Origin of the sequence: Niallia circulans NBRC 13626 (assembly GCF_001591585.1) — a bacterium.
Lineage (GTDB): Bacteria > Bacillota > Bacilli > Bacillales > Cytobacillaceae > Niallia > Niallia circulans.
The window spans coordinates 56848-114518 of record NZ_BCVE01000009.1; the positions used below are offsets into that span (position 1 = coordinate 56848).

Sequence of the window (57671 nt, forward strand, 5' to 3'; positions counted from 1 at the left end):
TCGCAGGCATGTTCTTCCATTAGCTCTAAGTGCGGTACTAACTCTTTCCGATATGGCTGATGATACTTGTCCTTTTTCATCATTTTTCCAGCAAGTTTCCTATTACCTGTAAGCAGTGCCGCAACTAATAGATTAGATACTGCACCTGCTGAAACAGCTTCAGCAAAAGAAAGAGTGTCCGGTAAAACTCCTCGTGAAGACTTTGTTAATAGCTCTTCTGCTGGAATCACAGCTAGTACTTCCAAATCTACCGAATGAATGATTTCTGCATCTACTTCTTCTCCTAATTGACAGCCAACAACTAAGCCGCCGAAAATACTCGCTCCAACATTATCTGGATGCCCCTCCATTTTGGAGGCAATTGCAAATTTCTGTTGTTTAGTCAATTGTAAATTACCAACTTGATCTGCTAGTTCAATTCCTGCCACAATAGCGGAAGCACTAGATCCAAGTCCTCTTGCTAAAGGAATATTACTATTCACTTTTATTTGACAAGGAGGAAGAATAGTATGAAATGATTTCGCCACCTCGATCGCTGTTTTAATAATGAAATTACTTTCATCACTTGGAAATTCCTTCAATTCATCTGTTAACGGAATAACCTCCCAACAGTCACTTTGAACAACTTCCAATGTTAAATATAAGTTTAACGCTAGTCCAATACTGTCAAAGCCTGGCCCGAGATTAGCAGTACTCGCTGGGACTTTAATTAGCAGCATCTCTCCTTCGTTCATATATGAACGACTCCCTTAATGTGATTAGCTACTGCTTTTTCATCATTAGGTAATACTACTGGCTTAATTGGACTTACATCGATTGCTGTATTCGGATCTTTCAAGCCATTTCCTGTAAGGATCGCTACTATTCTACTTCCTTTAGGAATTTTCCCATTTTGAATATGCTTATAAACACCTGCAATCGATGCACAAGAACCTGGCTCAGCAAATACCCCTTCTTTTGCAGCAATCGTACGATATGCAGCAATAATCTCTTCATCTGTTACTTCATCAATAATTCCCTTGGACTCTTCTTGTGCTTGAACAGCCAGCTTCCAGCTAGCAGGGTTACCAATTCGAATGGCTGTAGCAATTGTTTCTGGATTTTCAAATACGCGATTATGAACAATCGCTGCTGCTCCAGCCGCTTCAAAGCCGTGGATTTTCGGCAGTCCTGTTTGCTTTATTTCGTGGTATTCTTTAAATCCTTTCCAATAAGCACTAATATTTCCAGCATTACCAACAGGAATTGCCAATATATCTGGCGCTCCTCCTAATTGGTCACAGACTTCAAAAGCAGCTGTTTTTTGTCCTTCTAAACGATACGGATTCACTGAATTAACAAGTGCAACTGGTTCTGTTTCACTAATTTTGCGTACCATCTGTAATGCTTGATCGAAATTCCCTTCAATCGCAATAATCTCAGCACCATACATAACAGCTTGTGCTAATTTTCCCATCGCGATTTTTCCTTCTGGTATAACGACAATACAGCGCATCCCTGCACGTGTAGCATAGGCAGCTGCTGCAGCTGACGTATTTCCCGTAGAAGCGCAGATAACGGTTGAGTTTCCTTCTTCCTTTGCTTTAGCTACAGCCATGACCATTCCTCTATCTTTAAAGGAGCCAGTTGGATTAGTTCCTTCCGTTTTGACAAATAGCTCTACGCCCCATTCCTCAGACAACTTTTCCAGCTTAATTAAAGGTGTGTTTCCTTCATTCAGTGTTAACATTGGTGTCGATTCATTTATTGGTAAATACTCTTTATATTCTTCTAAGAGACCCTTCCATCTCATTACTTTGTTCCTCCTTCAACTCGATAAGAACTTTTAACTGTTCGAACAGATGATAAGTCCCTTAATTCTAATAAAATATTCTCATAGTTTAATAAAGACGCATGGTGTGTTACTAAGACTATTTCTGCCAACCCTTTTTCCTTCACTGGTAACTGGAGGATCTTCTCAAAGCTGACTCCATGCTGGGAGAAGATAGATGTAATTTCCGCAAATACTCCAACCTCATCCACTACTTGCAGTCGTAAGAAATATTTAGAAAACATTTCGTCTGGCTCTTTTAGCTTCTTTTTAAATTGTGGAGCGATTGCACCTTTTCCATTAACGCCCAAGCGCATATTTTTCAAAACATTCACTAGATCCGATACAACGGCTGTTGCAGTTGGTAAGCTTCCGGCACCAGGTCCATAAAACATCGTTTCTCCAACCGCTTCTCCATATACATAAACAGCATTATACTCATTATTAACGGCTGCCAATGGATGGCTGTCGACAATAAAAGTAGGCTGGACACTAACTTCTACTTTTTCTTCCTGTCTTTGAGCAATACCAATGAGTTTCATTGTATATCCTAACTGCTTTCCATACTGTATATCGTCATCTGTTACATTCGTTATGCCTTGTACCTTTACATCTTCCAAGCCAATATTCATCGAAAAGCCTAAAGTTGCTAAAATAGTCATTTTTCTTGCTGCATCCAGCCCTTCGACATCAGAGGTAGGATCACTTTCCGCAAAACCTAATGCTTGCGCTTCTAAAAGAACATCCTCATACGGTCTTTGCTGTTGACTCATCTTCGTTAAAATAAAATTAGTTGTTCCGTTCACAATTCCCATTAATTTAATGATACGGTCAGAAGCTAACCCATCTACTAAACCTCTTAGAATAGGAATTCCACCAGCAACACTTGCCTCATAAAATAAATCACAATTATTTTGGGAAGCTGCTTGCAGTAGCTCTGCTCCATGTACTGCCATTAAATCCTTGTTAGCCGTTACTACTTGTTTTTTATTTTTTAAGGCTTTTAGCAGGATGTTCCTTGTCTCTTCAATCCCACCCATTACTTCTATAACCACATCTATTTCAGGATCATCTAATATATCATTAGCATCAACTGTTAAGAGAATATCATCGGTTATCTCTACTTCTCGTTCTTTCTTTACATTCTTGACGAGTATTTTTTTTACCTGCACTGGACAGCCGACTTGATGCATGATTTTATCTTGATGATTTTCAATAATTTTTACAACGCCCGATCCAACAGTTCCTAAGCCGAGTAGTCCAATTGAGATTGCCTCCATCTGTTTACCTCCCGTTGATGTTCTTTTTACGAGAACAACTGTCTTTGTATAGTAGACATTATAGTGTTTGATTCCTTTTTTTACAAGGGGTGTTTAAACATTCTTTTAAAATTTTTATTTTAAAAGAATAAGAATAGCTTTTCCCTTTTAAAAAGAATATTTGTGCTCGTTTACTTAATGAATCCATTATATAGGAAGATGCTAAAATTCCAAAAGAAAAATTATAAATTTTATGTATATTTAGATTTTTTAAGCAGTGAGTCGACGAAGCGCTCGTCGCTCACTCCATGGAAAAGAAACTGTATTCATAAAAAAAACCAGACAACATACGAAATTCCCATGAATATCTCCGTATAATTGTTAGGATTTTCCTTTTTTTGAACACTTATATCCCTGACTATTTATGCCCTTCGCTCCAAACCAATTATTTACAACCAGGAAACAATAGGGATTTTCAATGTTTTAACTGGCACTTCTGTGTTGTCATAAAATTCTTTCAGAAATATTTCTAAATCCCTCGACTGGCTGAGCATTTTCTTTAACCGTTCTTCTAGAAATAGACGGTCCGCCTCCTGTATAGCAGAATAATAATTTTCGATACATTCCACATAATGAATGGGGAATAACAGCCTTGCATATATTAATCTCCATGCAAAAGAACTTAGGGGCATAACACTTTGATACTCCTCATAAAACGTCTTTACTTCTCGATGATATGTTTTGATATTTCGAAAATATCGATCTCTTGTCCATTCAGCAAGATCTCTTCCACAATGATCAAACACCCAATCAAATGGATTTTTAATATAATATTCTCCTGCCCATGTGTCTTTGGTAAAACGGTTATAACAAATTGTTCCACTATCTACAGCAGTTGGATCATCATCTAGCTCTGTATCGACAAGATACTGAATGGCATTCTCAGCAATCCCCATATAATATGGAAAAGATTCTAAAAATAATTGATCGAATTCACTTTCTGGCTGTTTGTATAACATACTGTTCCAGAAACCCTCCAATTGGCCCAATCTTTGTTCCCACATACTCTTCCACTGCCCCATTCTACTTATTTTTTGGACACCAAATGGTACAGTTCTGCCTCTAAAATGAAACTTCCCCAGTTTTCGCCCTAATTTCCGAGATTGAAAGGGACGTAGTCGTTCATTCATAAGCACACAATAAAGCTGCTCATTCATTTCAGTATGTTTGCTTCCTTCTTTTGACTCTAATAACATGCTGACATGTTTATCACCAATCTGATAGATATGTGCAGCAATTTGGTCTCTTTCTGTTAGTTCTTCTTCCTCTATATTTCCTACTGGGACAATAGTATACAGTTTTCCTTTGCTTATACAAGCTTCATAATGACCGACTCTTGTTTCTTCTTCTACATCAATTCCATACTTTGTCGATAAAATTTTCTTAATCATGTCTTTTCCTCCTCCTCGTTATTCTCTCTTTTAGAAGTATATGACAAGGAATGTTAAAACTTGTTAAGAGGATACAAATCATGAATTGCCCCTATTATGGAAACAATAGCTGTAAGGAACATCTAACAGCCATCATGCATATAATAATAAACACTGTGAATACATAGTGAATAATTAAAGAAAAGGTGAAGTTCATGTCATTAAAAGACCTAACAGAAAAAACAGCCAGAAAGTGGTTACATGAACGTGGAGTCGAAATAGAAGACATAGCGAAGCTTGTTTATCTCTTACAAGAGAAATATCATAAAGATTTACAAATGGAAGACTGTATTCATAATGTCGAGCGCGTTCTTTCCAAAAGAGAGGTTCAAAATGCTGTTATCACAGGGATACAATTAGATGTACTCGCTGAAAAAAAGCTCCTGGAATCTCCCCTGCAAGAAATTGTCGAAACAGATGAAGGGCTTTACGGGGTAGATGAAGTGCTTGCTTTCTCGATTGTAAATGTATATGGTTCCATCGGATTTACTAATTATGGCTATGTAGATAAATTGAAACCAGGCATTTTACAAAAGCTAAATGATAAGAGTTCTGGTGAATGCCATACCTTTTTAGACGATATTGTCGGTGCTATTGCAGCAGCAGCTTCAAGTAGACTAGCTCACCGTGCTAATGGGGAAGAATAAGTCACCTTGTAAAAAAAAGACGTTTCATACACTGTAAACAGTAGCGAAACGTCCTCTTTATATGACCTTATTTTATTATAGCCCACTCACTTAAGCTATCAACCGTGTAGGTTGGCTTGACAGAATATCCGCTTAGTTGCTCTTTCGTTGTAACTCCTGTATACACGAGAAGTGTATCCATCTTTGCATTGATGCCTGCCATAATATCTGTTTGATAATTATCGCCAACCATCAAGACGTCTTCTTTCGGCAGATCTAATAATTTGATTGCTTGATCTACAATAATTGATTCTGGTTTGCCGACAACAACAGGCTGTTGCTGAGTACTTACCGAAATAACAGAAGTTAAGGCACCATTTCCAGGTAATAATCCTCGCTCACTTGGCAAAGCCGTATCCCCATTTGTAATGACAAATTGTGCGCCATTTCGGACTGCTAAGCATGCCACTGTAAGCTTTTCATAGGTAATCTGTTGATCAAGTCCAGCAACCACATAATCAACATTTTCTGAATCCTTCATTAACTTCAAGTCTTTTTCCTCTAAAGCGTGCTGAAGTCCTTCTTCCCCTATCATAAACACATTTGCTCCAGGGGATTTTTCGACAATATAATTAGCAGAAGCCATGGCGGAAGTAAATACCTCACTCGCTTTTGCCGGTATTTGAAACTCCTGTAGTTTTTTGGCCACTTGTTCTGGTGTTTTTGTCGAATTATTGGTGACATATAAATAGGGAATTTGCGCAGCAATCAATCGCTTAACAAATTCAGCTGCCTCTTCAATTACTTCTGTTCCCCGATACATTGTTCCATCTAAATCTATTAAATATCCTTTATACGCTTTCATTAAGAAAATCCTTTCAATTGCTATGTATTAATTCAGGAACTATTTAAAAAAGCACGTTGCTTTTTTCACAGCTTGAAAATTATTCTTTATTTGATTAAAATCATTTTCTTTAAAAATAATCTAATTTCTAAATGCAGAAACAGGTCCTAATTCATGAATTAAGTATTCTTTTACAGATGGAGCAAAGGCTTTTATGGAGAGTAGCTTCGCTTCAAATGCTGCAATCAATCCCTTATGATCAATATTAGTATACTGATGTACAAGCTGTTTGCGCCAAAGAATGAGTTCCTTAATGTCTTTTCCTATTTCCATAGTAATAACTTTTTCATCAATAAGTATATCGACAATGTCGTCATAACTGCCCGGATCCCTCATAATAAAACCATCAATCATACTATTTCCTACATCTAAGATGACTTCAATCATCATATGTGTCAATCTTTCAAGTGCCACTTTCTCAAGAAATGTATTCCACGTTTCTTGCGTTTCAAACTGACTGATGAGCTCATGGTAATAATTTAACTGTTCTTCTATTTTTTCTCGGTCCACAAAATACATATTCCCTTACTCCTTCCGCATACTATGAGATTTGTAAATGGTTACTAAGACTAGTAGGCTTGGCGTAAAAATATCCTTGAGCTAAATCCACTTTATTTTTCGATAAAACAGAGGCTTCCTCTGCATTTTCAATTCCTTCTGCTACCACAACGGAGCCCACTTCTTTTGCAATAAGAAGAAGTCCTTGGAGCATCGATTCCTTTACTGAATTTTTATCAATATTCTGGATTACAGAACGGTCAATCTTAATAATATCTGGCATGATTTCACTGATGGAATTCAGACTAGCATAACCCGCGCCAGTATCATCAACTGCGATTAAAAAACCAAGCATTCTTAAAACCTTTAGATTTTTAGCAAAATGCTCTAACCCTTCAAATGAATCTCTTTCTGTAATTTCAATTGTTATTTTTTTCGGGGAAATCCCTTTATACCTACGAATTACGCTCTTTATATCTTTAATAAATCTTTGGTTACCAATTGTGATTGGTGTAAAGTTAATAAAGATATTATGCCTCCATTTTGTTTGCTGGATTTGTTCAAAAGCTTTATCAAGAACAATCATTTCAAGATCATACAAAAACTTCGTTTGCCTTGCTAAAGAGAAAAGTTGAAGTGGATTTTCTAACGGTGTTCCTTCTGGGCCTCTTGTCAGCATTTCACAAGCGTGAATTTTATTTGTTTCTACATCCATAATTGGTTGTGCCAATAAACGGATGCTTTTTTTCGCCACAATATTACTCAAAGTATAGACTAATTTATTGAATTCCGGATCAGTTCTTTTATGTGCCATTGCAAGGGCAAATTCATAAGCCGTTTGAATAGCATCAGAAAGATAGGTATATTTATTCTCGATAAACATGTATCCTGTATGAAATTCAGGCGGAATGCTCCCAATTTCACGAAAGTCATTTTCCACATTATGTATAATATCTTTAATTAACCCATCTATTACTGGTAAACATTCGGATCCTTGTTCCCATTTCATAAACATGGTTAAGCCGTTCGGATTATAATCATGAATAGCAATGATTTCATTAGAAGCTTTTAATTGTATCGTTTTGCCAAATAATTTTTTTAGCAATCGAATATATTGTCGAAAATCTTTTGCTTCTAATTGTTGCTTTATTCTATGTAAATTCGATATATCTATTACAATAACAGCTACCTCATATCCTTTTATCATCGCTTTTTGTACTTGATGAATAATAGGGTCTCGTAATACAAATGATGGAGGAAAATACTTAATAAGTTTTGCCGGAAGAAGTAATTTTCCCCAATTAAATAATCTTGAACAGACATTCTCTTGATATTTCATAGCCCCATTCCTCTCAAAATGCCAACTTTTTCTGTCATTAAAGCAAATTAATTCTCTTTAGATGGACTTTTCCTTACTTCTATTGCTACAAGACTTACAATTAGAAGCAAAAATCGCATTGGGGAATTCAAATGGTAAGATAATCATTCATGGCTTTGCTTAAGAAACTGAGTTAGATGTATTTCCTTACACTTGGATAAAGATAAGTAATCATTAACAAAACAGTTTCTCCATTTGCTAAGCCAGTCCATTTCTTGTTTTCTTTCTGAATGGAAGCTCCTTCTTCAAGATCAAAATAAAGGATAACCTTTTTATTTTGTTTTTTTCACTACAAAATAGGCACAGCCAAAATTACAATATTCATATAAATATTCCGTTAACGTGCTTATTTTCGTGTCAAAACTTGATTTTTGATTATGATCATCAAAAAAGCCACGTAATCTTAATTGTCCATAACCCCAATCTCCGACAATATAATCGTATTTCGTTAATATGTCACTATATCTATTTTTAAATGCTTCTTCATTAAAACCTGATTTTCTTTCTTCAATCAGTTCATAACAATGATTATTAATACAAACCAATCGTATCACCTCAAAACCTGTATATATTTCCTAAATATAAAACTTCCAGCCATGCAGCTTTGCTTTTTAACTTCACTGATAATTAGTTGAACTATTCGTATCTTGGTATAAATAGTCCAATTATAACATTGCTCACTATCATTATAACCTTAGGATAGATATTTACATAGCACTAACAATAAAATCTTCCTATAAAAATACAGAATTTTTATTCTATACTGTTAAATACCTTTTGATTATGGGCTGATATTCTCAATTAATTCTGGTTGAATAAAAAAACCCAAACCATTATACGAAATATTTTTAGTATCTCCGTATAATGGTCTGAGCTAATGTTCAGCGGAAAATTTATCCCTTTAGTCTTATTCTTTATTTATGCTTCTTTTGCATGTTCAGCCATTTGCTGATTTTTTTTCGCTTCGTTTACTTGCTCATCTGCGTGATAAGATGAACGAACTAATGGACCTGCTTCACAATGGCTAAATCCTTTACTTAAAGCAATCTCTTTTAACTCTTTAAATTCATCTGGATGATAATATTTTTGTACTTTTAAATGTTTGACAGTTGGTTGTAAATATTGGCCAATGGTCATAATATCCACATTATTTGCTCTAAGATCATCCATTGTGGCGATAATTTCTTCTTTCGTTTCCCCTAACCCAACCATAATACTAGACTTAGTAGGAATATTAGGCTGCATCTCTTTTGCTCTTCGTAAAAACTCAAGAGAACGATGATATTTTGCTCTGGCACGTACTCTAGGGGTCAATCTTTCTACTGTTTCAATATTATGGTTCAAGATATCTGGCTTAGCATCCATTAATAATCGAAGGTTTTCTTCTACCCCTCCCATATCAGATGGTAATACCTCAATGCTGGTGAATGGATTTTTTCTGCGAATGGCACGAACAGTTTCTGCAAATACAGCTGCTCCGCCGTCTTTTAAGTCATCTCTTGCAACAGCAGTAATAACCACATGCTTTAAGTTCATTGCAAACACAGAATCAGCAACTCTTTCTGGCTCTTGCCAATCTAATTCAGTCGGTAATCCTGTTTTGACTGCACAAAAACGACAGGCTCTTGTACAAATAGCTCCTAAAATCATAAATGTTGCCGTTCTTCTAACTGCCCAGCACTCATGAATATTTGGACATTTTGCTTCCTCACAGACTGTATGTAGCTGCTTTTCCTTCATCATTTTTTTCAAACCTGTATAATTTTCATTCGTATTCAATTTAATTTTTAACCATTCAGGTTTGCGCAAATATTCTTGTTTTTTTTCTGACACCACATTCATCTCCTAGTAAAATAATTTTCATCATTTTTACTTAAAAAACAGTATTGTATAACAGCTATCCCTCAGATTTTTTTGTATGTTATACACAGTAAAAGGATTGTCTCTTCTTCATTTGTCACTTTAACATAATGGAAATGCGTCTACAAGTTATTCATTTAAAATGATTACCATTAATTGATAATTATTTTTTTTGATATAAGTCACAAAATATAACGACAGAATAAGAAGGGAGGGACTAATCTTTGCACAGGTTAATATTTATAATCATTATTCTTATGTTTTTACTACCTAACACCGTCACATATGCTAATGAAAAAATGAATGACCCTTACACAAAAAGGATGGAACTTTATAAAAAAATAGAAGCATTATATCATATTCCTTGGTATTATATAGCGGCTGTCGATCAATATGAGCGTAACATTCGCTCTTCAAGAAAAGATATCCCTAAGGCAAAGGGATACACTGGGATTTATTTTACGAAGGAAGAATGGGCTGGTATTATTAATCCCAATCCAGAGGATGATAACCCTTTAACCATTCCTTTATTTGGAGGACTTGGTGCTGACGGTGATGGAGATGGAAAAGCAGATAGATTTAATGATGAAGATATCCTTTCCGCATTCTCCAATTATATAAGTCAATATGGCATTGATGAGGATAACTTTAAAATCGGATTATGGAACTACTATAAAAGGGATAAAACTGTTAGCATCATAATGGGAAAAGCAGCCATATACAACCACTTTGGCAGATTAAATTTAGATGATCATGCCTTCCCTCTGCCATTAAGAAGTGATCATAGCTATCGCAGTACTTGGGGGGACGCCCGCGGCTGGGGAGGAAAAAGAATTCATGAAGGTACAGATATTTTTGCAGACTATGGAGTCCCTGTAAAAGCGACTTCCTATGGTATTGTAGAAATGAAAGGCTGGAATAATTATGGCGGATGGCGCATCGGAATAAGAGATATTAATAATAATTATCATTATTTTGCCCATTTAAATGGATTCTCGAAAGAGATTCAGGCTGGAATGGTCGTAGAGCCAGGGATGATTATTGGTGGAGTTGGAAGTTCAGGATACGGACCGCCAGGAACCTCAGGAAAATTCCCTCCTCATCTACATTATGGTATCTATAAAGATAATGGCTATACAGAATGGTCCTATGATCCATATGCACATTTACGATTATGGGAAAGACAAGAAAAGATAAAAACAAGAAAGAAAAAATAAATTACTTACTTGGCGATAAGGATCTACTGCTTCATTCTTATCGCCTTTATGTTCACAAGGGATTTTGGAGAGAATCACATTGCGTTATGACAATTGAAAGATTTTCCTTTAAATTCAAGTCATATGGAGGAATTTCTTTTCCCTCTCTTTCCACAATTCGTATAATTGGTCTTTCATTCATCCCCTTATTTTGTTTACATACAATCCCTTTTTCTCCATTGCTTAGCATAACACTTAACCCATTAGGATAAAGGACTATCGCTCTTCTAAATGCTTCAACAATTTTTGCATCATATAGATAACCTGATCCTGTATACAAAATCTCTAGTGCTTCATGTGGTAATAAAGCATCATGATAGACGCGATTAGATGTAATGGCATCAAAAACATCTGCTACAGCAATAATTTTTCCAAACAAATGAATATCTTCTGCTTTTATGCCTCTCGGATAGCCAGAACCATTTAATCGTTCATGGTGCTGGTAGGCACAATGACTAACGAGTAAAGGCAGTGTCTCCACTTTTCTTAGCATCTCAAAGCCTGCTTCAGCATGACTTTTTATAATATCAAATTCTTCTGCCGTCAACTTTCCTGGTTTCAGGAGAATTTCTAATGGAACTGTCATTTTACCAATATCATGTAAAATAGCCCCAAGCCCTAAGATTTCCATCTGCTTCGGCGGAAGTTTTAACTCTAAACCTAATGCCAACGAGTAAATAGTTACATTTAAGCTATGCGAAAAAATATAATTATCATATAGATAAACATCAGACATAACAGAAGAAAGATGTTCATGATTTTTTAATTCCAATAGTACTTTTTCAACCAAATTTTTAAAAACCGGTGTATTCTTCTCCATCACCATCGAAATATTATCAGCATCCGCACTTTTTATCATATCAAAACTTTTCTCAATAGTTTGCATCGCTTCCATCTTAACTTGCTCTGAGATAGCATCATTCACTTTAATATCCTTTGTATTTTTATCTTCTAAATAAACATAGCTAATACCAAAGTCAAGCAGCCTTTTAATCATCTTTTGCTCTAATCTTATCCCGCTATTTATTAACACTCTTCCGCGATCATTTAATATAGGCTTAGCTAAGATTGCACCTTCTTTTATATTCTTTGTCCCAACTAATCTCATGCTTTAATAGCTCCTAATAATTTATATAGTAACTATTATATCGTACTTTTGCTTCTGTTTCTTTATACCTATAAAAGAAAAGTAAAATTTATAAGAAATTGTCCAAATGCAGGGATATTCATTTCCCTCTCTTCCAAAAAAGAAGGTTTAACGAAAGGGGGCTCCCCTCTGATTCGTTAAACCTTCTTAACCTCTTTATCCTTTATATCATTTTCAATAATGCTTCTCTTCCAATCATCCCTTTATGAATTCCATATGCTTCTGCTTCTATTGTCACTGACTCTAAGGGTGCATTTAGTAATTGTTCAATCGTTTTCACACCAACAGCTCTACCAGCAATAATTTTCCGGTCTTTCAGCTTATCATTTAACAATGCCACATCTAAAGCACCGCACATAATGTAGCCTTTATCATTTTTTACAGCAAGCAAAGTAGTTTTAGGCAATAATACCGAGACCGCAATAAAAGTATGTCCATTGATATCAACAGGATACACATCAATCATAATACTCTGTGCTCACTCCTCTCTTTCCCTTCCTAATAAGTATATTCAAGAGAGGAGAAATCGGTGTTTTCTTCTTTATTTAAGAATGATAAAATGACCCTTTACGCTTTTATCCTATTTTGTAAAGTGTCAGCAAGAATATTACGCATAAATTCAGGAAGAAAATAGTCTTTCTTCGTTGCCCGATAAATGGCTGGGAAAAAATTACCGAATGTAAACATATCAGGTACTGTTACAACATAATTCTGATCTGCCTGTATTTCCTGTGCATGGATATAGTACTGTTCTTTTTCTCCGATTGTCTCTTGCGTAATGCCTGCTGCAATCATTTTCCCCATTAATGTTCCCCGGAATCCAAGACCCTTGACAGGCATTATCTCCCACTTATCGGATTTCATATCAAGCAGAATTTCTTTCAGTTCCGCTCCGGTTAATGTCACATTACATGGATTAATTGGATGTGGACAAATCGATAATAAATCAAAGAAAGTGATCTCCCCGGCTTGCAATCCTTCTAAAATTAAGCCCTCATTAATAATTGCACAATCCGATTGACACCACGAAATTAATTTTTTGCAAAGCATTTCTGCTAGCGCTTCTCTAGATAAATACTCATCAATCGTTGCTGCCTTTTCTGATAAAACCAATTTCCCTTGCTGGTAATAATTTTCCACAATGGCTTCTTCTTTATTTGCAATCGGCAACTTACTTGTTTCATATAATATGGCTTTTTTATCGATTACCCTTTTGGAAGCATCAACCTTTAATTCAATATGACCAAGATAATAGCCATATTTACCGGCAGCACCTTGAAGATTATTATTAATTATTTTTCCTTGATGGAAAATATGATGGGTATGTGCACCAAGAATCACATCTATTTCTGGATAATTAGCTGCAATCATCTCATCGTCATTTATCCCTAAATGGGAAAGCAATACAATAATATCAACATTTCCTCTAATTTTTTCTAATTGCTTTGATAGTTCTTCTATTGGTTCTGTCAATTTCCATCCTAAGAGCTCATATAACTTTTCGAAATAGGCTGTAATACCGATTACCCCAATTTTTGTTCCTTTAGCTGTCTTAAATATTTGATGAGGAATAGCCCAATCAGGACGTTCCCCATTACGTTTGTATAGATTTGCAACAATTACATCAAATTTGGCTTCATCATATAAATGATCTAATCCTTCATATGACAAAGTAATTCCTTCATTGTTCCCAATTGTCACTGCATCATAGTGTTCTTCATTTAACAGCTGTGTGTTAATTCTACCTTTAGTTGCTTCCGTATAAGGATGAGACAAATCTAAATGGTCACCTATATCAAATAAATAAACAGCTTCGCCAGCCTCTTTATGCCATTTTTTTCTTTCACGCAGCAATTCATAAATTCTTGGCCAATTTTCAAAATGGCTATGTAAATCATTAGTATGATATATGTGGATGACTTCCATCTTCTCGCCTTCCTTATTTGTATTTTCACTTTTTTAGGCAATTATCTATTCTAAAGCAGAGAATGCTCTTCTCCACTCTTCTGATAGTTAGAATAAATCCAATTGTCTTGGAGCTAAATCCGTATATTCTATATTTAATAAATCAATCAGTTCTCGTGCGTTATCAGCCGCATCTCCACCAGAATTATTATTAAAGAGCACATAAATATTTTTACATTGCTTTTCAAGCTGGCGAATATTTTCAGCCCATTCACTTAATTCTGCTGTGTTATACCGATATAAATAGCGAACTTCTCGCCAATTTGGATTATTATTTTGCTGCCAACCATAATAATTTCTTCCGTGAAGCCGAATGAGCACCTTATCTTCGCCAACCGCTTCTAGAACAGTAGGAACAGAAACAGGCATTACTTGAGGCTCATCACAAATACTATGTATCCAATTCTCTTCCTTCATAAACTGAAGGGTATTTGCTCGATATTTGGGATTAAACCATGATTGATGTCTAAATTCAAGTGCACAAGGTATATCTCCCATCCTTTTTCTACACGCTCTTAAGAATTGGACATTTTCCTTTGTGCAATCAAACCAAGGAGGAAATTGGAATAACACCATCGCCAATTTGCCACTTTTTCTATATGGAACTAAGGAATCGATAAATGCAGCAAACATTTCATCATTCGAGGCAAAAGGAATGTCTCCACGATTATGGCCTGTCATCCCTTGGAATGCCTTTACGATAAATTGAAAAGAGTTAGGTGTTTTCTTTACCCAAGACTCCGCATTCCGGACTGGCTGCACCGCATAAAAAGAAGCATCCACTTCCACAGTAGGAAAATACCCGGCATATTCCATTAACTTATTTTGCGATGAAGTATTTTTTCCATATAGACTCGGATGATCTCCCCAGCCTGTTAATCCGATATGAATCAATAAAATCACCTCTATAACATTGTTTTTCTCAAAGCGATACTCACATAGAGAAAAACACTAACTTCATTTCCAAAAATATATCTGTTTTTTTATTTCTTTATATTAAATATCATATCATAATCATCATAAATAACTAAGTTAAAAGAAAAAGAGGTACCAATAAATCAGTCACCCGATTTATTGGTACCTCCAAGATAAATTTAAAAATAAGTACAGATACTTTCAGATATTGAACTAGTAAAAATATCTATGCTTCTCTTAAGGCTGTTTACCAATATAAGCCAGTATTCCGCCATCTACATAGAGAATATGACCATTCACGAAGTTCGATGCTTCAGATGCTAAAAATACGGCTGAACCAGCTAGGTCTTCAGGATTTCCCCAACGTGCTGCAGGCGTTTTTCCAATAATAAACTGATCAAATGGATGACGGGATCCGTCTGCCTGCTTTTCGCGTAATGGGGCAGTTTGTGGTGTAGCGATATAACCTGGTCCGATTCCATTACATTGAATATTGTATTCTCCATATTCAGAAGCAATATTTTTTGTCAGCATCTTTAGCCCGCCTTTAGCAGCAGCATAGGCACTGACTGTTTCCCTGCCAAGTTCACTCATCATGGAACAGATATTGATGATTTTACCGCCGCCATTTTGAATCATATCAGGTATAACTGCTTTAGAAACGATAAATGGTCCATTCAAATCTACATCTACTACTTGGCGGAAATCTTCTGCAGACATTTCTACCATTGGCACACGCTTGATAATCCCAGCATTGTTAACTAATATATCAATCGGACCAACCTCTTCTTTAATCTGCGCAACCGCAGCTTGTACGGCTTGTTCATCTGTAACATCAAATACATAGCCTTTTGCTTCAATTCCTGCTTCTTGATAACTTTGAAGTGCTTGATCGACAGATTCTTGATTTAAGGAATTAAACACGATTTTTGCACCCGCTTCCGATAAAGCGCTTGCAATTTCAAAACCAATTCCATATATTGCACCTGTAACTAAGGCTACTTTTCCATCAATGCGGAATTTATCCATCGTGAATGCCATTGTTTTCTCTCCTTTTATTTCAATTTATTCATTGGAATCATGTCCATATCGGTATACGTGATATTTTCGCCACACATTGCCCAGATAAAGGAATAGTTGCTTGTGCCAACTCCAGAATGAATAGACCAGCTTGGTGAAATAGCAGCTTGCTCACTGCTCATAACTAGATGCTTTGTTTCATCCGGTTTCCCCATCATGTGAAAAATACGGGTATCTTCTTCCATATCAAAGTAAACATATGCTTCCATGCGTCTTTCATGTGTATGAGAAGGCATTGTATTCCATGCACTTCCAGGCTCTAAGATAGTATAGCCCATTTGCAATTGGCAGCTTTCACATACATTTGGATGTATGTATTGATAAATTTTACGTTGATTTAATGTTAGGGCTTCTCCTGTTTCCATTGGTTTGATATGATCAATACTAATTTTTACATTTGGATATTTGTGATGTGCCGGTACGGAGCTAATATAAAATTTAGCTGGATTGTTTGGATTCTCGGAAGAAAAGACAACATGTCGTGTCTCTTTGCCAATATAGTATCCATCTTGTTTTTTCATTTCTTCTTTTTCTCCGTCGATTTCGATATAACCAGGTCCACCGATATTAATAACTCCCAGCTCACGGCGTTCCAAGAAATATTCCACACCCAATTGCTTATCCAATATGATTTCTAAGGATTTATCGGTTGGCGTAATTCCACCAAAAATCATGCGGTCGTTATGCGTATACGTTAAGCTAATTTCCCCTGGCACAAATACTTTTTCTACTAAAAATTCTTTTCTCAATTGTTCTGTAGAGTAATGACGTATATCCTCGGGGCTATGTGTATAACGCGTTTCCATGTTTTGCATTTTTCTACACTCCTATCGATTTATTTTTCCAGAGCCAGCTAGTAAAAAGCTGTTGACTTCTGGTTCGTTAAATTGATTACAATCACCTTGAACTGTATGTTTCAAAGCAGATGCAGCTGTCGCAAAGTCAATCATTTCCTGTGGACTTTTTTGTGCTAGTATTCCATGCAGAACTCCACCGGAAAAGGCATCACCTGCTCCTACTCGATCAACGATTGGATTAATAACATGTTTTTGAGATTCATAGTAGTAATCATCCATCCATAATGTTCCTATTAATTCATTGCTACTAGCAGATACCACCGTTCTTTTTGTGGAATATAGAACAGAGATAGCAGGAAATTTCTTCTGTATTTCTTGATAGTAGTAAACTAATTCATTCTCCTGTTCAGTCGCCTCAGGAATTCCTAACAAATAGAGAGCATCAAGCTTGCCAGCTGAACAGTAATCTACCAAAGGCAATATTTCAGAAATTGTCTCACCTGCTTCTTTTTGAGACCATAATTTTCCTCGATAGTTAATATCAAAACTGATTTTACAGCCAGACTCTTTTGCTGCTTCTATTAATGAGATTGTTGTTTTTTTCCAACTTGAAGATAACGCTGGTGTAATTCCTGAAATATGAAAGATATCTACGTTATTAAACAGTTCTTCCTTTTTCCATTCACTCTCTGTCATTTCGGCGAAACTCGAACCAGCACGGTCATAAATGACATTGGCTGCTCGTTCACCAATTCCAGCCTCTACATAATAAGTGCCTAACCTGGATCCTCCTTTTAAAAGAAAGTCAGTATGAACGCCATAACAACTTAAATGCTTTACTACACCTTCTCCTAAGCCATTGTCTGGAATTTTACTAGCAAAGTAAACATCGTGACCAAAATTGGCTAGTGAAATAGCGACATTGGCTTCACCCCCGCCATAATGTGCACGAAAATTATCAGCATGGGCAATTCGTACACCAGAATCAGTGGATAGACGAAGCATGATTTCACCTAACGTAACTACCTTCCCCATATTTATGCTCCTTTAATTTGATGAAATTTATCCATATATTGACTAGCAATCTCTGTAACTTTAGCAAAATCCCCTTTTGCCACAGGTGCTAATAGGTTTCCTCCTACGCCAACTGCTACTACTCCTGCTTTAAACCAGTCTTCCATATTTTCCAGGCTAACTCCGCCTGTCGGCATAATATTAACTTGAGGCATTGGAGCTTTAAAAGCGGATACAATACTTGGTCCATAGGCACTGCCTGGGAATAATTTGATAATATCTACTCCTGCCTTTAATGCATCTTTCATTTCTGTAATCGTTAAGCATCCCGGAAGATAGGGAGTTTGATAAAGATTACATAGTTCTGCAGTTTCTCTATCAAAGTTTGGGCTGACAATATATTCTGCTCCAGCCATGATAGCTAAACGAGCAGTTACTACATCTAACACAGTACCTGCACCTATAACAATGTCAGAATCATTCTTATACAACTCTACTAATTCACTAATGGCTTTATCTGCATTAGGAACAGTAAAAGTTAATTCAATTCCCTTCATGCCACCTTGAACTACTGCATTACTTGCCTTCACAGCCTCTTCCTTGCTGTTCCCTCGGACTACTGCGATTATTCCAGCACTCTTTAAGCGTCGTAATGTTTCAACTCGTTTCATCTCCACCACTCTTTTCCTATTTAGAAATACAATTTTACTATTAAGAAACTCACCTTGATTATACATACTTTTTTGAAAAATGTAAACGCTAATCATTAAATAAAAAAAATCGCCGAAACGATTTAACGAGCCACAACTTGCATTATCTCATTTTTCGTTTCGACGACAGCCTTTATTATTTGTTTTTTAAATTCTTCTGTGAGCCTATATTTCGGCATACTTACACTAAATGCTCCAATGATTTTTCCATCTTTTTTTAAAGACGCTCCAATACAGAAAATATCTTTCTCCATTTCTTCGTCATCAAAAGCAATACCAGTCTCTCTCACTTTCTGCAATTCTGATGCAAGCTTTAAAGAGTTGGTTATCGTATGCTCTGTATATGGAACTAAAGGAGTTGTTTTTAGATAATTTAAATACTCTTCTTCTTCCAATTCTGCAAGAACTGCCTTTCCCATTGCTGAGCTGTACAAGGGCCTTGTTATCCCAATCCTTGATGACATTCTTATTGTCTGATGTTTAGCCTCTAGCTTGTTTACATATAAAATTTCATTATCTGCAAGTACGCCTAAATGAATGGTTTCATCAATTAACTTTTGCAGTTTTTCTAAATAAGGCAATGTCAGCTCTACTAAGTCCAGCTGATCCACACCTTGATTGGCATATCGAATAAGTTTAGATCCTAATCGATAATTTTTATTTTTATCTCTGCTCACAAAGCCAATTAACAATAAAGTGTCCAATATTTTCAAAGTAGTTGAAGTTGTCATCTCTGTGTTTTGAGCAATTTTCTGCAATGCTTGATTAGGATTGTCTGAAAGGTAATCCATAATTTTTGCTGCTCTTAATAGAACCGTACCATAAGGTTTTGTTTTCTCCATTATACACCCTCTTTTCCAATAAAGAAATTATATACGAAAAGAGGAGAAATGAAAAGCTTTCTCTTCCTAAAATCACATTTGGGATTCACTTCTTACATTATTTTCAAATAGATAGATTCTATCTTCCATCTATGAAAGAGATAACAGTTGAATGATTGTTCTCATTACACCATCTTCTTCATTTGAACGAGTGATGAAATTTGCTGTCTCTTTTAATTCCTTTACGGCATTACGAACAGCAAAACTATATGTACTGCGACTCATAAGTTCTATGTCATTATAGCCATCACCAAATGCCATTGTTTCTTCAGGGGTAACATTTAGTACTTGTTGTAAATGCTCAACTGTTGTCCCTTTATGTACATTTACATTGGCTATATCAATCCAAGCTGCCTCAGATGCTACAATATAAGCGGATTCGAAAAAGGATGATAATCTTTCTTTTGTCTCAAAACATTTAAGCTCTGAATCGTGAATTGTTATTTTCACAAAATCTTCCGTTATTTCATTAAAATCTGACACCATTTTCACCTGTGCATAAGACTTTCTTACAATAGCAGTTTCTTCCGGGATAACGTTATCCTTAATAACTGCACCGCTTCTCGTACAAGCAATAATAGTATGATTTAGACTGATTTCCTCTAGCAAACGAATAATCGCTAGACCCAATTCATTACTTAACAGCGATTCATAAACAAATTTGCCATTATGCTTAATGCGGGTGGCGCTATCCCCTAGAATCCACATATCTTTCGCATCTTCACCAAATAATTCTTCAACCCGTTCACATTGTTTACCAGTAACAGGAGCAAAAGCTACGCCTTTTTCTTTCATTAAATTCTTTACTTCTTTGAACAATTCCCGGTCAAAATCACCATTATTATTTAAAAATGTTCCATCCATGTCTGTCAGCACTAATTTAATCATTCGCTTTCCCCCAACTCTGCTATTCTACTCAACTATTTTTTTTAGAATTCTTGCCGGATTTCCACCAATAACAACATTATCTGGTACATCCTTTGTCACAACTGCACCAGATGCAACCACCACATTATTCCCAATACTTATTCCGGGATTGATAACTGCTCTTCCTCCCACCCAGACATTATTTCCGATATTCACCGGCTTTCCGTACTCAATTCCTGCTATTCTCTCTTGAGCATTTACAGGATGTGTCGCTGTATAAATATGTACTCCTGGGGCGATGAAGCAATTATCCCCAATTCTAATCTCACAAACATCCAAAAACACACAATCAAAATTAGCAAAGAAGTTTTCCCCTACATGGATGTTATATCCATAGTCACAACGAAAGGTTGGTTCTATGAATATATTAGTTCCTGTGGAACCAAATAATTGTTTTAATAGGACGGACCGAATATTGTCTTCTGTTTCAATGGATTCATTAAATATTCTTGTTAGCTTTCGCGCATTACTTCTATCCTTTATTAATTCTGGATCTGCTGGATTATAGAAGTCTCCATTTACCATTTTTTCTTTTTCTGTTTTCACTTTTTCATTCCTTTCTATCCACATTAAACCGTCAACTCTAAAAGGTTTCCTTCCGGATCTTCTATCACACTTTCATAATAGCCGTCCCCTGTTAGACGAGGCCCATTAACTAACAAATAACCATCCTTTTGCAATCGTTCCGTCAGTTGATTAACTGCTTCTTCACTTCCTAATGAAATAGCAATATGCGCCCAGCCAACTCTATCATTTGAATCATCCTTATCGATCCCAGCTTTCCGCATAAGTTCTAAGCGAGCTCCTTCCTTGAACGATATAAAATAGGATTCAAATTTCTTTTCTCTATTTTGATATTTCGAATTTGCTCTCCCACCAAAATAGGTTGTATAAAATGTCTTCATTCCTTCTAAATCTTTCACCCATATTGCAACATGTTCTATTTTCATGTTCCTGTCACTCCTTCTTTAATTAGCTTAAATTACACGCGCTGTATCCCTTTTTATCTCTTTTTTATGCAATACTCCATTTAACCTTTCCGATCCCCATAGCATAATGGCAATAAATCCTGCAATAACAAAAGGGAAAATTCCTATTGTTGATTTGGCTGCAGCATATCCGAGAATGGGAGGAAGAAAGGTACTGCCTGTATAGGCAATAGCCATTTGATAACCCATTATGGTTTGGGAATGCTTCTTTCCAAAACGTAGTGGTGTTTCATGCAGCATACACGGAAATATCGGCGCTAAACCTAAACCGATCATAATAAAGCCTGCCAGTGAAAAAAGAACAGGGAATGGCAAAAATAATAGAACTGCACCAACTAACGCAATTATTTGTCCCCATCTTATTAACCTTTTATTACTCATTTTTAATGTAATAAAGCCTGTGATAAATCTTCCAATGGTGATTCCTGCATAAAATAAGGAAACCCATTTGGCTGCTACATCTATCGATAAATTTTTAACATTTACGAGAAAACTGCTTCCCCAAAGCCCAACTGCCGCTTCCGCCCCGCAGTAAAATAAAAATGCAAGTAAAGCTAGCTTAACCCCTCTTATTTGCCAAGGCTTTTGATTTTCCAAATATGTTTCATCCAATGTACTAGTTGAATCATCTCTTTTATACTCGTTCTCCTGCTTAGGGATCTTTTCTATCTTTTTCCATAAGGGAAGTGTGAAAAGCAAAATGACAACTAAAATAAATTGAATACATGCGATGGCAAAATAACCACTTCGCCAAGAATTATCTCTGGATATAAACTGTGCTACAATAATCGGGCCAAGCGTAGCTCCAACTCCCCAAAAACAGTGAAGCCAGCTCATATGGTGCGCTTTGTAATGACTTGCCACATAGTTATTTAAACCCGTATCTACAGCACCTGCACCTAATCCAAGCAGGATTGCAAAGATAAACAGCCATATAATGGATGGGGCGAAATGAAACCCTAATAGAGCTCCCGCTGTCATAAAGCAGCTTACAAATGTAACCATTCCAGTTCCGAATTTTTTCAGCACTATACCGCTAATAAAGCTGGAAATAATCGTCCCCGCTGCAATTGTCATAAAAAGTACTCCTGCAGTTTCAAGGGGTGCCTTAAATTCCACTTGCATTAAAGACCATGACACTCCCAATAAAGAATCAGGCAAACCTAAACTGATAAAAGCCAAATAGATGATTACTAAAAAGAATGTCGCCAATAGTTAACCCCCACTCTGTAAGCTTTCTGCAAACTATTCATTTGTTTTACTACTTATTCCTGTAATGATTAAATCGAGTCCAAGTCTTTGTAACCCATATAAATAATCTTGCTTCCAGTCACTCATTCTAAATTCAGGAAGATGCTCTGCCGGAATATAGGTGGAGCTTTGTTGTTTGATTTGGTTGATTGTGGTTTGAGTGACTTCATCATCACAGAAAATAACCACATGCGGGTTAATAATTGCCACAAAGGAAGCAATTAATCTACTTATGGCATCTACTTCATCTTCCTTTGAAAAGAACACTTTTCCATTTGTAAAGGTCTGTCCAAAGTTTCGGTTATTATATTGCGGAACAAAAGATACTTCCCCTGCGAAATTAGTACTCCCTCGTACAATCTTTCCATTTACGATAATTCCAGCTCCTGGACCATTTTGGCCAGAATAGAGATAAACAAGTGATTTATCGTTCTTTTTCTCCTGCTGATCTTGATAACCTAATACTGCTGCATTCATATCATTTTCAATGACCACTGGAATCGAAAAATAATTTTCTAAGTATCCCTTTAAATCAAAATCGTGAAGATATTCATAATCAGGACTGTAGATGATTCGACCATTATCAACCGAACCAGGCACCCCAATAGAGATAGAGCTAATCTTCGGATATTGTGTTTGTAGCGCTTCCACGTACTCGATCAGTAATTTAACATTGTCATCCCTTAATGCACTGGAAATTTTGCCAGTCTCCTTTTCTTCCCCTAGGCAGTTAAACACAATATAATTGGTTTCAGTCTTTTCTAAAAAAATAGCTAGCCCCAACATATATTCAGGATTATATGTATACCGCTTCGCTCGTCTGCCGCCACTTGAATCATCTAAACCTGCTGATTGTAATTCTCCATTCTCTTCCATCTGCGCCGTAAATTTGCTAATAGTTGGGAAACTAATTCCTAATTTATCACTCAACTCCACCTTCGTAGCACTTCCATTTGCTAAAAGAAGTTGACGAATATTTTGCTGGATAATATTTTTCATAGATTTTGGCGTCGCATCCACTTTATTTCCCTCCTTTCCATCCAACTTATTAAAGATATTTAATAAGTGAGCAAAATAAAACTTATTAAACTTCTTTAATAAGTACTTGAGGCTAATATAACACACTAATTTTGGGAATGCAATATAGTTCATATGCAGCTAAAAATATTTTCTTCCTGACAAAAACAAAAGAAGACGAACCTCAATAGTTCATCTTCTTTACTGGATATATTAACCGATAGAGCCTTCCATCTCGAACTTGATCAGACGGTTCATCTCTACTGCATATTCCATTGGTAATTCTTTTGTAAATGGCTCGATAAAGCCCATTACGATCATTTCTGTTGCCTCTTCTTCCGAAATACCTCTACTCATTAAGTAGAATAATTGTTCTTCTGATACTTTTGAAACTTTTGCTTCGTGCTCTAATGAAATATTATCATTTAAAATTTCATTGTATGGAATTGTATCAGATGTAGACTTGTTATCCATAATTAACGTATCGCATTCGATATTAGAACGAGCACCGTCTGCTTTACGTCCAAAGTGAACGATACCGCGGTATGTTACTTTTCCGCCTTGTTTCGAAATAGACTTAGAAACAATTGTAGAAGATGTATTTGGAGCTAAGTGAAGCATTTTTGCTCCAGCATCTTGGTGTTGTCCTTTACCAGCAAGAGCGATAGATAAAGTCATTCCTCTTGCTCCCTCACCTCTTAAGATGACAGCAGGGTATTTCATCGTTAATTTAGAACCAATATTTCCATCGATCCATTCCATTGTAGCATTAGCATCACAAACTGCACGCTTTGTTACAAGATTGTATACATTGTTTGCCCAGTTTTGAATCGTTGTATAACGGCAATATGCGTCTTTTTTAATAATGATTTCAACAACGGCACTGTGAAGAGAGTTCGTTGTATAAACTGGTGCTGTACAGCCTTCTACATAATGTACACTTGCACCCTCATCCACGATGATTAATGTTCTTTCAAATTGACCCATATTTTCGGAGTTAATACGGAAATACGCTTGTAATGGCGTGTCTACTTTAATTCCTTTTGGAACATAAATGAAAGATCCACCAGACCATACAGCTGAGTTTAAAGCAGCAAACTTATTATCCGTAGGTGGAATAACAGTTGCCCAATGCTCACGGAAAATATCTTCATTTTCTCTTAATGCAGAGTCTGTATCTTTGAAAACAATTCCCATTTTCTCAAGATCTTCCTGCATATTATGATAAACAACCTCAGATTCATACTGAGCAGATACACCTGCTAAGTATTTTTGCTCAGCTTCTGGAATACCAAGCTTATCAAATGTTTGTTTGATTTCATCTGGAACTTCATCCCAAGATCTTTCTGTTTTCTCTGATGGCTTTACATAATACGTAATTTCATCAAAGTTTAAAGCAGAGAGATCGCCGCCCCATTGTGGCATTGGCATGTTGTAAAAATGCTCTAATGCTTTCAAACGAAAGTCTAGCATCCATTGTGGTTCAGCCTTCATTTTTGAAATTTCTTCAACGATTTCTTTCGTTAATCCACGTTTAGAACGAAAGATAGAAACGTCTTTATCTGAAAATCCATATTTATAATCCCCAATATCGGGCATCTTTTTTGCCATTTCATTTTCCTCCATTCTACATGCAACCTTGGTAGTAAATTATGAATCTAATCCTTCATTTACGCCTTTTTCCATAGCCTTCCAAGCTAATGTTGCACATTTAATTCTTGCTGGGAATTTACTAACACCTTGAAGTGCCTCAATATCCCCCAGGTCCATATCATCTGCGTAGTCTTTACCTTGAATCATTTCAGAGAATGACTCAGACATTTTTAACGCTTGTTCGACTGTTTTCCCTTTAATTGCTTGTGTCATCATGGATGCAGAAGACATGCTTATGGAACATCCTTCTCCATCGAATTTTGTGTCAGCGACAATCCCATCTTCAATTTTCATTGTAAGAAGGATACGGTCCCCGCAAGTAGGGTTATTCATATTGACAGTCAAACTGCCTTCAAGAACTCCTTTATTCCGGGGATTTTTATAATGATCCATAATTACACTTCTATAAAGTGAATCTAAATTATTAAAAGACATCGCTAAAATACTCCTTTGTCTTGCCAATCCCTTCCACAAGCTTATCAACATCTTCTTCTGAATTATAAAGATAAAAGCTTGCTCGAGCGGTTGCAGAAACATTTAGCCATTTCATTAATGGTTGTGCACAGTGATGTCCTGCACGTACTGCAATTCCTTCAGCATCTAATACTGTTGCAACATCATGTGGATGAACATCTTCTATATTAAAGGTGATCACGCCAGCACGGTTATTTGCGTTGTGCGGTCCATAAATAGTTAAACCATTAATAGATGACAATTTCTCCATTGCATATGCTGCTAATTTATGCTCATGTTCGGTTATATTCTCTAAGCCAATTTCTTCGAGAAAATCAATGGCTGCTCCTAAACCGATGGCCCCTGCAATAATTGGCGTTCCAGCTTCAAACTTCCACGGAAGTTCTTTCCAAGTCGACTCATATAATCCGACGAAATCAATCATTTCTCCACCAAATTCAATTGGCTCCATATTTTCTAAAAGATGTTTCTTTCCATAAAGTACCCCAATTCCTGTTGGACCACACATTTTATGTCCAGAGAATCCAAGGAAATCACAATCCAAATCTTGCACATCGATTTTTACATGTGGAGCTCCTTGTGCAGCATCTACAACGAGTACAGCTCCATTTTTATGAGCAATAGCCGCTATTTCCTTTATTGGATTGATAACCCCCAGAACATTTGAAACATAGGTAATGGAAACTACTTTTGTTGCTGGCGTGATTGTATTTTCAACATCGGCAAGTGCAATTGTTCCATCTGCTTGCAGCGGCAAATATTTAAGTGTTGCTCCTGTTTTTTTGGCAACTTGCTGCCAAGGAATAATATTACTATGATGCTCCATCGGGGTAATGACTATTTCATCCCCCTCTTTTACATTTTCCATCGCATAGCTTTGTGCAACTGTATTCAGCGCAGTTGTCGTACCACGAGTAAAGATAATTTCCTCGATGGAAGAAGCAGAGATAAACTTTCTTACCTTTTCCCTTGCTCCTTCATAAGCATCTGTCGCTCTAGTGCCTAAGGTATGAACGCCACGATGAACATTGGAATTATATTCTCGATAGTAGTTCTCGATTGTTTCAATTACCTGGACTGGCTTTTGAGAGGTAGCTGCACTATCAAGATAAACCAATGGATGTCCGTTGACTTCTTGGTTTAAAATTGGGAAGTAAGAACGAATATGTTTGCTATCCATTATCTTACTTTCCTTTCAATTACCTCAACTAATTGCTTTTTCACACCTTCAATTGGCAATTGTTCTACTACAGGAGCTAAGAAACCATGAATAACTAATCTTTCTGCTTCATGTTGTGGAATACCACGGCTCATTAAGTAATACAATTGTAAAGGATCTACTCTACCAACAGATGCTGCATGTCCTGCCGTTACATCGTCTTCATCAATTAATAGAATTGGATTCGCATCGCCTCTAGCCTTTTCGCTTAACATTAGAACACGAGATTCTTGCTCAGCGTTTGCTTTTGTTGCACCATGTTCAATCTTACCAATTCCGTTAAAGATGGAAGAAGCTTTATCTTTCATTACACCATGCTTTAAGATATAGCCTTCAGAGCTCTTACCGTAATGAACTACTTTTGTAGTGAAGTTTTGTTTTTGATCGCCGCGTCCAACTACTACAGACTTCGTATCGCCATATGAGCCATCCCCCATCAAATATGTTGTATTATCAGAAATCGTATTACCGTCATTCATGAAGCCTAATGCCCATTCTATTTTAGCATCACGACCTGCAACACCACGGCGATTTACATACGTAGTAACCCCATGCGCTAGATTATCAACAGCACCATATTGAACTTTTGCATTTGCATTGGCTATTACTTCTGTCACAATATTGAATACTGCTTCTTCAGGATCCACAGTAGAAACATAGTTTTCTACATAAACAACAGAGCTATTATCTTCAGCCACTACAATAACATGGTTAAAAAGGTTCGCTTCCTTGTCATCATGTAAGAAAATGGATTGAATTGGTTCTTCTACTACTACGTTTTTAGGAACATATAAGAATACTCCACCATTTAAAAGGGCTGCATGTAAAGCCGTTAATTTATGCTCATCTATCTTTACAGCATCTTTCATAAAGTATTTTTGCAGTAAGTCAGTGTATTCTCTTGCGGCTGTGAAAATATCAGTGAAAACTACGCCGCTTTCTTTTAATTCATTAGAAACAGCTAAAAAAGTTGGACGGTTATTTCTTTGGATATAAAGTGTTTTATTTTTTTCTAAATCGATAAGTGCTTTTACTTGTTCTGGTAAATCACTTACATCTGAAAAATCTTCACTGCTTACAATATGCTTTTCAAATTGGGTAAAGTTCCAGTTTTTAATATTTGTTTTGTCCGGTCTTGGCATCGGAAGAGCCTCTGCTTGTTGTAAAGCATTTACACGCAGCTCTGTCAGCCAAGAAGGTTCATTCATATCTTTCGAAAAAGAGGAAAGATACTCTTGGTCAAATGGTAATTTAATATCCGTTGTCATTGGTCAATCCTCCTAACAATTACGCTTCTTGTTCAACAGTTTCGTCTTCAATACCAAGCTCTTTTTTAATCCAGTCATATCCTTCTGCTTCTAAGCGTTGAGCAAGCTCAGGTCCACCAGATTTAACAATACGACCTTGCATCATTACATGAACGTAGTCAGGAGTGATGTAGTTTAATAAACGTTGGTAGTGAGTGATAATTAAGCAGCCGAACTCTTCTTTACGCTCTTCACGCATTTTGTTAATTCCTTTTGAAACAACTTTCAATGCATCGATATCCAAACCAGAATCGATTTCATCTAAGATCGCAATTTTTGGATTCAACATCATTAATTGAAGAATTTCATTACGTTTCTTCTCCCCGCCAGAGAAGCCTTCATTTAGGTAACGTTGTGCCATATCTGGATCCATTTCTAGGTACTCCATGTTATCATCCATTTTACGGATAAATTTCATTAAGGAAATTTCATTCCCTTCACCTAAACGGCTGTTTAAAGCAGAACGTAAGAAGTCAGCATTTGTTACACCACTAATTTCACTTGGGTATTGCATAGCTAAAAATAGACCTGCACGCGCGCGCTCATCTACTTCCATTTCTAATACATCTTCGTCATCAAGACTTACATCACCGCTTGTTACTTCATACTTTGGGTGACCCATGATTGCAGAAGATAATGTTGATTTACCCGTTCCGTTTGGCCCCATGATTGCGTGAATTTCTCCACCCTTTATTTCTAAGTTAAGACCTTTAATAATTTCTTTTTCTTCGATTGAAACATGTAAATCATTAATGACTAATTTAGGTTGACTCATATTATATACCTCCATAGTAAAAAGAAGTTTTGTTCACAAAATTGTCGAAACTTCATTATCAATTTATTATCATTCTAATCTTATAACAAATAAAATCTGATAGCAACCTATTGCTTCCCGTTCAATAAGGAAAATTCGCATGAAACAAATAAATACGCTTGATTCCTTATAATTTCGCATGAGTTTGCTTTCTTTAAAATAATTTCTCTCCTTATTACGGTCCCGAACAATTCACTGGCATAAACGATAACGATAGACTCAAAAATATATTCACTTGATAGTTTCGTTTTAGTATTTATACACGAAATAAATTTAGCCCTAGTACTTATTGGAAGACGATTCCGCTAAATATTATTTGATCATACAAAAATAAAAAATGTTCCTATAAAGACTTCTACACATGCTATATCCATTATTAATAGAATCAACTTAATTCTCAATTGGATATATACTATATGTTTAATCTTTTATAGGAACATCTTCTTACTTATTATTCACTAACTGGTACAACTGCACCTTTATACTCTTTATTAATGAAATCTTGAATTTCTTTAGAATGCAGTACTTCTACTAAAGTTTTAATATCTTCACGATTTTCGTCTCCTTTACGAACAGTAATGATATTCGCATATGGAGATTCGCTTCCTTCGATTTCAATAGAATCTTTCACAGGGTTTAAGCCAGCATCTAATGCATAGTTGGCATTAATAACAACTGCATCCCCTTCATTATTATTAAAAATTTGTGGAAGTAACGCTGGCTCATAATCTGCTTTTAATTTAACATTTTTCGGATTTTCCGCAATATCTTCAATCTTTGCATTTACTTTATCAATTCCATCTTTAAGCTTAATTAATCCACCTTTTTCTAAAAGAGACAGTACACGGCCATGTTCAGCAACAGAGTTACTAAAAATAATGGTTGCTCCATCTGGAAGCTCATCTAAACTCTTATATTTCTTAGAGAATACAGCCATTGGCTCAATATGAATTCCACCAGCATTTACAAAATCATAACCATTTTCTTTAATTTGTTGGTTTAAGTATGGAATATGTTGAAAATAGTTTGCATCAATTTCTTTTGATTCTAAAGCTTTATTTGGCAATACATAATCTTGGAAAGGAACGATCTCTAAATTAATTCCTTTTTCCTTCAAAATTGGTTTTGCTTTTTCCAAAATTTCAGCATGTGGTACATTGGAAGCACCTACTACTAATTTAGTTGATTCTTTGTCACTGTTAGAAGCGCCGTTTTCCTTGCTATCATCATTAGAGCTGCCGCATGCCGCAAGCACAAATACAAATGTTAATGCAATCAGTAAAGACCATAATTTTTTCATGTGTTTTTCTCCTTATCTTTTGTCTATTTTTTTTGTTATAAAATCACCAATAAATTGGATGATAAAAACAATGATTAAAATAATAACAGTTGAAACAAGTGTCACATCACCATTACCTCGTTGAAATCCTTGTAAATAGGCTAAATTCCCAAGACCGCCGGCACCAATTATTCCAGCCATTGCGGTCGATCCTACTAATGCAATTGTAGTAACCGTAATTCCTGAAACAAGTGCTGGCATAGATTCTGGCAAAAGAACTTTAAAGATAATAGTAGTTGGTTTTGCTCCCATTGACTTTGCCGCTTCAATAACACCTTTATCCACCTCTCGAAGGCCAATTTCCACAAGTCTTGCATAAAATGGAGCAGCGCCAATGATTAAAGAAGGCAGCGCCGCTTTCGGTCCAATCATTGTCCCGATTAGTAAAGTTGTTAATGGGATTAATAGAACTAATAAAATAATAAAAGGAATGGAACGGAAAATATTCACGACTGCACTGATGATTCTATTAAAAAATACATTATTCCACATATTCCCTTTATCGGTTAAAAACAGCGTAATCCCAAGAATAATTCCAAGTATAAAGGTAAAAATAATCGAGAATCCAGTCATAAATAGGGTCTCTTTCGTGGCATTCCACATTATTTCCCAATCTACATTTGGCAATAATCTTTCCATCATCCTTCAATCACCTCCACACTAATTTCTTGTGCATGAAGATATTGAATAGCTTTTTCTATTTCTTGTTTCTCTCCATCTAAATGAATATATAATGTTCCATAGGATCCATGCTGTGTCGGGGAAATTTTCCCTTGAATGATATTCACAGAAACAGCAAAAGTTCGAATGAGATTGGTGATTACAGGCTGTTCAGCACTTTCGCCGACAAATCCCAGCATGACAATACTGCCTGTTTTATATTGCGCTATTAAGTGTTCAATCGTATCCTTCGCCTCTTCTGGTTCAATTACTTGTTGAACAAAACGTTTCGTAATTTCTTTCTTTGGCTGCTTAAATACATCAATCACTGGTCCTGTTTCTACTACCTTCCCGTCTTCCATCACTGCCACTCGATGACAAATCTTGCGAATAACGTGCATTTCATGGGTAATCAACACAATAGTAAGACCAAGACGTTTATTAATGTCCACTAATAAATCTAAGATGGCATCTGTTGTTTGTGGATCCAATGCTGAGGTTGCTTCATCACAGAGAAGTACTTTCGGATCACTAGCAAGTGCTCTTGCAATCCCAACCCGCTGTTTCTGCCCACCACTTAATTGAGAAGGATAAGCATCTTCTCGTCCTTCTAATCCAACCAGTTTGATGAGTTCTAATACCTTCTTGTCTCTTGCTGATTTTTTTACTCCCGCTATTTCTAAAGGAAAAGCAATATTTTCTTTTACGGTTCTTGACCATAGCAGATTAAAATGTTGAAATATCATACTGATTTCTTGTCTCGCCTTACGAAGTTTGCTTCCTTTTATTTTAGAAACTTCGTGACCTGCAACCGACACACTTCCAGCAGTAGGAATCTCCAATCCGTTCAGCATTCTGATTAATGTACTTTTACCTGCACCACTATATCCGATTATTCCAAATATCTCTCCTGAATCGATGGTTAAATCCACGTGATCAACCGCAGTGACCTTCCCACTTCTAGAGGAGTATACTTTTTTTACTGAGTTTACATTAATCAATGTATTCACCTACTTCTTATTTAAAATCACTCTATCGATCACTATATTTAAATAGTTTTTAACAAAGCATATCATATCATTCCAGATAACAAAAAAACCTTTCTGCAAGAAGAGCAGAAAGGTTTTTATTATGATTAATATCCCTTTCTCTCATCTATCAAAGCATGACGCTTTGTGTGAATTGGCACCGTTTCAGTATACTGACGGTTGCCGGGTTTCATAGGGCACATCCCTCCACCTCTCTTGATAAGAGTTTCGTTATTTATATGAAATGTAAAAATCGTTAATATGATAGATGTAATTTACCATTTCCCGAAATGACTGTCAACACCTTTTTTAACATAATTTCTTTTCTGAATTTTCAATTAAAATAAGTTAGATTTTCTGACATAATTAATTCAATGAGAAAGCTTGGATTTAAAACCAATATGGGGAAAAATTCTTTCAAAAAAAATAACCCGAAATACCTTCACTTTTTGTTAGCAAAGGCGGATTCCAGGTAAACATCAAAACTATTATCCAGTGTGGGGAACTGAACGTGAACGGCTTAAGAAAAACAAAGATTCAAGTAAGAGGATTTTCCTTAAGGAGCCTTCTAATTGAATAGATCCATTCTTTTTTGCTTTTCTAAGAAGAAACTCGCCTTCCATAACGAGGCTAATACTAGTCATATCCCCCGTTAACCATATATCTGGATTATCATCATCCTTCATCCTTCTCCATGAAAAGCGATTGTTCTTAAGCTCCATATAATAGGATTCATTTTGACATGTTAACACTAAGGAAAGCGAAGCGTTTCGTAATAATGGTTTTAACGATTCTTTCCGATTCAGCTTTTCTACAAAATATTTCATCCAATCCTGCAAAAGCATCTCCTACTTTCTGCCGAACAATCTTATATTACTTATTCTTGCAGCAGCAGAAAAAAACCTTTTTTAAAAGTAATCTTTATAAAAAAGGCGATTGATGCTTTTAACCATGCTAGCTTTTTAAGGGCAACATCCGTTTAATGGAATTGGCACTCTAATATAACCCTTTCATGAAAATGTCCATGTCCTGCTTATTTTATATAGTTATGGATAACTTCTACTAAATGAGGGACTGATTCAAAGCGATATACTTTTTCTTTTAACTCCCCCTTTTCCATAATAACTAGACAGGGAACACTTTCTACCTCATATTTTGCTGCTAAACCGGGGGCATAATTTAAATCCATTTTTCCTAAATTCAACTCTGGCTTCATTGTATGCAATACTGTCAACATTTTTGACGCAACCATACACGTACCGCAAAGAGGAGTATACAAGTAAAGAAAGGCAGCATCTGTATCCTTTACTTGTTTCTCCCATTGATCGAGGTTCCAATCTATCATAATCCATTCATCCTTGTATCTAAATATTTTGCTTCAATCTCAATATCAGCTTGTAATAATAGGGTTGCTAAGTGACATTCAGGAGAGGCAGCAACTTCTTTATATTTGCGATCTATATAAAGGAATTCTGCTTCAGGAAGTTCTCGTTTAAACTGTTTTCTTATCTTATCTCCTGACTTATCTGCATCCACTAAGATATACACATCTTTATCCATTAGCTCGTCTAGTAATTCATCCAGCTTTGAAACTCCAATTGTTCCATTCGTACAAATAATATCGACTGGTTCACGCACAATCTTCTCTACTTTTTGTTTGTCTGATTTGCCTTCAACAATGATTACTTTTTTCATATTGATCACCTAAAGGAGTTATTTCATTTACTTTAACATATTCAAACAGGAAGAGAAAGAAGTAGGTTTTCTGGTATATATCGGTGATAGGAAAGACATATCGCCCCTTTATATTCTCCTAAAAATTAAAAAAACCAAACAAGTATACGAAAATTTTTATTAGCATCTCCGTATACTTGTTTGGATTAATAGGTGGTTGAAATATCTTTATCCCGGTCTCTACATTAAATTAGCCTTCATTTGTCATTTCTTCATACTGCTCTGCTGACATAAGCGCGTCAATATCCGCTTTATCACTTGGCTCAATAACAACCATCCATGCTTTTTCATAAGGAGATTCGTTCACAAATTCTGGATTGTCACTAAGCTCTTCATTTACTTCAACTACTTTTCCGCTGATAGGAGCATATAATTCAGAAACTGTCTTAACAGATTCTACACTTCCAAAAGGTTCATTTGCTGTTACTTCATCGCCTACTTCTGGTAGTTCAACAAATACGATATCACCTAATTCAGATTGTGCAAAATATGTAATCCCTACACGTGCGTTATCTCCTTCAACTTTTACCCATTCATGTTCTTTTGAATATCGCAAATCCTTTGGTACTGCCATTATAACCCCTCCGTATTTATCATTTTTACTCTGTTAAACAGAGTTACTATTAAAAAAAGCAGGTCGCTTAAGCCCAACTTTCTTTAAACATCTCTTCTTTAAAGCCTAATGTTACTTTATTTCCATCTGTAGTTAAAGGGCGTTTAATTAACATGCCATCAGAAGCAAGCAAATCTAGTAATTCCTCATCCGACGCTTCCTTTATTTTATCCTTTAATCCAAGATCTCTGTATTTCTGACCTGAAGTATTGAAGAATTTCTTTAATTCAAGGCCACTTTTTTTATACAAATCCTCTAATAACGCACGAGAAGGAGGATTGTCCACAATATGTACTTCTTCATATGACACATGATTTTCATCCAGCCACTTTTTCGCCTTGCGACAAGTTGAGCATTTTGGATACCAATAAAAAGTAACTTTCATTCCATCACCCATAATCTATGTATTTTGAAACATTCAACTAAATATTATCACAATTTGATATAAAGTAAAACTTCAATCAGTGCCCACTTGTGCCAACTGTTATTTCCTTTCTTGCATTTTTCAGCTATTTCTTTAAGCAGGATAGATTACGACAGAATCAAACTAGATGAATCCCTCAATCAATTGACTAAAAAGAGGGTTCTTCTGATTCGTTTATTCCAGAAGAACCTGTTTGACTATTTATGATTACGCCTTACCCAAGATACTCTCCAGCTGTTAATAAATGTTTAGCAGCCTCTCTTTTCCTTGCAATGATTGGCTTTGGTGTGTATCTTGTATATTTCTTTAATACAGATAGTGCTAATCTTAGTTCATCACCGCTCAGCATATATGCTAACGTGTCTATTGCCTCTGTGATTACTTGTTGAAAGGCCTCTTGGCAATATATTTCGGTATATAATAATTTTTGTTTTTCTTCTTGCCCATTTTTCCCCATTGCCTTTTCTGTTCTTAAAATACAAGAATCCATTGCAAATACAGCATTAAAAATATTTGCTAGATTGACCATAATCTCTTGCTGCTCTTCCAATTTTTCTTTATATTTTTTCAACATCATTCCAAATAGCAGATAACTGATTTTTCTAGTATTGGAAAGAAGCATTTTTTCTTGGGATAGCAGCTTATCATCCGGCTCTTTCGGTAGGAAGGAGAGCATTTCCTTTTCCGTCATTTTGGCTAGTGCCAACAATGGGATTTCTCCTTTTAAACTCTTTTTAGCTAAGGTAGGAGGAATTAATAAGCGATTAATTTCATTTGTTCCTTCAAAAATGCGGTTGATACGCGAATCGCGATACATTCTAGCAATATCATAATCTTCCATAAATCCATTGCCACCATGGAGCTGCACACATTCATCTACTACCATATCTAATACTTCCGAGGCAAAAATTTTATTTAAGCTGCACTCTATAACATATTCATTTATGATTTTCGCCATTAGTGTCCATTCTATATCTGCATCTACTCCATCCATGGCTGAGGACAGTAATCCTGCTGTACGATAGACACTACTTTCTGCCGCGTAAATATATGCTGCCATTGTTGCATATTTTTCAAGCGTAAGCGGAAAATGAGATAATGGAGCCGAGAATTGCATCCGCTTATCCGTATAAGCAATCGTCTTTTTTAATGCTTCTTTACTAGCACCAATTGCTCCCAGACCAAGCTTATAGCGACCAATATTTAAAATATTTAGTGCGATTAAATGGCCTTTTCCGATCTCTCCTAGCACGTTTTCCACTGGTACATCGACATGATCAAAACGAACGGCGCAGGTGGAAGAGCTCTTGATTCCTAATTTATTTTCTTCTTTCCCTATTGAAACACCTGGAAAGTCTTTTTCTACAATAAACGCAGTAAAATGTTCTGAGTTTACTTTTGCATAGACGATAAAGACATCTGCAATTCCTGAATTAGTAATCCACTGTTTTTCGCCAGTAAGGGAATAGTGCGTGCCTTCCTTATTTAAGACTGCAGTTGTTTTTATACTAAGAGCATCCGATCCTGCTGTAGGTTCCGTTAACGCATAGGAGGCGATTTTTTTACCAACGGCTAAATCCGGTAAATATTTTTCCTTCTGCTTCTTATTTCCAAATAAAACAATTGGTAATGAACCAATCCCTATATGAGCCCCATGGGTTACAGAAAATCCCCCTGCAACAGACATTCTTTCAGAAATAATGGCTGTGCTGATTTTATCTAAACCCAAACCGCCATACGGTTCTGGAATATCTGAACTTAACAGACCCAGATTCCCTGCCTCTTCCATCAGCTGTTTTGTTATTGTAAATTGGTGATTTTCCATCTCCGCCAAATGAGGTAGTACTTTTTTCTGAACAAACTCACTTGTCATTTCTGCAATCATTTGATGCTCTTCTGTAAAATCCTCTGGAGTAAAAATTGCGTCTGTGGTGACCTGTTCCGTTAAAAAACTTCCACCCTTTTGCATAGTAATCCTATCCTTCCTTTCTTCCAGCACTTAATGTTTATGATCAAAATATTATATCTTTTTCGTCGTTAATGGTTTTCCTGTTTGCAATAGATAAAGCATTCTTTTTTGTGTCTCCTGCTCTTGTATTAATTGGATAAACGCTTCTCTCTCTAAATCTAATAAATAGTCCTCTTCCACTAATGTACCAAATTCTACACTGCCACCTGTAAGAACCGTAGCAAGATTGCTGGCAATCTCGGCATCATATTCTGAGATAAAACCTATTTTTTTAAGTTTATCAACTTCTTTCATTAAGAAGTCATAACCCTTTTTACCTGTAACCATAATCTTTTCTTTTTTAGCCGCTTGAAACTTTTCATCCGCTAATTGTAGAACTGCTCTTTTTGCATCTCTTAATAAAAATCGATCATTATTAGTTATCCCATCTCTCTCTGTTAAGAAGCCTAGTTCTTTCGCTTGAACCGCAGAGGCAGCTACCTTAGCAGTCAAAATGGTCTGAAATACTTCTACAGTAAGCTTCAGCATTTCCTCTGGTAAAAGTTGTTGATTTCCCTGCCACTTATTGCAATATAAGGCTGTTGTTCCGCCTCCGCCAGGGATAAGCCCTACCCCTGTTTCTACTAGTCCCAGATACGTTTCTAACGATGCTTGCACCTTACCTGCCGCCAGACAAATTTCTGCTCCTCCTCCCAATGTTTTTTGATAAGGGGCAGCTACCACTGGCTTCTGGCAATATTTTATGCGCTTCATGGCTTGCTGAAAACGGCGGACGGCTATCTGCAGCTCTACAATATCCTCATTTTGGGCTTCTAATAGCATTAAAGCTAAATTAGCCCCTAGACTAAAGTTCTTTTTTTCACTGCCTATAATCAGCCCTTTATATGCTTCTGACTCTACTTTTTCGATCGCCTTATCAATCATCGCAAGAATATCCATGCCAATGCTCATATTGGAGCTGTGTAATTCCAGTAATAATACTCCGTCTCCGATATCCATTAAACTTGCTCCATTATTGGAAAGAAGCACGCCTCTTTGCTTCTTCCATTCTTGTATGCATATTTGGTCCTCACTTTTTGGAATAGGCAGATAGTTGCCTTGATGGTAATAATGTTCTACTCCATTAATCTCTTTATAAAAGGATTCAAATCCTTGATCCAACATTTCTTTAATCCATCCAGGAATCTCTCGTGAATCTTTTTCCATTCGTTCTACTGTAGATTTTAGTGATAGTTCATCCCATAAACGAAACGGCCCATTTCTCCAATTAAATCCAGACTGAACAGCTTGATCTATCTCATAAATAGAATCGGAAATCTCCCCAACCATTTTGGCTGAATACAGTAAAAATGGAGCAATTCCTTTCCAGAGAAATTGTGCTTTTGGATTTTTTTGTTCTAAAAATAGAGGAAGCGATTGTTTCGCTGCTTTCTTTTTCATTCCAGTCAAATTCTTATACGTCCACGTATGATAATCTAGAACTTGTAGCCCCTCTTCCGTTTTTCGATAAAATCCCTTTTGTACCTTTCTGCCCAACATTTTTTTCTTAAGCATTTCTTCTAATAAAACAGGAATTTGGTACATCTCTATTTCTTCTGTGTCCTTCATTTTTCCTTGCATATTATGAATAACTTGATAAAAAGTGTCTAATCCAACCATATCTAGCGTATGAAAGGTGGCACTTTTTGGACGACCAATTAGTGGACCTGTTAATTGATCAACCTCTTCGATTGTTAAGTCTGCCTTTATCATTTCTTTTACAATATTTAAAAAAGCAAAGGAACCAATCCTATTTGCAATGAAGTTAGGAGTATCATTCGCTTTTACTACTACCTTTCCTAATTCTTCTTCTGCAAATTGACTGATTGTTTTTACAACATTTGAGGCAGTAACTTTAGTAGGAATAATTTCAAGTAATTTAATATAACGAGGTGGGTTAAAAAAGTGTGTACCTAAAAAATGGGCCTGAAAATCTGGAGAAAGATTTTCTTTCATCTGGTTAATCGATATACCAGAAGTATTGCTGCTGATAATAGATCCTTTTTTACGGTACTGATCTATCTTTTTAAAGAGTTCCTTCTTTATTTGCATATCTTCAATAATTGCTTCCACAATCCAATCTGATTCTTTTAATAAGGCAAAATCATCTTCTAGATTCCCAATTGTTAGTTGCGCTAAATTATTTAAAGATGTAAGCGGGCTGGGGGATTCTGATTTCATTTTTTCAATAGCAAGCCTGCCAAATCGATTCCTCACAACCTTATCTTTTAATGTAAGTCCTGCTTCTATTTCTTCTGCTAATAACTTAGTTGGCACGATATCCAGCAGAACCGTAGAAATTCCTGCATTAAGAAATTGTGCTGCAATCGCTGCCCCCATAACTCCAGAACCAATAACCGCAGCTGATTTTATCTCTTTCACCATGCATCCTCCTTGAAAAATGTATTAAAATTTGATGGTTTTCAAATGGCTTTAAAAAGGCTCCATTACTCTTTGTACGTCCAAGTGACGTGATTTTTAACAATAATTGTGTCAAATTATTCGTTTTTTCTCCATGCCGTGTACTCATTAAATAAGAAAAATAGGAAATGCTAGTAAAGAAATAGTAAAGGGAGGTGTATAAATAAATGGCTCGTCTTAAGAAGAACCCTTCTAAAGCAGGAGTTAGTGCGGCAAGTGTAAAAGGTAACGCTGGTCCAACAGTTGAAACAGATGGTGGCGGAAAAGTTAACAGTCAAAATAATCAATATAAAAAGCAATAGTTTAACAGGAGGTCGATTTTGATGCAGCAGCAACCAACTAATATGACACAACCTAACGGGATGATGATGAAACCACCTGTTATGGTAACAGTCAAAGATTCCCTTTACTTAACAGATATGCTTTCTTGGAATTTACTAGCAATGAAAAAAGCGCATTTTTTTGCACAAAATGCCCAAGATCCGGCAATTAAATCTCAGCTTGAGAAATGTGGACAAATGCATCAGCATCATTATGAAAGAATACTTAGTCACTTAGATACTAATAGTCAGCCAATGGTACAGCAACAGCAATAGATAGTAACGAAAAAAATTAGTGATTGTTTATTCAATTTTGCTCATTCTGCTAAAGAGATTGCCAAACCTTTTTTAGTTGACTATGCCTTTTGTAGAATGAGCACCTTTTCTTCGTAAAGGACTTTGAATAAGCAATCATCTTACTAAAACAATGATTTTATGAGGGAGGACAAAGAAAATGGATCAACAAAAGCCAATTCAAAACCCTGAGTCACAGGTTCCCAAAACACCGCAAATGAATGATCGCGATTTTACTAACGACATGCTTTCAACAGAAAAATACATGACTGATGCTTATTCAACAGCTTTAAACGAAGCTAGTAATGAAACACTCTATCAAGATTTATTATCCATTTTTACCGAAACACAAAATATGCAAAGAGAATTGTATGATTTAATGTTTCAAAAAGGATGGTATAAGCTTGAAGCTGCTGAGCAACAAAAAATCCAGCAATCTTATCAGCAATTCAAAGGATACAGTAACCAATTTCCATATGGAAACACCACTATTCAGTAAAACTCTCATTTTTTATCCACCCAAACACATTGTTATGGGTGGTGTTTTTTTACGCTTTGTCCAGCTTTCTTTATAGCATATGTTTTATTTTTGATTTTGTTTTCTTATCTCATTCATTTTTTTTATTTCCGATATAATTTGAACTATTGTTTGTTTCCCATCAGGGAATTTAGCATTCCAATGTTTTACTAAACCTGGCATATTTTTGGACATATAGGTATAGAGCATCCATATTTGCACTTTTTCCTTTAATTCCTCATTCTCTTCTCCAAGAAGTAATTCCGTATAATTACTCAATAAGGCGTCAAACTCCTCTTGAAATTTCTCGTCCAATTTCTATTCCCCCTTCGATTTTCATTGACAACGTGATTGAGTTGCTCTATTATAAGAGTACACCTAATGATAATGATTATCAATATCATTAACTTCCCATAATTGATATTCTTTCCTTTTCTTTCCCCCTCATTTAAAGAATCGAGAAAGAATACACAAAAAGAGGCTGCTTCCCTGTCAGCCTCTTTTTGTCATTAAATAAAAAACCGTTATTCATCACTAGAAAACATATATTTTTTATAATGATATCGAATGGAAAAAATCAATCCCATCGAAAGCATATTTCCCATCAAGGAACTACCTCCATAGCTAATAAAAGGGAGTGGTATCCCTGTAATAGGAAGAATTCCTACCGTCATCCCAATATTTTGGAAAACATGAAAACAAAGCATACTAATAATCCCTACGCTCATACAAGTATAAAAAGTATTTTTTGTTTCTAAGGCAACTTTTGTTATGTGATAAATAAGCAAGAAAAATAAACTAATAATAATACTAGCTCCAATGAAGCCAAATTCTTCGCCGACTACACTAAAAATAAAATCAGTGTGATTCTCCGGAAGCACTACTTCACTTGTGCCAACACCCTTTCCCGTTGTCTGGCCAGAACCAATTGCAAGCAAAGACTGCGTTAAGTGATATCCCGTTGTACTTTGGTATGTATAGGGATCTAACCAGGAATAAATTCTTCCCATCTGATATTCCTTCACTCCAAAATACATGGTAATCCAATCTGGATGCCAAATAACAAGGTAGAGGACAGCTGTTGCAATCACAGCAAAACTAGAAAAAATCGGCGTTAAAATCTTCCAGGAAATACCGGATATAAAAATCATCCCCAGCATAATAGCAAGAAAAACTAAGGAGGTTCCCAAATCTGGCTGCTTCATGACAAGAAGAAGTGGAGGTACCGTTACAGCTCCAATTTTAAATAAGAGAAAAAAGTCACTTTGTATCGTCTTTACTATATACTTTTCCTGATGATCTACAATGATTCTTGATAGTGCCAGTACTAAAAATACCTTTACAAACTCAGAAGGCTGCAGAGAAAAACCAGGTAAAGTGAACCAACTTTTGGCACCATTAATTTCTCGGGCAATACTGGATGGGGCGAATATAAGCACTACCAATAAGAATAGACCAAAAGCATACAGATACCAGGTCAGTTTCTTCAACTGATCCGAATCTAAACGAATTACGCCAATAATAATACCTATACCAACTACATAATACATAACTTGCTTTAACACATAGGATGAGTTTGCTCCATATATAGCAATAAGGCTAGTTAAACATAGAAGCATTAATATTAGAACAAGTGTATAATCTATTTTCGATGAATTTTTTGGGGACATATTGTCATTGCTCCTTGTTCAGTAAAACTTTTAACAGCTTATCATTCTTCCATTCAGAAATAATCATTTTTCACCATTTATATTTACCCCTAAATAAATAGAGTCATTCACACACATTTACAATTCTCCATTATATTTGTATTTGCATGAAATAACAACTTTCGACAATCATTTTTATAAAATTATTTATTTTCATTTCTAACTTTAACCAAATTAATAAAAAACTGTTTAAAATGTCATATAACTTACTCCTTTTATTTTCCCCCAAAAAAAGAGAATGATCAAATTAGCTCCACACCCAGAAAAATATTCTGGGATGTTAACTGCTACTTTGACCACTCTCTTATTTAGCCTTCTACATGTATGGTTTTTGTTAACTCCACTAAATCGTCTGCAATTTTAGCTAATGATTTAGTGGAGGAAGTGATTTCTTCCATTGCCGCCAGTTGTTCCTGAGAGGCTTCTGACACGTTCATGGAATTTTGACTGTTTTCCTTGGCAATGCCAGTAACTTGATCTACCGAACCTGCAACCTCTACTATATTCGTAGAAATTTTATGAGCAGCCTCTAAAATACTTTCCATTTGCTGACTCATGGATAACATCGATTCCGAAATTATCGTAAACTTTTCTTTTGTATCATTGGTAATATCAATGCCGTCTTTTACTTCCTCTGTCACTCGTTTCATTGTTTTAACAGAAGATAGAGTATCTTTTTGAATTTCATTTACCAGAACAGCGATTTGCTCAGCGGACTGATTGGACTGTTCTGCCAATTTCCTTACTTCCTCTGCTACTACTGCAAACCCTTTGCCTGCTTCGCCAGCCCTAGCAGCTTCGATGGCTGCATTTAATGCCAATAAATTTGTCTGATCAGCAATTTCTGTTATAACATTTAAAAATTGACCAATCTCCTGGGAACGCTCTTGTAATAATACAATAGAGTCATTCGATTCTTGCACTGAATTTTGAATCAAACTCATTTGCGTTACAGTATTATCAACAACTGCTTGTCCTTCTTTAGCTTTCAATACAGTATTATGAGTGCTTTTCACCATTTCTTCTGTATTCTTCGCAATATCTTTAATTTCATTATTCACAACAGCAACCGAATCAACAATGAAATCCATTCCTTTTGTCTGCTCTTCAGAACCAGCAGCAACACTTTGAATGGCAGCTGAAATCTGCTCTGATACATGGTTTGTTTCCACTGTATTAGCAGTCAGCTTTTCGGCAGAAGCATTTATTTGTTCAGATGTTTCATTCACTTTTTGTACTAAGTTGCGAATAAATTCTTTCATCAAAATAAACGCATCTGTTAGTTGGCCAATTTCATCATTAGAAGCTTTATGAATTTCAATATCTAATTCGCCTTCTGTAATTTTCTTTGTTGAATGCAATAATTTTTTCAGAGGAGAAATAATGATTCTCCGTGTAAATAATGCGACAATAACAGTTACAAAAATTAAATTAATGACAGTATTAACAAAAATACTGAATTCTTGTGGGAAGAAGCCGGCTTCTAGAATCATCTCATTTAGCTTAAAGGATATCATGGTGCTAAATAATGTAGCAAAAAAGATAATGACAATCATTTTTGTTCGTAAACTGCGAAAAATACTTCGTTTCTTCATATATATTCTCCTTCTAACCCTATAGTTATATATAGCTGTTTTTATACCAAGATAAAACTTTAACAATTATGTAATAAGACCTATTAATATCCAATATTAATAAATTGTTATAAATTAAATAGTTGTTTATACCTATTTTACAAAAAACAGTGTATTTAAGCAATTTTTATCCTTTTCCAAAAAAAAAGGGGTATAGCCAAACGTACGGCTATACCCAAAGTGAGAGGAGGTTATGGGGTTACGGTATAAAGAATATGCTGTGTATTCAGCTTCTAAGAAGGTGATACAAGCTATTCTTTATACTTATTAGATATGCTTTTTTATAAAATCAGTGAGGGCTTATCCCCTTTATTAATAAAAAAGGGCAATCATCCTTTTGCCTTTTTAACGGTAGTATATTTCATTATTCGGACATATACTACATTATAAAGATTAGCGGAAAGAAGGTTCTAAATGAAAAACACCTTATATGTAAACTCTATCATCTATTGCTGTTTGTTGACTGTCTTTGCGACGACTCTTTTTTATATACTGACTGGTTTAACCGTTTTTACTATTGCCTCCTTGATTTCAGGGGTGTTAGTAGCTTTCATTAGTTTATTAGAAGAAGAGGTCATCCATAAGAAAATCCATGACGAACATTGAGTCTATTAAAAAAAATAAATTAGTCTTTTATGTATAAAAAAAGAAAAAGGGGACCACAATGATACTACAAAGTGTAATTCCCCCTTTTGTTTAGAGCTGTTTCAGATTAATTCTCGCTTTTGAGAAATTCCTGACCAGCTCTTTTTTTATTGAATTAATTGAAGAAATTGCCGTGTTCTTGCTTCTTTAGGGTCAGAGAAGATTTCATGCGGGCTGCCTTTCTCTACAATATAGCCACCATCCATGAAAATTACTTCGTCCGCAACTTCTTTCGCAAATTTCATTTCATGGGTAACAATAATCATCGTCATGCCTTCATTCGCAAGTTGCTTTATTACTTTTAAAACTTCTCCAACAAGCTCTGGATCCAACGCAGATGTTGGTTCATCGAATAACATTACTTCTGGTTCCATCGCAAGTGCTCTGGCAATGCCGACTCGCTGCTGCTGCCCACCTGACAGTTGGAATGGGTAAAAATCGATTTTATCACCCAGTCCTACTTTATTTAGTAAATCAGCCGCTTTCATGCTTGCCTTTTCTTTTGATTGCTTTTTCACCGTGATGGGACCTTCCATCACATTCTCAATGGCAGTTTTATGGGGAAAAAGATTATAGCTTTGAAAAACCATTCCTGTTAATTTTCGAAAATCTGTTATAGCCTTTTTCGTTACTTTCGTCGAGAAATCCAATTGCTTATTCTCTATTGTAATATGACCACTAGTTGGTATTTCTAATATGTTTAAACATCGAAGCATCGTCGTTTTTCCTGATCCAGAAGGACCAATAACAACAATGACTTTCCCTTTGTCCACTTCTAAATTTATGTCCTTTAATACTTGTAAATCGCCAAAATGCTTAGACAACCCTTTAATTGAAATCATGATGTTCGCTCCTTCCTCTATCGATTATTTTAGTCTTCCTGCCTAATAGAAGCTTTTTTATTTACTTAAGTGACGGCCGAATCGATTTTCCAGTCCTTGCTGGATAATAGAAAGAGGGAAACAAATAAGCCAATACAATAGGGCTACCTCTGAATATAGCAATAAGAACTCATAATTCGTACTTGCGATTTCCTGTGCCTTTCGAAACATTTCTGTTACTAGAATTAAGGCTGCTAGAGACGAATCTTTAATTAAACTGATAAATGTATTAGACAATGGCGGAATCGAAACACGTGCAGCCTGTGGCAAAATAATTCTTTTTAAATTTTGAACATAGCTCATCCCAATGGAATAGCCAGCTTCCCATTGACCATTAGGAATACTTAAAATGGATCCTCTGACTATTTCCGATCCATACGCTCCAACACTTAATGAAAAACCTATAATAGCTGCTATAAAAGGTTCGAGCGTAATACCAACATTGGGTAACCCGTAAAAAATAATAAAAAGCTGTACGAGTAATGGTGTTCCGCGAATGATGGAAACATAGATTCCAGCAATCGCCCGAAAAATTTTTATACTGGATAATCTAGCTAAAGCGGTTAATACAGCTAAAATTATCCCAATAATAAAGGATATAATGGATAGTGGTATCGTATATAAAATAGCCCCCTTCACCAAAGGAAGAAGGGAACTAACTGCTATATCATAATATCGTTGGAATGCTTCTGCGTCAGTAAAAATGCTATTTAAGTACATCTTCTCCGAACCATTTCTCTGATATTGATTTATACGTACCATCATCAATCATTTCTTTAAGTGCTTTATTTACCGCTTTAACTAATGTATCATTTCCTTGTCTAAACATTAAACCACTATGCGCTACATCATCAGCAGTATCGACAATTTTAACTTTTACATCTGGCTTTTGCTTTTTAAAATCTAAGAAAGATAATTTATCATTAACGGTAACATCTACTCGTTTTGCGTTAAGAAGTTCAATCGCTTGATTAAATCCATCCACTCCAACTAGCTCTGCACCATTCGTTTTGGCAATTTCCGCATAATTACTTGTTAATGATTGTGCTGACTTTAATCCTTTCATATCTTTAAAACTTTTCACATCTGAATCTTCTCTCGTGATAAGAACAGCAGCAGAAGAAATGTAAGGATCAGAAAATGCATACTTCGCTTTTCTTTCATCATTAATCCCTACTTGGTTTGCAATCATATCAAAGCGCTTTGCATCAAGGCCTGCAAACATGGCATCCCATTGTGTTTCCTTAAATTCTGCTTTCACTCCTAAACGTTTTGCCACTTCTTGTGCAATTTCCACATCAAATCCAGTTAGCTTCCCAGAATTATCATGAAAAGTAAAGGGAGGGTATGTACCTTCCGTACCAACTATTAATGTGCCCTTATCTTTAATTTGTGCCAATAAATCTGCGTTGCTATCAGCTTTTTTATCTGCAGAATCTTTTGATCCCTTATCTGAATTGCTGCCACAAGCAGCTAACACAATGGTAATACTTACCAACAAACTTAATAATATACTAAATTTTCTCATATTATTCCTCCTTATTCCGATAAGACTTATCAGCAATAGCTATCATAGTATAGGGGATTACCATTTGTCAAAGCATTGATTTCTCCTTTTTATTTTCACCAAAAGTTCTGACATTAACCATGTGAAATATATCCATTTGATACAAAAAAAAAGCGACCTTTTAAACGGTCACTTTTTTCCAATTATATAAAAATAAATAAATGCATTAGGCTGCCGGCTTTCTGAAAACAAGTGAGTATAGATGTAATTTCCCTTCATAGACTTTTTGCATTTTATATTCATCTAATAAATCATAGGGGGTCATTAAACATGGGGGCTTATTAAAAAATAGGACACCACTGTCATGCAAAATCGATGCAACAAATTGCGAACAAAAATAAGCATTTTTACGATTATATGGGATTTTTAGTAAAATAAATAAAAGCCCAAGTAAATTGTAGCGATAATTTCTTTGTTCTTTTTCCATCTGCTCAATTTTTTTCTTCATGTTTTCATATTGTGTTTGCGTAACAGAAATGGAATAAATAATACACCTACTGTTTCGAAAAAAACTATGCTGGACATTTTCCTTCACAAATCCACCGATAAATGGATTGCTTGGCTTTCTTCTTCCAAAACTATAAACTTCATTTAATTGCGGATCAAAAGAAATAGATGCATGATTATGGGGCTTTCTTGTAAAAAATTTAATACAACGTGTAAATAAAGTGCCTGTATCCGTTAAAATAATATATACCTTTCTTTCAGTCACACAAACACCCCTCCTTCGCATTAATATTTACTTATCGAAAAAGCTGTTAATCCTGGCTTCTTTTGTAAACACCTTCGAATAAAAGTTATAATCTTTACTACTCCTCTTTGTTATCATATAGAGTTTAACCCCGGCTGGAAACAAACTCTTGTATTATTTTTATCTACGTCTTTAGACTTAAAAAAGTTACATAAAAAGCATACTTACTTAGAAATATAATAATTCTCTATAAGTAAGTATGCTTTATTTAAAAAATCATGCTTTTTTTCCAGTTTTCAAATTCAACGCAATATCTATGCAATCCTATCTCCTATACTTCGTTTTCACAGAGCAATGGTGATTCAGCTCTTCCCATAATCATTTGATAATCTGGAAGAATCGGCAAGGAACCAGCCTTTGTAGCTACTATTGCCCCCAACCGATTAGCTTGATCCATATAAGACTCCATCTCTTTTTTGCAAGCTGGAAATCCCTTTTTATAAATACATGCAAGAATCGTTGCCATAAACGCATCGCCTGAACCATTCGTATCTATTGCCTTTACCACCTTTCCAGCCATTTGGACTTTTTCTTCGTATAATAGTCCAATTGCCCCCTTTTCGCCCAAAGTAATTAGCTTGAGAGGTATTTGGAACTTCTCCAAATTTGCTAAGCCCTTCTCTACCGATTGAACCTCTAATAGAAAGAGAAGTTCTTCTTTTGACATTTTTAGAATATCTACAAAAGACAAAAATTCCATCATCACTTGTCTACATTCCTCTTCATTTTTCCATCTTTTAATCCGAATATTTGCATCAAAAGCAATGAATAAGCCTTTTTCCTTTGCGATTTCAATCGCCTTCTTTGTCGCTGCTCTTGCACTTGGATGAAAGAGTGTCCCAGAACCAAAATAAAAGATCGATTTATTTTCAAAAGATGATTCCTTAAGATCTGATTCTAATACAATTTCATTTGGCGTTTCATTTTCATATTTATGAAAATATCTTTCTCCAGATGCATCTAAATGGACATATACTTTCGATATTTTCTTGGTTGGTGTACGAACGCTGTCTTCAAGATTTATTTTTTCTTTTAACATTTCCTTTTCGACAAATTGGCTATCTTCTCCGCTTCCTAGTTTTGTAAGATAAAAACTAGGAATAGTAAATCTACTGATATGTACAGCAACGTTCACAGAAGCTCCCCCTAAACTTCTTTCAAAACAATTATTATCACTCGATCGTGAAACATAATCGATAAACGCATCGCCAAGAGACAGGATTCCTTTTCGTTCCATTTCGTGATTCTTCCTCTCTATCTTTTTCTATCTTTCTAGTATATCTTCTTTTATTCCTTTCGCTAATATTAATTAGTGAAACTTCTGTATTTCTTTCTGCGTTATACTTTATGTGTTTTTATATCGAAAAATGGAATAGGAAACCAAGTCTAATTTAATATTCAATATAGCATTCAGCTTTTGCTAAATTTTTGATATGATAGATAGGCGTATGCTTTCGAGTAAGAATATAATTTTGAAATGAATGGATAAATAGGAGTGAAAAAATGTTGGATAAGTTATGGGATTTGATAGTGGCCTTTATTTTGGGCATAGTAGAAGGTTTGACGGAATTTGCACCTGTATCATCAACTGGACATATGATACTAGTCGATGATTTATGGTTAAAGTCAGGGGAGATTTTTTCACCTGAAGTAGCTAATACCTTTAAAGTTGTTATTCAATTAGGGTCGATTTTGGCAGTAGTAATTATCTTTAAAGATCGTTTCTTAAATATTCTTGGTTTGAAAAAAACAATTAATGGTGAAAAAGTAGTCGGACATAAATTAAGCTTAGTACAAGTTCTTATTGGGTTAATTCCAGCTGGTGTTTTAGGACTTCTTTTTGATGATTACATAGATGAACATCTATTTAATTTTGAAACAGTTGCATATGCTTTAATTGTGGGTGCAGTCCTAATGATTATCGCAGACTTTACGCAAAAGAAGAAGAAACCAACCACAACTTCTTTGGATCAAATTACAAATAAGCAAGCATTTTTCATTGGTTTATTTCAATGTATCGCCCTATGGCCAGGCTTTTCAAGATCTGGATCAACGATATCTGGCGGTGTACTTATGGGGCTAAGCCACCGGGTAGCAGCTGACTTTACCTTTATCATGGCAGTACCAATTATGGCTGGTGCAAGCTTTATCTCTTTACTAAATAATTGGGAATACATTACATCTGCTGCTCTCCCATTCTTTATCGTTGGATTTATCAGTGCATTTATTTTCGCATTAATTTCTATACGCTTCTTTTTAAAGCTAATCGATCGAATTAAATTAACACCATTTGCGATCTATCGTATTGTGCTTGCTATCATTATCATTGTTGTGTTTATTTAATAATATTTATAAAGAAAAAGTCATCTCCCCGGAGATGACTTTTTCTTTATACCCACCTATTTTTCTTTTATGGATTCTTTTCGTTGTTTTTCACTCTTCACTTCTAATATATCTAACAAGAATATAAAAATCGGAATACCTACAATTAATCCCCATACTCCAAAGAAGTGTTCGGAAAATATTAAAACAATGAATGTGAAAAAAACTGGTAAATCGGTCTTAGAAGACATTAGTTTAGGATTTAATATATATGCTTCAAGCGCATGAATTACAACAATTAAGATAACAATTGAAATGACATGTGTTATTCCTCCGACCGTATAACCGATAATACATAATGGAATAAAGGAAATAATAACCCCGGCAACTGGTATTAAACCCAGTAAGAAAATCATAATACCTAATCCAAATAATTGAGGAAAGCCTAAGAAATACAAGGAAGTTGTCGTTAACACACAATTAATAATGGCAATAATAAATTGTGCTTCTATTACTTTTCCAAAGGTTGCTACAAATTTTTTACAGAAATATTTACATTCAAAGTAAATTGGTGCTATTTTACTAGTATGAAAACGAGTAGCAAACAACCGTAATCTGTCTTTTTCTAACAAAAAGAATAGGCTTAATACTATCGCCATAAACACTTGAAGCAGATTTCCCCATATATTTGTAAAATACTTAAATATAAAGGTAAAGCCCTGATGTAAATAGGTCGTTACATTAAGATTATTTATTGTATTTACTATAAAATTCAAGACTGCATTGTCATGTGGCTGCATATAAAAGTCTGTGATTTGGATAACCAAAATCGAGATTTGCTGGATGACAACAGGTAAATAGGTGGAAATCCCATATATGAGCAAAAATAATACAGTAAAATATAGCAAAATAACCGCAATTGATCGTTTTATCGCAAATTTGCTTGTAAAAAACTGAACAAGTCGATCCATTAGGTAAGAAAATATAAAAGTAAATAAAATGAGATTTATCATACTACGTACAAAATAAAGGCTTAAACCAATTAAAAACAAAATTAAAAATCTTTTTACTGCTTTTTTTTGAAAAAAATGAAGCAACATCTCCATGCAAAAGACTCCTGACGATTTAAAATACCTAACTACTATAAAATATCTTTTCTTTATCCTTTATTATCAATCCAAAAATGAAAAATAACAAGAAAAAACGTTTTTTTTCACAGATTAATTTCAATTCCATTATCTAGAGAAAAATTTCATTTAATCCGTTCTCCTTCATCCACTTACAACAAAATCATTGCCTATATGAAAAGGAAGGCTTTAAGTGTATATACCCTAAATGCCTTCCTCTTCCTTATTAATCCTTTATTCGTTTAAATGGCCACCAGTTTGCTTCTCCAAAATTCTTTACTAGAACAGGTATAAGCAATGGCAAAATGATAAATGCATATAGGAATAATCCAACTAATACAATGCTTGCTATCTGTAATAGGGATAACATTCCTGATGGCATCATCGCTGCAAATGTTCCACCTAAGATGATAGCTGCAGAAATGATGACTGTCCCCATCTTCTTCATCGCTTCTAACATCGCATCTTTTATCGTTAAATTCTTATATTCATTAAATCGATCCATAAGGAAAATACTATAATCCACACCTAAAGCTACTAAAATAACAAATCCAAAGAATGGTACTGCCCAACTGATCCCAGAATAGCCCAGCAGATTCACGTAGATTGCCTCATTTATTCCAAGCGTTGTATAGAATGTTAAAATTAACGATCCAATAATATAAGCCGGCATAATGATAGACCGGAATAAAAAGATTAAAACAATCGAAATCCCAATCATCATCCAAATAACAGTATTTGTATAATCAGCATTGGACATAGTGCGAAGATCTGCATTGGTACTAGTAATCCCGGAAACAGCAATTTCCGCATTTTCAAGCTTGGTTCCTTTTGTTATTTGATCAACTCTATCTTTTATCTTATCAATTTGATCAATTGCTTCATTTGAATATGGATTGTCTGAGAATACAACGTCAAATGTCATGATTTTGCGATTTGGAGATAGGTACGTATCTAATGCCCCTTTAAATTCATCACTCGCTAATACTTCATCTGGAATATAGAAACTGTTTGTTTCGTTTTTAGATAATCCAGATAAATAATCCTTAGCAGAACCTAAACCTTCAGAAACTTGATCTAATCCTTCAGCACTTTGTGTTAATCCGTCCGTTAATTGGCCAAGCTGACCACCTATATCACTAAACCCATCTAGTAATTGCTTCTGTCCCTCATTAATACTACTTAATCCATTCGTTAATTTAGGCATATTGTTCACAATCTGCCCTTGGCCATCTGCTAATTGGTCTAATCCTTTTTGCTGTTGATCGATACCAGCAATTAATTGCTGCAGTCCAGCCGAAATATTTGCTTGATTTTTTAATATTTCTGCATAGCCTGCATTCGCTTTACTCATTCCTGTTTGTAATTTAGCTAACCCTGTATTTAATTGATCGATACCAGCATTAATTGCGGGTAATTGTTGTTGTGCTCCTAAAAATCCTGCTTTAATTCCTATATATGCTGGGTTATCAGCTAATCCAGCATATGTCCCTTCTAAAGAACCAAACGATTCTTTTGGTACTTTATTTAGCCCCTGTGCCAATTGCTCTAAACCTGAATTAATTTTTTGATATTCCCCGAGAATAGCAGATAGACCTTTCTCTGCCTCTTTATATCCAGTTTGTAATTTATTATGCTCATTCAACAGTGCTTCTGCCCCTGTTTTTGCCTGTTGTAATCCTGACTTTATTTGATCAGAACCAGCAGAACCTTGGCGAATGCCTTGTTCAATTTTTTCTAAGTTAGACTGAATTTCTCCCAAACCAGATTTCACATCATTTGTTCCTTTAATGAGCCCATTAATCCCATCTGCTGCGTCATTCAACTGTGGTCCTGATTTTTGCAGTTCATCTCCGGCACTGTGAAGCCCCTCACTTATTTGATCAATTCCTTCTTTTCCTTGGCCCAAACCTTCTTCTAAGGTTTTCGCTTGATTAGAAATATAAAGATCTTCAATGGAGTCTCCCATTGGTCTCGTTACAGACCGAACTCTATCCACCAAATCTACTTTAGCTAATTCATTCGTAATCGTATCTGCTAAAGATAAATACTCTATTGTATCTAATTGGTCATCATTTTTTAAAATTACGGTTGTTGTCATGGACTCGCCTGGTCCAAAGCTGTCCGCAATTGCATTAAATGCTTTTATCGATGAATAATCATCCCCAATTTCTTCTAAAGAATTAAAAGAAATATCACCATCATAGGTAACAAGGAAGGGAACACAAATACATGCTACAACCAATAAGGATAGCAGCGGTCTTTTTATAGAGAAATTACCCGCCACTTCCCAAATCTTGCTGTCTCCATGCTCTGCCGACCCTTTAGATGGCCAGAATAATTTCTTCCCTAATAACAGCATAAAAATTGGTACAACCGTAAATAAGGCGATAAGTAAAATAGCTACCCCCACTGCTACGGCAGAAGCAGATTGATAAAGCACAAATTTAGAAAATCCTATCGCAGCAAACCCAATCATTACCGCAATACCGCTAAAAAAGACTGTTCTTCCCGCATTTTTGTACGTTTCGACTATCGATTCCCAAATACTTTCCCGATGCATCATTTCCTCTTTAAACCTACTTAATAGTAGAATACAATAATCCGTCCCTATTCCAAAGAGAACAGCAACCAAGAAAATTTGTGTATACGTGGAAAGTGGGAAATTAAATTGATCTACTAGAATAGACACAATAGATTGGGATGCTAAGTATGTAAGTCCTACTGTAATTAAAGGAATAAATGGCGCAATTACAGATCTAAAAACAATTAACAATACAGCCAGAATGAAGACAACTGTGATTCCTTCTGTCTTCTTTAATCCCTCTTGAGAACTATTTACCAAATCCTGATCAATCATCCAGTTGCTGGTATAATAGTGATCCACATCATATTTTTCAATTGTTTTATATAATGCGTCGCTGACCTCTTCCGCTTCTCTATCATTCCAACTAATAGTCAATGATGTGAGGATGGTTTTTCCATCATCTGAAACCAACTGGTCCTTTAATTCCTCCTTTTCAAACGAGGAAAGTATATCTGTAATTCCTAACTTTTTCTTATTGGCTTCTAATGCATCCACTGCTTTTTTCGCTTCCGCAATATCTTTTTCCGTCAACTTCTTATCATTATGAAAGACTAAAGCCACTGTTGACTGTTCCCCTGCATTTTTCTGATTCTGAATTTCATCAAGAATTTTTCCAGCCTCAGAAGAAGAGTATTCATCAGGTATAGTAATCTGTCCTTTTTCCTTCACTAAATCTCCCATATTTGGAGCTATTATAAATAAACCGACTATAGCGATAATCCATGCTCCAAGAATAAACCATTTTCCCTTTAAAATAGCATTCAACTTTATTCCCCTCCAGCTTCTATTCTCTATTTTTCTTCAATTAATCTATCTAACTTGGCATACGTGTCTATAAAGTTTTGAATTTCAGTATGATCAAATTGCGAAATAACAGACACAATCACACTTTGAATTTTTTTCTCCATCTCGCCAAATATTACTTTTCCTGCTGAAGTTAAAGTTAAATAAATAACACGCCTATCCTTTTCATCTCTTGTTCTCTCAACCCATCCCTTTTCAACTAAGCGGTTGATGATAGGAGTAATGGCACTTTTTTTCACCCCAAACACAATCGCAAGCTCTGTAGATGTACATACTTCGACATTGTTGATATGGCGCATCGTAAAATGCTGTTCTGTTGTTAGAACATCTCCTATTTCCTGTCTAATTAACTGATCAAATTTACGATTAACAGAAAAATTTATACTTACATATCGATCAATAATCTGATTTATCTCTGTTCGATTAATAACATTCACCCCACATCTATTTAGTTAAAGGGTTTAACTATTAAATATTTTAACTTTATTTTTATTTTTATGTCAACACAAAATTTTCATGCCAAAAAGGGAGATATCAACAGCACTAGGATTGCAATAATTCCTCCTTTAATTGATTATGCTATAATAAGAAAAAAATTAATGGAGAATAAGAATATGTTTCCAAATATCTCAATAAAAAATACACTTATGGAAAGTCTAGGAATCAATATTGTTGAAGTTAAAAATGGGGTATGCATTGCGACAATGCCAGTAGATGAACGAACAAAACAACCTTTCGGCTATCTACACGGCGGGGCTTCCGTAGCTTTAGCGGAAACTGCTGCAAGCGTTGGAGCAGCTAGTCTAATTGATGCCAAAAAACAAGCGGTGTTTGGCCAAGAAATAAACGCAAACCACATTCGTTCGGTAAAAGAAGGAATTGTAACCGCAACTGCTACAGTTATTCATCAAGGAAAATCCAGTATGGTTTACGAAATTAAAGTAGAGAATGATAAAAAGGAATTAATATGTATCTCACGGTGTACGCTGGCAGTAATTTCTTTAGAGAGATAGTTTTTCTTTAAGGAATTTGGAGGAGAAATTTAATTTTAGTTGATATTTGTGGTCGGTTGGCTGATATATTGGGAGGTTGGCTGATTCCTCCCTCCTTTTGGCTGATATTTCGGCACTTTGGCTGATTTCTCCCTCCTTTTGGCTGATATTTTTGCACTTTGGCTGATTCCTCCCTTCTTTTGGCTGATATTTCAGCACTTTGGCTGATTCCCCTCTCCTTTTGGCTGATATTTCTGTTCTTTGGCTGATTCCCCTCTCCTTTTGGCTGATATTTTTGCACTTTGGCTGATTTCTCCCTCCTTTTGGCTGATATTTCGGCACTTCGGCTGATTCCCTCCTCCTTTTGGCTGATATTTCTGTTCTTTGGCTGATTCCCTCCTCCTTTTAGGTAATTTCTTCGATCTTTGTTCCCTATCCAGCACTTCTTTTTTCAAATCAATACAAAAAGTGCATTCAAAAATCAATTTGCTGATTTTTGAATGCACTTTTCTCTTAACTATCTCTTATTTACAAGTATACATTCTTGCTTCATATGGTTTCAATGAAATGGAAGTTGTTGGCTCATGTTCTTCAACAGAGTAATTTGCTAACAGTAAATTTTCATGCTCCAATTCGACGACACGATTTTCAAACACTGCCTCTTCTGCTGATAAATTAGAAATGATCACCATCTTTTTATCATCCAGGGTCCGAGTGTAAGCAAAAACCTGTTTATTCTCTTCATCCACTAAATCAAAGGTTCCATATGTTAAAATGGGACCAGATTTTTTCAAATCTATCATCTTCTTATAAAAATGATAGATAGAATCTGGATCTTGCTTTTGACTTTCCACATTGATATCTAAATAGTTTGGATTCATTCCCATCCAAGGCTTGTGTTCAGAAAAACCAGCATATTCATCACTAGACCATTGCATTGGGGTTCTGGAATTATCACGGCTAGTAGACCAAATAATCTCCATCACTTCCTTATGGCTAAATCCTTCTTCCCGTTTCAATTTATAAAGGTTTTTCGTTGCCACGTCATCATATTCCTCAATCGTTGGAAATTGAACATTCGTCATTCCTATTTCTTGACCTTGATAAATGAATGGAGTTCCTTGCATAAAGAAATACATCATCCCTAAAGCCTTGGCACTTTCTTTCCAATATTCCTTATCATTACCCCATGTGGAAACAGATCTTGCTTTGTCATGGTTTTCAATAAACAAAGCATTCCATCCCTTGTTTTCTAAACCTTTTTGCCATTTATTTAAAACCTGTTTCAATTCCATAACATCGACGCCATAATTTTTTTCGTTATCCCATAAATCTAAATGTTCAAATTGGAAAACCATATTAAATTTTCCCTTTGTTTCTCCAACCCATAGCTCTGCTTCTTCTACCTTTACACCATTGGCTTCTCCGACTGTCATAATATCATATTTTGCAAATGTCTCATTCTTTAACTCTTCTAAAAATGGTTGAATTCCTTCTACATTCATATGCTTATCAAAAGATGGGACATAGTCTAAGCCTAGTGGATTATCCATATCTTTTAATCCTTCTTCTTTTTTAATATGACTGATGGCGTCAATTCGGAAACCGTCAATACCTTTGTCAAGCCACCAATTAATCATATTGTATAGAGCTTTTCTTACTTCTTCATTTTCCCAATTTAAATCTGGCTGTCTTGTTGAAAAAATATGCATAAAATATTGTCCAGTTGTCTCATCCAGTTTCCAAGCAGAGCCTCCAAATATACTTTCCCAGTTATTCGGCTCTTTCCCATCTACTCCATCTCTCCAAATATACCAGTCTCTTTTCGGATTATTTAAGGAAGACCGAGATTCTACAAACCATTCATGCTCATCACTTGTATGATTAATTACTAAATCAATAATTAACTTCATTCCACGTTGATGTACTTCATATAGAAGCAAGTCAAAATCATCCATTGTTCCAAACTCATCCATAATATCTTGATAATCACTAATATCATAGCCATTATCATCATTTGGCGATTTATACATTGGACAAATCCAAATACAAT

At 35.5% G+C, this 57671-nt stretch carries 59 protein-coding genes and 1 riboswitch (2 of these 60 only partly in view); of the genes, 8 read left to right on the forward strand and 51 right to left on the reverse strand.

Annotation, left to right across the window (positions count from 1 at the left end; genetic code table 11):
- The 4 genes from thrB to yutH all read right to left on the reverse strand — a co-directional run.
- Window positions 1–734, reverse strand: the 5' portion of a protein-coding gene (gene thrB / locus BCI01S_RS12990; protein ID WP_061799069.1) for a homoserine kinase. 187 nt of this gene lie to the left of the window's left edge; 734 of the gene's 921 nt are visible here — the first part of the coding sequence; it begins with the start codon at window positions 732–734; its stop codon lies off the left edge, out of view.
- Window positions 731–1792, reverse strand: coding sequence for a threonine synthase (gene thrC / locus BCI01S_RS12995; RefSeq protein WP_047942240.1), 1062 nt, complete (start codon window positions 1790–1792; stop codon window positions 731–733). Before thrC ends, thrB begins: the two co-directional genes overlap by 4 nt.
- Window positions 1792–3090, reverse strand: a complete 1299-nt coding sequence (locus BCI01S_RS13000) for a homoserine dehydrogenase (protein WP_047942241.1) — start codon at window positions 3088–3090, stop codon at window positions 1792–1794. The genes thrC and BCI01S_RS13000 overlap by 1 nt, the downstream gene beginning before the upstream one ends.
- A gap of 428 nt (window positions 3091–3518) precedes the next feature.
- The gene (gene yutH, locus BCI01S_RS13005; protein ID WP_047942242.1) at window positions 3519–4520 is read right to left on the reverse strand and encodes a spore coat putative kinase YutH; all 1002 of its coding nucleotides are present in this window, start codon (window positions 4518–4520) and stop codon (window positions 3519–3521) included.
- 194 nt (window positions 4521–4714) lie between these two features.
- Here yutH and BCI01S_RS13010 point away from each other — a divergent pair, with 194 nt between their 5' ends.
- On the forward strand, window positions 4715–5206 hold the full coding sequence (locus BCI01S_RS13010; RefSeq protein WP_095259312.1) for a phosphatidylglycerophosphatase A family protein: 492 nt from the start codon (window positions 4715–4717) through the stop codon (window positions 5204–5206).
- A 67-nt stretch (window positions 5207–5273) separates the two neighbouring features.
- On the opposite strand, the gene nucF is transcribed toward BCI01S_RS13010, so the two are convergent.
- The 5 genes from nucF to lipA form a co-directional block, all read right to left on the reverse strand.
- Window positions 5274–6050: a 5' nucleotidase NucF gene (gene nucF, locus BCI01S_RS13015; protein ID WP_061799072.1), complete on the reverse strand. Its 777-nt coding sequence runs from the start codon at window positions 6048–6050 to the stop codon at window positions 5274–5276.
- Between the two features lie 120 nt (window positions 6051–6170).
- A complete protein-coding gene (locus BCI01S_RS13020; protein WP_061799075.1) occupies window positions 6171–6608 on the reverse strand; it encodes a DUF86 domain-containing protein in 438 nt (145 codons plus the stop codon).
- 22 nt (window positions 6609–6630) lie between these two features.
- Window positions 6631–7926, reverse strand: coding sequence for an EAL domain-containing protein (locus tag BCI01S_RS13025; protein WP_047942247.1), 1296 nt, complete (start codon window positions 7924–7926; stop codon window positions 6631–6633).
- A 311-nt stretch (window positions 7927–8237) separates the two neighbouring features.
- Window positions 8238–8510, reverse strand: coding sequence for a YutD family protein (locus BCI01S_RS13030; RefSeq protein WP_047942248.1), 273 nt, complete (start codon window positions 8508–8510; stop codon window positions 8238–8240).
- 373 nt (window positions 8511–8883) lie between these two features.
- Entirely contained in the window at window positions 8884–9798 is a 915-nt protein-coding gene (lipA, locus tag BCI01S_RS13035; RefSeq protein ID WP_235844501.1) for a lipoyl synthase, read from the reverse strand.
- A 284-nt stretch (window positions 9799–10082) separates the two neighbouring features.
- On the opposite strand from lipA, the gene BCI01S_RS13040 reads away from it, so the two are divergent.
- Window positions 10083–11042, forward strand: a complete 960-nt coding sequence (locus tag BCI01S_RS13040) for a M23 family metallopeptidase (RefSeq protein WP_047942353.1) — start codon at window positions 10083–10085, stop codon at window positions 11040–11042.
- A gap of 52 nt (window positions 11043–11094) precedes the next feature.
- Here BCI01S_RS13040 and BCI01S_RS13045 read toward each other — a convergent pair whose 3' ends face one another.
- From BCI01S_RS13045 to BCI01S_RS13185, 29 genes are all read right to left on the reverse strand, one after another.
- Window positions 11095–12189 (reverse strand): HD-GYP domain-containing protein, encoded by a 1095-nt coding sequence (locus BCI01S_RS13045; protein ID WP_061799077.1) that lies wholly within the window; start codon window positions 12187–12189, stop codon window positions 11095–11097.
- 202 nt (window positions 12190–12391) lie between these two features.
- The gene (locus BCI01S_RS13050; RefSeq protein WP_061799079.1) at window positions 12392–12694 is read right to left on the reverse strand and encodes a YunC family protein; all 303 of its coding nucleotides are present in this window, start codon (window positions 12692–12694) and stop codon (window positions 12392–12394) included.
- A gap of 101 nt (window positions 12695–12795) precedes the next feature.
- Complete coding sequence (locus tag BCI01S_RS13055; RefSeq protein WP_047942253.1) at window positions 12796–14154, reverse strand: bifunctional metallophosphatase/5'-nucleotidase; 1359 nt, start codon at window positions 14152–14154, stop codon at window positions 12796–12798.
- Window positions 14155–14241: 87 nt separating this feature from the next.
- Window positions 14242–15087 carry a DUF72 domain-containing protein gene (locus BCI01S_RS13060; RefSeq protein WP_047942254.1) on the reverse strand — a complete coding sequence of 282 codons (846 nt, stop codon included), beginning with the start codon at window positions 15085–15087 and terminating at the stop codon, window positions 14242–14244.
- 258 nt (window positions 15088–15345) lie between these two features.
- A complete protein-coding gene (locus tag BCI01S_RS13065) occupies window positions 15346–16149 on the reverse strand; it encodes a gluconate 5-dehydrogenase (RefSeq protein ID WP_047942255.1) in 804 nt (267 codons plus the stop codon).
- A gap of 14 nt (window positions 16150–16163) precedes the next feature.
- Entirely contained in the window at window positions 16164–16994 is an 831-nt protein-coding gene (gene kduI / locus BCI01S_RS13070; RefSeq protein ID WP_095320562.1) for a 5-dehydro-4-deoxy-D-glucuronate isomerase, read from the reverse strand.
- A gap of 21 nt (window positions 16995–17015) precedes the next feature.
- Window positions 17016–18020 carry a sugar kinase gene (locus tag BCI01S_RS13075; protein ID WP_047942257.1) on the reverse strand — a complete coding sequence of 335 codons (1005 nt, stop codon included), beginning with the start codon at window positions 18018–18020 and terminating at the stop codon, window positions 17016–17018.
- A gap of 2 nt (window positions 18021–18022) precedes the next feature.
- Window positions 18023–18670, reverse strand: a complete 648-nt coding sequence (locus tag BCI01S_RS13080) for a bifunctional 4-hydroxy-2-oxoglutarate aldolase/2-dehydro-3-deoxy-phosphogluconate aldolase (RefSeq protein ID WP_047942259.1) — start codon at window positions 18668–18670, stop codon at window positions 18023–18025.
- Window positions 18671–18792: 122 nt separating this feature from the next.
- Window positions 18793–19551 (reverse strand): IclR family transcriptional regulator, encoded by a 759-nt coding sequence (locus BCI01S_RS13085; RefSeq protein WP_047942260.1) that lies wholly within the window; start codon window positions 19549–19551, stop codon window positions 18793–18795.
- Between the two features lie 129 nt (window positions 19552–19680).
- Complete coding sequence (locus BCI01S_RS13090) at window positions 19681–20478, reverse strand: HAD family hydrolase (protein ID WP_047942261.1); 798 nt, start codon at window positions 20476–20478, stop codon at window positions 19681–19683.
- 24 nt (window positions 20479–20502) lie between these two features.
- Window positions 20503–21063 carry a maltose acetyltransferase domain-containing protein gene (locus BCI01S_RS13095; RefSeq protein WP_061799197.1) on the reverse strand — a complete coding sequence of 187 codons (561 nt, stop codon included), beginning with the start codon at window positions 21061–21063 and terminating at the stop codon, window positions 20503–20505.
- A gap of 23 nt (window positions 21064–21086) precedes the next feature.
- Window positions 21087–21467: a VOC family protein gene (locus BCI01S_RS13100; RefSeq protein ID WP_047942262.1), complete on the reverse strand. Its 381-nt coding sequence runs from the start codon at window positions 21465–21467 to the stop codon at window positions 21087–21089.
- Between the two features lie 27 nt (window positions 21468–21494).
- Window positions 21495–22718: an MFS transporter gene (locus tag BCI01S_RS13105; protein WP_047942263.1), complete on the reverse strand. Its 1224-nt coding sequence runs from the start codon at window positions 22716–22718 to the stop codon at window positions 21495–21497.
- Between the two features lie 33 nt (window positions 22719–22751).
- Window positions 22752–23756, reverse strand: coding sequence for an ROK family transcriptional regulator (locus tag BCI01S_RS13110; RefSeq protein WP_047942355.1), 1005 nt, complete (start codon window positions 23754–23756; stop codon window positions 22752–22754).
- Between the two features lie 231 nt (window positions 23757–23987).
- Complete coding sequence (gene sufB / locus BCI01S_RS13115) at window positions 23988–25385, reverse strand: Fe-S cluster assembly protein SufB (protein WP_047942264.1); 1398 nt, start codon at window positions 25383–25385, stop codon at window positions 23988–23990.
- 39 nt (window positions 25386–25424) lie between these two features.
- The gene (sufU, locus tag BCI01S_RS13120) at window positions 25425–25862 is read right to left on the reverse strand and encodes a Fe-S cluster assembly sulfur transfer protein SufU (RefSeq protein WP_047942265.1); all 438 of its coding nucleotides are present in this window, start codon (window positions 25860–25862) and stop codon (window positions 25425–25427) included.
- A complete protein-coding gene (locus BCI01S_RS13125) occupies window positions 25852–27081 on the reverse strand; it encodes a cysteine desulfurase (protein ID WP_047942267.1) in 1230 nt (409 codons plus the stop codon). Before BCI01S_RS13125 ends, sufU begins: the two co-directional genes overlap by 11 nt.
- The gene (gene sufD / locus BCI01S_RS13130; protein ID WP_047942268.1) at window positions 27081–28388 is read right to left on the reverse strand and encodes a Fe-S cluster assembly protein SufD; all 1308 of its coding nucleotides are present in this window, start codon (window positions 28386–28388) and stop codon (window positions 27081–27083) included. Before sufD ends, BCI01S_RS13125 begins: the two co-directional genes overlap by 1 nt.
- A 19-nt stretch (window positions 28389–28407) precedes the next feature.
- Window positions 28408–29202 (reverse strand): Fe-S cluster assembly ATPase SufC, encoded by a 795-nt coding sequence (gene sufC / locus BCI01S_RS13135; protein ID WP_047942270.1) that lies wholly within the window; start codon window positions 29200–29202, stop codon window positions 28408–28410.
- A 490-nt stretch (window positions 29203–29692) separates the two neighbouring features.
- Window positions 29693–30541 (reverse strand): MetQ/NlpA family ABC transporter substrate-binding protein, encoded by an 849-nt coding sequence (locus BCI01S_RS13140; protein ID WP_047942271.1) that lies wholly within the window; start codon window positions 30539–30541, stop codon window positions 29693–29695.
- Between the two features lie 12 nt (window positions 30542–30553).
- A complete protein-coding gene (locus BCI01S_RS13145) occupies window positions 30554–31222 on the reverse strand; it encodes a methionine ABC transporter permease (protein WP_047942272.1) in 669 nt (222 codons plus the stop codon).
- Window positions 31219–32241, reverse strand: a complete 1023-nt coding sequence (locus BCI01S_RS13150; RefSeq protein WP_047942273.1) for a methionine ABC transporter ATP-binding protein — start codon at window positions 32239–32241, stop codon at window positions 31219–31221. The genes BCI01S_RS13145 and BCI01S_RS13150 overlap by 4 nt, the downstream gene beginning before the upstream one ends.
- Before the next feature lie 147 nt (window positions 32242–32388).
- Window positions 32389–32494, reverse strand: a riboswitch (SAM riboswitch).
- Window positions 32495–32756: 262 nt separating this feature from the next.
- On the reverse strand, window positions 32757–33095 hold the full coding sequence (locus tag BCI01S_RS13155; RefSeq protein WP_167555732.1) for an alkyl sulfatase C-terminal domain-containing protein: 339 nt from the start codon (window positions 33093–33095) through the stop codon (window positions 32757–32759).
- Between the two features lie 206 nt (window positions 33096–33301).
- On the reverse strand, window positions 33302–33613 hold the full coding sequence (locus tag BCI01S_RS13160; RefSeq protein WP_047942275.1) for a thioredoxin family protein: 312 nt from the start codon (window positions 33611–33613) through the stop codon (window positions 33302–33304).
- Window positions 33610–33963, reverse strand: a complete 354-nt coding sequence (locus tag BCI01S_RS13165; RefSeq protein ID WP_082138325.1) for a toprim domain-containing protein — start codon at window positions 33961–33963, stop codon at window positions 33610–33612. Before BCI01S_RS13165 ends, BCI01S_RS13160 begins: the two co-directional genes overlap by 4 nt.
- A 229-nt stretch (window positions 33964–34192) precedes the next feature.
- Window positions 34193–34576, reverse strand: a complete 384-nt coding sequence (gcvH, locus tag BCI01S_RS13170; RefSeq protein ID WP_047942277.1) for a glycine cleavage system protein GcvH — start codon at window positions 34574–34576, stop codon at window positions 34193–34195.
- Window positions 34577–34643: 67 nt separating this feature from the next.
- Complete coding sequence (locus tag BCI01S_RS13175; RefSeq protein WP_047942278.1) at window positions 34644–35000, reverse strand: arsenate reductase family protein; 357 nt, start codon at window positions 34998–35000, stop codon at window positions 34644–34646.
- A gap of 253 nt (window positions 35001–35253) precedes the next feature.
- Window positions 35254–37008 (reverse strand): acyl-CoA dehydrogenase FadE, encoded by a 1755-nt coding sequence (locus tag BCI01S_RS13180; protein ID WP_061799083.1) that lies wholly within the window; start codon window positions 37006–37008, stop codon window positions 35254–35256.
- Window positions 37009–37059: 51 nt separating this feature from the next.
- The gene (locus BCI01S_RS13185; RefSeq protein ID WP_061799088.1) at window positions 37060–39432 is read right to left on the reverse strand and encodes a 3-hydroxyacyl-CoA dehydrogenase/enoyl-CoA hydratase family protein; all 2373 of its coding nucleotides are present in this window, start codon (window positions 39430–39432) and stop codon (window positions 37060–37062) included.
- A 203-nt stretch (window positions 39433–39635) separates the two neighbouring features.
- Here BCI01S_RS13185 and BCI01S_RS24780 point away from each other — a divergent pair, with 203 nt between their 5' ends.
- The 3 genes from BCI01S_RS24780 (at window position 39636) to BCI01S_RS13195 (ending at window position 40581) form a co-directional block, all read left to right on the forward strand.
- Complete coding sequence (locus BCI01S_RS24780) at window positions 39636–39770, forward strand: YuzL family protein (RefSeq protein WP_082138326.1); 135 nt, start codon at window positions 39636–39638, stop codon at window positions 39768–39770.
- 21 nt (window positions 39771–39791) lie between these two features.
- Window positions 39792–40064 carry a hypothetical protein gene (locus BCI01S_RS13190; RefSeq protein ID WP_047942281.1) on the forward strand — a complete coding sequence of 91 codons (273 nt, stop codon included), beginning with the start codon at window positions 39792–39794 and terminating at the stop codon, window positions 40062–40064.
- A gap of 178 nt (window positions 40065–40242) precedes the next feature.
- Window positions 40243–40581, forward strand: a complete 339-nt coding sequence (locus BCI01S_RS13195) for a spore coat protein (RefSeq protein ID WP_047942282.1) — start codon at window positions 40243–40245, stop codon at window positions 40579–40581.
- A gap of 84 nt (window positions 40582–40665) precedes the next feature.
- On the opposite strand, the gene BCI01S_RS13200 is transcribed toward BCI01S_RS13195, so the two are convergent.
- The 3 genes from BCI01S_RS13200 to BCI01S_RS13210 all read right to left on the reverse strand — a co-directional run bounded on the left by BCI01S_RS13200 (window position 40666) and on the right by BCI01S_RS13210 (window position 43903).
- Window positions 40666–40914 (reverse strand): DUF2573 family protein, encoded by a 249-nt coding sequence (locus tag BCI01S_RS13200; protein WP_047942283.1) that lies wholly within the window; start codon window positions 40912–40914, stop codon window positions 40666–40668.
- A 209-nt stretch (window positions 40915–41123) separates the two neighbouring features.
- Entirely contained in the window at window positions 41124–42269 is a 1146-nt protein-coding gene (gene rodA / locus BCI01S_RS13205; RefSeq protein WP_047942284.1) for a rod shape-determining protein RodA, read from the reverse strand.
- Window positions 42270–42616: 347 nt separating this feature from the next.
- Window positions 42617–43903 carry a methyl-accepting chemotaxis protein gene (locus BCI01S_RS13210; RefSeq protein WP_053215673.1) on the reverse strand — a complete coding sequence of 429 codons (1287 nt, stop codon included), beginning with the start codon at window positions 43901–43903 and terminating at the stop codon, window positions 42617–42619.
- Between the two features lie 453 nt (window positions 43904–44356).
- Here BCI01S_RS13210 and BCI01S_RS25275 point away from each other — a divergent pair, with 453 nt between their 5' ends.
- The gene (locus BCI01S_RS25275) at window positions 44357–44548 is read left to right on the forward strand and encodes a hypothetical protein (protein ID WP_141231662.1); all 192 of its coding nucleotides are present in this window, start codon (window positions 44357–44359) and stop codon (window positions 44546–44548) included.
- A gap of 146 nt (window positions 44549–44694) precedes the next feature.
- On the opposite strand, the gene BCI01S_RS13215 is transcribed toward BCI01S_RS25275, so the two are convergent.
- From BCI01S_RS13215 to BCI01S_RS13235, 5 genes are all read right to left on the reverse strand, one after another.
- Window positions 44695–45429, reverse strand: a complete 735-nt coding sequence (locus BCI01S_RS13215; RefSeq protein WP_047942286.1) for an amino acid ABC transporter ATP-binding protein — start codon at window positions 45427–45429, stop codon at window positions 44695–44697.
- A gap of 57 nt (window positions 45430–45486) precedes the next feature.
- Window positions 45487–46188, reverse strand: coding sequence for an amino acid ABC transporter permease (locus BCI01S_RS13220; protein WP_047942288.1), 702 nt, complete (start codon window positions 46186–46188; stop codon window positions 45487–45489).
- On the reverse strand, window positions 46175–46996 hold the full coding sequence (locus BCI01S_RS13225; RefSeq protein ID WP_061799091.1) for an amino acid ABC transporter substrate-binding protein: 822 nt from the start codon (window positions 46994–46996) through the stop codon (window positions 46175–46177). Before BCI01S_RS13225 ends, BCI01S_RS13220 begins: the two co-directional genes overlap by 14 nt.
- 205 nt (window positions 46997–47201) lie before the next feature.
- Window positions 47202–47747 carry a hypothetical protein gene (locus tag BCI01S_RS13230; RefSeq protein WP_082810053.1) on the reverse strand — a complete coding sequence of 182 codons (546 nt, stop codon included), beginning with the start codon at window positions 47745–47747 and terminating at the stop codon, window positions 47202–47204.
- Window positions 47748–48057: 310 nt separating this feature from the next.
- The gene (locus BCI01S_RS13235) at window positions 48058–49023 is read right to left on the reverse strand and encodes a carbohydrate kinase family protein (protein WP_061799095.1); all 966 of its coding nucleotides are present in this window, start codon (window positions 49021–49023) and stop codon (window positions 48058–48060) included.
- Window positions 49024–49289: 266 nt separating this feature from the next.
- On the opposite strand from BCI01S_RS13235, the gene BCI01S_RS13240 reads away from it, so the two are divergent.
- Window positions 49290–50129, forward strand: a complete 840-nt coding sequence (locus BCI01S_RS13240; RefSeq protein WP_047942294.1) for an undecaprenyl-diphosphate phosphatase — start codon at window positions 49290–49292, stop codon at window positions 50127–50129.
- Window positions 50130–50185: 56 nt separating this feature from the next.
- On the opposite strand, the gene BCI01S_RS13245 is transcribed toward BCI01S_RS13240, so the two are convergent.
- The 3 genes from BCI01S_RS13245 to BCI01S_RS13255 form a co-directional block, all read right to left on the reverse strand.
- The gene (locus tag BCI01S_RS13245) at window positions 50186–51214 is read right to left on the reverse strand and encodes an AI-2E family transporter (protein WP_061799097.1); all 1029 of its coding nucleotides are present in this window, start codon (window positions 51212–51214) and stop codon (window positions 50186–50188) included.
- A gap of 247 nt (window positions 51215–51461) precedes the next feature.
- Complete coding sequence (locus BCI01S_RS13250; RefSeq protein ID WP_061799099.1) at window positions 51462–54587, reverse strand: MMPL family transporter; 3126 nt, start codon at window positions 54585–54587, stop codon at window positions 51462–51464.
- A 26-nt stretch (window positions 54588–54613) separates the two neighbouring features.
- The gene (locus tag BCI01S_RS13255; RefSeq protein WP_082138327.1) at window positions 54614–55063 is read right to left on the reverse strand and encodes a MarR family winged helix-turn-helix transcriptional regulator; all 450 of its coding nucleotides are present in this window, start codon (window positions 55061–55063) and stop codon (window positions 54614–54616) included.
- A 177-nt stretch (window positions 55064–55240) separates the two neighbouring features.
- Between BCI01S_RS13255 and BCI01S_RS13260 the strand changes: the two genes are divergently transcribed.
- On the forward strand, window positions 55241–55639 hold the full coding sequence (locus BCI01S_RS13260) for a hotdog fold thioesterase (RefSeq protein WP_082138328.1): 399 nt from the start codon (window positions 55241–55243) through the stop codon (window positions 55637–55639).
- Here BCI01S_RS13260 and BCI01S_RS25280 read toward each other — a convergent pair.
- Window positions 55628–55960, reverse strand: coding sequence for a hypothetical protein (locus BCI01S_RS25280; RefSeq protein ID WP_156485427.1), 333 nt, complete (start codon window positions 55958–55960; stop codon window positions 55628–55630). The two genes, BCI01S_RS13260 and BCI01S_RS25280, sit on opposite strands and share 12 nt — an antisense overlap.
- A 182-nt stretch (window positions 55961–56142) precedes the next feature.
- Window positions 56143–57671, reverse strand: the 3' portion of a protein-coding gene (locus BCI01S_RS13275) for a glycoside hydrolase family 13 protein (protein WP_047942298.1). The gene runs 136 nt beyond the window's last position; the window shows 1529 of its 1665 coding nt (coding positions 137–1665); its start codon lies beyond the right edge, outside the window; it ends in the stop codon at window positions 56143–56145.

Coding starts and splice junctions, on each gene's coding strand:
- thrC (WP_047942240.1), bottom strand. CDS start 1,792: ATGAGATGGAAGGGTCTCTTAGAAGAATATAAAGAGTATTTACCAATA.
- BCI01S_RS13000 (WP_047942241.1), bottom strand. CDS start 3,090: ATGGAGGCAATCTCAATTGGACTACTCGGCTTAGGAACTGTTGGATCG.
- yutH (WP_047942242.1), bottom strand. CDS start 4,520: ATGATTAAGAAAATTTTATCGACAAAGTATGGAATTGATGTAGAAGAA.
- BCI01S_RS13010 (WP_095259312.1), top strand. CDS start 4,715: ATGTCATTAAAAGACCTAACAGAAAAAACAGCCAGAAAGTGGTTACAT.
- nucF (WP_061799072.1), bottom strand. CDS start 6,050: ATGAAAGCGTATAAAGGATATTTAATAGATTTAGATGGAACAATGTAT.
- BCI01S_RS13020 (WP_061799075.1), bottom strand. CDS start 6,608: ATGTATTTTGTGGACCGAGAAAAAATAGAAGAACAGTTAAATTATTAC.
- BCI01S_RS13025 (WP_047942247.1), bottom strand. CDS start 7,926: ATGAAATATCAAGAGAATGTCTGTTCAAGATTATTTAATTGGGGAAAA.
- BCI01S_RS13040 (WP_047942353.1), top strand. CDS start 10,083: ATGTTTTTACTACCTAACACCGTCACATATGCTAATGAAAAAATGAAT.
- BCI01S_RS13045 (WP_061799077.1), bottom strand. CDS start 12,189: ATGAGATTAGTTGGGACAAAGAATATAAAAGAAGGTGCAATCTTAGCT.
- BCI01S_RS13050 (WP_061799079.1), bottom strand. CDS start 12,694: ATGATTGATGTGTATCCTGTTGATATCAATGGACATACTTTTATTGCG.
- BCI01S_RS13055 (WP_047942253.1), bottom strand. CDS start 14,154: ATGGAAGTCATCCACATATATCATACTAATGATTTACATAGCCATTTT.
- BCI01S_RS13065 (WP_047942255.1), bottom strand. CDS start 16,149: ATGGCATTCACGATGGATAAATTCCGCATTGATGGAAAAGTAGCCTTA.
- kduI (WP_095320562.1), bottom strand. CDS start 16,994: ATGGAAACGCGTTATACACATAGCCCCGAGGATATACGTCATTACTCT.
- BCI01S_RS13075 (WP_047942257.1), bottom strand. CDS start 18,020: ATGGGGAAGGTAGTTACGTTAGGTGAAATCATGCTTCGTCTATCCACT.
- BCI01S_RS13080 (WP_047942259.1), bottom strand. CDS start 18,670: ATGAAACGAGTTGAAACATTACGACGCTTAAAGAGTGCTGGAATAATC.
- BCI01S_RS13085 (WP_047942260.1), bottom strand. CDS start 19,551: ATGGAGAAAACAAAACCTTATGGTACGGTTCTATTAAGAGCAGCAAAA.
- BCI01S_RS13090 (WP_047942261.1), bottom strand. CDS start 20,478: ATGATTAAATTAGTGCTGACAGACATGGATGGAACATTTTTAAATAAT.
- BCI01S_RS13100 (WP_047942262.1), bottom strand. CDS start 21,467: ATGAAAATAGAACATGTTGCAATATGGGTGAAAGATTTAGAAGGAATG.
- BCI01S_RS13110 (WP_047942355.1), bottom strand. CDS start 23,756: ATGAAAAATATTATCCAGCAAAATATTCGTCAACTTCTTTTAGCAAAT.
- sufB (WP_047942264.1), bottom strand. CDS start 25,385: ATGGCAAAAAAGATGCCCGATATTGGGGATTATAAATATGGATTTTCA.
- sufU (WP_047942265.1), bottom strand. CDS start 25,862: ATGTCTTTTAATAATTTAGATTCACTTTATAGAAGTGTAATTATGGAT.
- BCI01S_RS13125 (WP_047942267.1), bottom strand. CDS start 27,081: ATGGATAGCAAACATATTCGTTCTTACTTCCCAATTTTAAACCAAGAA.
- sufD (WP_047942268.1), bottom strand. CDS start 28,388: ATGACAACGGATATTAAATTACCATTTGACCAAGAGTATCTTTCCTCT.
- sufC (WP_047942270.1), bottom strand. CDS start 29,202: ATGAGTCAACCTAAATTAGTCATTAATGATTTACATGTTTCAATCGAA.
- BCI01S_RS13140 (WP_047942271.1), bottom strand. CDS start 30,541: ATGAAAAAATTATGGTCTTTACTGATTGCATTAACATTTGTATTTGTG.
- BCI01S_RS13145 (WP_047942272.1), bottom strand. CDS start 31,222: ATGATGGAAAGATTATTGCCAAATGTAGATTGGGAAATAATGTGGAAT.
- BCI01S_RS13155 (WP_167555732.1), bottom strand. CDS start 33,095: ATGAAATATTTTGTAGAAAAGCTGAATCGGAAAGAATCGTTAAAACCA.
- BCI01S_RS13160 (WP_047942275.1), bottom strand. CDS start 33,613: ATGATAGATTGGAACCTCGATCAATGGGAGAAACAAGTAAAGGATACA.
- BCI01S_RS13165 (WP_082138325.1), bottom strand. CDS start 33,963: ATGAAAAAAGTAATCATTGTTGAAGGCAAATCAGACAAACAAAAAGTA.
- gcvH (WP_047942277.1), bottom strand. CDS start 34,576: ATGGCAGTACCAAAGGATTTGCGATATTCAAAAGAACATGAATGGGTA.
- BCI01S_RS13175 (WP_047942278.1), bottom strand. CDS start 35,000: ATGAAAGTTACTTTTTATTGGTATCCAAAATGCTCAACTTGTCGCAAG.
- BCI01S_RS13180 (WP_061799083.1), bottom strand. CDS start 37,008: ATGCAAAAGGGTGGAAGTTTTTTAACGGAACAGGTCACCACAGACGCA.
- BCI01S_RS13185 (WP_061799088.1), bottom strand. CDS start 39,432: ATGGTGAAAGAGATAAAATCAGCTGCGGTTATTGGTTCTGGAGTTATG.
- BCI01S_RS24780 (WP_082138326.1), top strand. CDS start 39,636: ATGGCTCGTCTTAAGAAGAACCCTTCTAAAGCAGGAGTTAGTGCGGCA.
- BCI01S_RS13190 (WP_047942281.1), top strand. CDS start 39,792: ATGCAGCAGCAACCAACTAATATGACACAACCTAACGGGATGATGATG.
- BCI01S_RS13195 (WP_047942282.1), top strand. CDS start 40,243: ATGGATCAACAAAAGCCAATTCAAAACCCTGAGTCACAGGTTCCCAAA.
- rodA (WP_047942284.1), bottom strand. CDS start 42,269: ATGTCCCCAAAAAATTCATCGAAAATAGATTATACACTTGTTCTAATA.
- BCI01S_RS13210 (WP_053215673.1), bottom strand. CDS start 43,903: ATGAAGAAACGAAGTATTTTTCGCAGTTTACGAACAAAAATGATTGTC.
- BCI01S_RS25275 (WP_141231662.1), top strand. CDS start 44,357: ATGAAAAACACCTTATATGTAAACTCTATCATCTATTGCTGTTTGTTG.
- BCI01S_RS13215 (WP_047942286.1), bottom strand. CDS start 45,429: ATGATTTCAATTAAAGGGTTGTCTAAGCATTTTGGCGATTTACAAGTA.
- BCI01S_RS13220 (WP_047942288.1), bottom strand. CDS start 46,188: ATGTACTTAAATAGCATTTTTACTGACGCAGAAGCATTCCAACGATAT.
- BCI01S_RS13225 (WP_061799091.1), bottom strand. CDS start 46,996: ATGAGAAAATTTAGTATATTATTAAGTTTGTTGGTAAGTATTACCATT.
- BCI01S_RS13235 (WP_061799095.1), bottom strand. CDS start 49,023: ATGGAACGAAAAGGAATCCTGTCTCTTGGCGATGCGTTTATCGATTAT.
- BCI01S_RS13240 (WP_047942294.1), top strand. CDS start 49,290: ATGTTGGATAAGTTATGGGATTTGATAGTGGCCTTTATTTTGGGCATA.
- BCI01S_RS13245 (WP_061799097.1), bottom strand. CDS start 51,214: ATGGAGATGTTGCTTCATTTTTTTCAAAAAAAAGCAGTAAAAAGATTT.
- BCI01S_RS13260 (WP_082138328.1), top strand. CDS start 55,241: ATGTTTCCAAATATCTCAATAAAAAATACACTTATGGAAAGTCTAGGA.